Source organism: Agrococcus sp. GW821-FHT14H11, from assembly GCF_058803545.1.
In genome coordinates, this window is the sequence record NZ_JBXAPA010000006.1 from 169788 (window position 1) to 225030 (window position 55243).

General features: G+C 74.3%; 57 protein-coding genes and 1 tRNA gene (2 of these 58 only partly in view). 43 read left to right on the top strand and 15 right to left on the bottom strand.

The genetic code is table 11. From position 1 onward, the window contains the following. The 3 genes in view from AC1RNL_RS08530 to AC1RNL_RS08540 are tightly spaced (at most 56 nt apart) and all read left to right on the top strand, a layout consistent with a single transcriptional unit that may run on beyond the window. Positions 1–433, top strand: partial view of a sensor histidine kinase gene (locus AC1RNL_RS08530; protein WP_492934989.1) — the end only. 1172 nt of this gene lie to the left of the window's left edge; 433 of the gene's 1605 nt are visible here — the last part of the coding sequence; its start codon lies off the left edge, out of view; its stop codon occupies positions 431–433. Beyond that, positions 430–1110 carry a response regulator gene (locus tag AC1RNL_RS08535; protein ID WP_246991995.1) on the top strand — a complete coding sequence of 227 codons (681 nt, stop codon included), beginning with the start codon at positions 430–432 and terminating at the stop codon, positions 1108–1110. Before AC1RNL_RS08530 ends, AC1RNL_RS08535 begins: the two co-directional genes overlap by 4 nt. Positions 1111–1166: 56 nt before the next feature. Beyond that, positions 1167–2210, top strand: coding sequence for a mechanosensitive ion channel family protein (locus AC1RNL_RS08540; RefSeq protein WP_492934990.1), 1044 nt, complete (start codon positions 1167–1169; stop codon positions 2208–2210). Here AC1RNL_RS08540 and AC1RNL_RS08545 read toward each other — a convergent pair. Beyond that, entirely contained in the window at positions 2207–2713 is a 507-nt protein-coding gene (locus AC1RNL_RS08545) for an Lrp/AsnC family transcriptional regulator (RefSeq protein ID WP_128189255.1), read from the bottom strand. The two genes, AC1RNL_RS08540 and AC1RNL_RS08545, sit on opposite strands and share 4 nt — an antisense overlap. Before the next feature lie 109 nt (positions 2714–2822). On the opposite strand from AC1RNL_RS08545, the gene ald reads away from it, so the two are divergent. Next, positions 2823–3923 carry an alanine dehydrogenase gene (gene ald, locus AC1RNL_RS08550; protein ID WP_492934991.1) on the top strand — a complete coding sequence of 367 codons (1101 nt, stop codon included), beginning with the start codon at positions 2823–2825 and terminating at the stop codon, positions 3921–3923. A 76-nt stretch (positions 3924–3999) separates the two neighbouring features. On the opposite strand, the gene gnd is transcribed toward ald, so the two are convergent. Then, on the bottom strand, positions 4000–5442 hold the full coding sequence (gene gnd, locus AC1RNL_RS08555) for an NADP-dependent phosphogluconate dehydrogenase (RefSeq protein ID WP_492934992.1): 1443 nt from the start codon (positions 5440–5442) through the stop codon (positions 4000–4002). A gap of 102 nt (positions 5443–5544) precedes the next feature. Here gnd and AC1RNL_RS08560 point away from each other — a divergent pair, with 102 nt between their 5' ends. The 12 genes from AC1RNL_RS08560 to mazG all read left to right on the top strand — a co-directional run bounded on the left by AC1RNL_RS08560 (position 5545) and on the right by mazG (position 18648). Beyond that, positions 5545–6435 carry an SMP-30/gluconolactonase/LRE family protein gene (locus AC1RNL_RS08560; protein WP_492934993.1) on the top strand — a complete coding sequence of 297 codons (891 nt, stop codon included), beginning with the start codon at positions 5545–5547 and terminating at the stop codon, positions 6433–6435. A 59-nt stretch (positions 6436–6494) separates the two neighbouring features. Continuing rightward, positions 6495–7451 (top strand): TIGR03557 family F420-dependent LLM class oxidoreductase, encoded by a 957-nt coding sequence (locus tag AC1RNL_RS08565; protein ID WP_400529401.1) that lies wholly within the window; start codon positions 6495–6497, stop codon positions 7449–7451. 51 nt (positions 7452–7502) lie between these two features. Continuing rightward, a complete protein-coding gene (locus AC1RNL_RS08570) occupies positions 7503–8558 on the top strand; it encodes a D-2-hydroxyacid dehydrogenase (RefSeq protein ID WP_400529402.1) in 1056 nt (351 codons plus the stop codon). Further along, positions 8558–9337, top strand: a complete 780-nt coding sequence (locus tag AC1RNL_RS08575) for an SDR family oxidoreductase (RefSeq protein WP_246991978.1) — start codon at positions 8558–8560, stop codon at positions 9335–9337. Before AC1RNL_RS08570 ends, AC1RNL_RS08575 begins: the two co-directional genes overlap by 1 nt. 10 nt (positions 9338–9347) lie before the next feature. Next, on the top strand, positions 9348–10406 hold the full coding sequence (locus tag AC1RNL_RS08580) for a zinc-binding dehydrogenase (protein ID WP_492934994.1): 1059 nt from the start codon (positions 9348–9350) through the stop codon (positions 10404–10406). After that, positions 10403–10987 carry a gluconokinase gene (locus AC1RNL_RS08585; RefSeq protein WP_492934995.1) on the top strand — a complete coding sequence of 195 codons (585 nt, stop codon included), beginning with the start codon at positions 10403–10405 and terminating at the stop codon, positions 10985–10987. The genes AC1RNL_RS08580 and AC1RNL_RS08585 overlap by 4 nt, the downstream gene beginning before the upstream one ends. A gap of 78 nt (positions 10988–11065) precedes the next feature. Then, positions 11066–12475, top strand: coding sequence for a GntP family permease (locus AC1RNL_RS08590; RefSeq protein ID WP_146357995.1), 1410 nt, complete (start codon positions 11066–11068; stop codon positions 12473–12475). 208 nt (positions 12476–12683) lie between these two features. Continuing rightward, positions 12684–13340 carry a 50S ribosomal protein L25/general stress protein Ctc gene (locus AC1RNL_RS08595; protein WP_246991972.1) on the top strand — a complete coding sequence of 219 codons (657 nt, stop codon included), beginning with the start codon at positions 12684–12686 and terminating at the stop codon, positions 13338–13340. 17 nt (positions 13341–13357) lie between these two features. Then, entirely contained in the window at positions 13358–13933 is a 576-nt protein-coding gene (pth, locus tag AC1RNL_RS08600) for an aminoacyl-tRNA hydrolase (RefSeq protein WP_146357999.1), read from the top strand. 31 nt (positions 13934–13964) lie between these two features. Continuing rightward, positions 13965–14444 carry a hypothetical protein gene (locus tag AC1RNL_RS08605; protein WP_400529412.1) on the top strand — a complete coding sequence of 160 codons (480 nt, stop codon included), beginning with the start codon at positions 13965–13967 and terminating at the stop codon, positions 14442–14444. Next, positions 14441–18016, top strand: a complete 3576-nt coding sequence (gene mfd, locus AC1RNL_RS08610) for a transcription-repair coupling factor (RefSeq protein WP_492934996.1) — start codon at positions 14441–14443, stop codon at positions 18014–18016. Before AC1RNL_RS08605 ends, mfd begins: the two co-directional genes overlap by 4 nt. Next, the gene (gene mazG / locus AC1RNL_RS08615) at positions 18013–18648 is read left to right on the top strand and encodes a nucleoside triphosphate pyrophosphohydrolase (protein ID WP_492934997.1); all 636 of its coding nucleotides are present in this window, start codon (positions 18013–18015) and stop codon (positions 18646–18648) included. The genes mfd and mazG overlap by 4 nt, the downstream gene beginning before the upstream one ends. A gap of 106 nt (positions 18649–18754) precedes the next feature. On the opposite strand, the gene AC1RNL_RS08620 is transcribed toward mazG, so the two are convergent. Continuing rightward, positions 18755–19693: an NAD(P)-dependent alcohol dehydrogenase gene (locus AC1RNL_RS08620; protein ID WP_492934998.1), complete on the bottom strand. Its 939-nt coding sequence runs from the start codon at positions 19691–19693 to the stop codon at positions 18755–18757. Positions 19694–19781: 88 nt separating this feature from the next. Between AC1RNL_RS08620 and AC1RNL_RS08625 the strand changes: the two genes are divergently transcribed. Next, complete coding sequence (locus AC1RNL_RS08625; RefSeq protein WP_492934999.1) at positions 19782–20462, top strand: TetR/AcrR family transcriptional regulator; 681 nt, start codon at positions 19782–19784, stop codon at positions 20460–20462. Here the strand turns inward: AC1RNL_RS08625 and AC1RNL_RS08630 are convergent. Next, positions 20375–21088, bottom strand: a complete 714-nt coding sequence (locus AC1RNL_RS08630) for a Pr6Pr family membrane protein (RefSeq protein ID WP_492935000.1) — start codon at positions 21086–21088, stop codon at positions 20375–20377. The two genes, AC1RNL_RS08625 and AC1RNL_RS08630, sit on opposite strands and share 88 nt — an antisense overlap. 70 nt (positions 21089–21158) lie before the next feature. On the opposite strand from AC1RNL_RS08630, the gene AC1RNL_RS08635 reads away from it, so the two are divergent. The 9 genes from AC1RNL_RS08635 to AC1RNL_RS08675 all read left to right on the top strand — a co-directional run bounded on the left by AC1RNL_RS08635 (position 21159) and on the right by AC1RNL_RS08675 (position 30324). Next, complete coding sequence (locus AC1RNL_RS08635; RefSeq protein ID WP_492935001.1) at positions 21159–22382, top strand: histidine--tRNA ligase; 1224 nt, start codon at positions 21159–21161, stop codon at positions 22380–22382. A gap of 462 nt (positions 22383–22844) precedes the next feature. Further along, on the top strand, positions 22845–24125 hold the full coding sequence (gene eno / locus AC1RNL_RS08640; RefSeq protein ID WP_400529428.1) for a phosphopyruvate hydratase: 1281 nt from the start codon (positions 22845–22847) through the stop codon (positions 24123–24125). 50 nt (positions 24126–24175) lie between these two features. Continuing rightward, on the top strand, positions 24176–24634 hold the full coding sequence (locus AC1RNL_RS08645; protein ID WP_492935002.1) for an FtsB family cell division protein: 459 nt from the start codon (positions 24176–24178) through the stop codon (positions 24632–24634). A gap of 32 nt (positions 24635–24666) precedes the next feature. Then, positions 24667–25164 (top strand): DUF501 domain-containing protein, encoded by a 498-nt coding sequence (locus AC1RNL_RS08650; protein ID WP_492935020.1) that lies wholly within the window; start codon positions 24667–24669, stop codon positions 25162–25164. A gap of 43 nt (positions 25165–25207) precedes the next feature. Beyond that, entirely contained in the window at positions 25208–26542 is a 1335-nt protein-coding gene (locus AC1RNL_RS08655) for an NAD(P)/FAD-dependent oxidoreductase (protein ID WP_246991958.1), read from the top strand. A 108-nt stretch (positions 26543–26650) separates the two neighbouring features. Continuing rightward, positions 26651–27250 (top strand): TetR/AcrR family transcriptional regulator, encoded by a 600-nt coding sequence (locus AC1RNL_RS08660; RefSeq protein WP_246991956.1) that lies wholly within the window; start codon positions 26651–26653, stop codon positions 27248–27250. Then, positions 27247–28464 carry an alanine racemase gene (locus tag AC1RNL_RS08665; RefSeq protein WP_492935003.1) on the top strand — a complete coding sequence of 406 codons (1218 nt, stop codon included), beginning with the start codon at positions 27247–27249 and terminating at the stop codon, positions 28462–28464. Before AC1RNL_RS08660 ends, AC1RNL_RS08665 begins: the two co-directional genes overlap by 4 nt. Continuing rightward, positions 28461–29753, top strand: a complete 1293-nt coding sequence (locus AC1RNL_RS08670; protein ID WP_310126090.1) for a D-arabinono-1,4-lactone oxidase — start codon at positions 28461–28463, stop codon at positions 29751–29753. Before AC1RNL_RS08665 ends, AC1RNL_RS08670 begins: the two co-directional genes overlap by 4 nt. Before the next feature lie 19 nt (positions 29754–29772). After that, positions 29773–30324 carry a LemA family protein gene (locus tag AC1RNL_RS08675; protein WP_310126087.1) on the top strand — a complete coding sequence of 184 codons (552 nt, stop codon included), beginning with the start codon at positions 29773–29775 and terminating at the stop codon, positions 30322–30324. A 610-nt stretch (positions 30325–30934) separates the two neighbouring features. On the opposite strand, the gene AC1RNL_RS08680 is transcribed toward AC1RNL_RS08675, so the two are convergent. Continuing rightward, positions 30935–32155: a winged helix-turn-helix domain-containing protein gene (locus tag AC1RNL_RS08680; RefSeq protein ID WP_492935004.1), complete on the bottom strand. Its 1221-nt coding sequence runs from the start codon at positions 32153–32155 to the stop codon at positions 30935–30937. Positions 32156–32225: 70 nt separating this feature from the next. On the opposite strand from AC1RNL_RS08680, the gene AC1RNL_RS08685 reads away from it, so the two are divergent. Both AC1RNL_RS08685 and ilvA read left to right on the top strand, forming a co-directional pair. Next, complete coding sequence (locus AC1RNL_RS08685) at positions 32226–33377, top strand: AI-2E family transporter (RefSeq protein WP_246991948.1); 1152 nt, start codon at positions 32226–32228, stop codon at positions 33375–33377. After that, entirely contained in the window at positions 33374–34666 is a 1293-nt protein-coding gene (gene ilvA / locus AC1RNL_RS08690) for a threonine ammonia-lyase (protein ID WP_492935005.1), read from the top strand. Before AC1RNL_RS08685 ends, ilvA begins: the two co-directional genes overlap by 4 nt. 86 nt (positions 34667–34752) lie before the next feature. Here the strand turns inward: ilvA and greA are convergent, their stop codons facing one another. Next, the gene (gene greA, locus AC1RNL_RS08695) at positions 34753–35241 is read right to left on the bottom strand and encodes a transcription elongation factor GreA (protein WP_492935006.1); all 489 of its coding nucleotides are present in this window, start codon (positions 35239–35241) and stop codon (positions 34753–34755) included. A 55-nt stretch (positions 35242–35296) separates the two neighbouring features. Further along, positions 35297–35689 (bottom strand): DUF4307 domain-containing protein, encoded by a 393-nt coding sequence (locus tag AC1RNL_RS08700; protein ID WP_492935007.1) that lies wholly within the window; start codon positions 35687–35689, stop codon positions 35297–35299. Positions 35690–35779: 90 nt separating this feature from the next. Here AC1RNL_RS08700 and mca point away from each other — a divergent pair, with 90 nt between their 5' ends. The 3 genes from mca to AC1RNL_RS08715 all read left to right on the top strand — a co-directional run bounded on the left by mca (position 35780) and on the right by AC1RNL_RS08715 (position 38075). Then, the gene (gene mca / locus AC1RNL_RS08705) at positions 35780–36637 is read left to right on the top strand and encodes a mycothiol conjugate amidase Mca (RefSeq protein WP_400529442.1); all 858 of its coding nucleotides are present in this window, start codon (positions 35780–35782) and stop codon (positions 36635–36637) included. Continuing rightward, entirely contained in the window at positions 36634–36915 is a 282-nt protein-coding gene (locus AC1RNL_RS08710; RefSeq protein ID WP_310127022.1) for a hypothetical protein, read from the top strand. Before mca ends, AC1RNL_RS08710 begins: the two co-directional genes overlap by 4 nt. A 119-nt stretch (positions 36916–37034) precedes the next feature. Then, entirely contained in the window at positions 37035–38075 is a 1041-nt protein-coding gene (locus AC1RNL_RS08715; protein ID WP_492935008.1) for a hypothetical protein, read from the top strand. Positions 38076–38082: 7 nt separating this feature from the next. Here the strand turns inward: AC1RNL_RS08715 and AC1RNL_RS08720 are convergent, their stop codons facing one another. Beyond that, a complete protein-coding gene (locus tag AC1RNL_RS08720) occupies positions 38083–38490 on the bottom strand; it encodes an Rv3235 family protein (protein WP_128189396.1) in 408 nt (135 codons plus the stop codon). A 160-nt stretch (positions 38491–38650) separates the two neighbouring features. Between AC1RNL_RS08720 and AC1RNL_RS08725 the strand changes: the two genes are divergently transcribed. After that, positions 38651–39220, top strand: coding sequence for a hypothetical protein (locus AC1RNL_RS08725; protein ID WP_492935009.1), 570 nt, complete (start codon positions 38651–38653; stop codon positions 39218–39220). A 4-nt stretch (positions 39221–39224) separates the two neighbouring features. On the opposite strand, the gene AC1RNL_RS08730 is transcribed toward AC1RNL_RS08725, so the two are convergent. Further along, positions 39225–39473, bottom strand: coding sequence for a helix-turn-helix domain-containing protein (locus AC1RNL_RS08730; protein WP_146358034.1), 249 nt, complete (start codon positions 39471–39473; stop codon positions 39225–39227). A 108-nt stretch (positions 39474–39581) separates the two neighbouring features. Between AC1RNL_RS08730 and AC1RNL_RS08735 the strand changes: the two genes are divergently transcribed. From AC1RNL_RS08735 to AC1RNL_RS08745, 3 genes are read left to right on the top strand one after another with little or no spacing between them, the layout of a single operon-like run. Next, the gene (locus AC1RNL_RS08735) at positions 39582–40193 is read left to right on the top strand and encodes a hypothetical protein (RefSeq protein ID WP_492935010.1); all 612 of its coding nucleotides are present in this window, start codon (positions 39582–39584) and stop codon (positions 40191–40193) included. Beyond that, positions 40190–41443: a CpaE/TadZ family protein gene (locus tag AC1RNL_RS08740; protein WP_246991939.1), complete on the top strand. Its 1254-nt coding sequence runs from the start codon at positions 40190–40192 to the stop codon at positions 41441–41443. Before AC1RNL_RS08735 ends, AC1RNL_RS08740 begins: the two co-directional genes overlap by 4 nt. 4 nt (positions 41444–41447) lie before the next feature. Beyond that, the gene (locus AC1RNL_RS08745) at positions 41448–42956 is read left to right on the top strand and encodes a sensor histidine kinase (protein ID WP_128189405.1); all 1509 of its coding nucleotides are present in this window, start codon (positions 41448–41450) and stop codon (positions 42954–42956) included. A gap of 72 nt (positions 42957–43028) precedes the next feature. Here AC1RNL_RS08745 and AC1RNL_RS08750 read toward each other — a convergent pair whose 3' ends face one another. Then, positions 43029–43277 carry a WhiB family transcriptional regulator gene (locus tag AC1RNL_RS08750; RefSeq protein WP_021010012.1) on the bottom strand — a complete coding sequence of 83 codons (249 nt, stop codon included), beginning with the start codon at positions 43275–43277 and terminating at the stop codon, positions 43029–43031. A 136-nt stretch (positions 43278–43413) separates the two neighbouring features. Between AC1RNL_RS08750 and AC1RNL_RS08755 the strand changes: the two genes are divergently transcribed. Then, on the top strand, positions 43414–43812 hold the full coding sequence (locus AC1RNL_RS08755; protein WP_128189406.1) for a hypothetical protein: 399 nt from the start codon (positions 43414–43416) through the stop codon (positions 43810–43812). A 10-nt stretch (positions 43813–43822) separates the two neighbouring features. On the opposite strand, the gene bcp is transcribed toward AC1RNL_RS08755, so the two are convergent. Then, positions 43823–44293 carry a thioredoxin-dependent thiol peroxidase gene (gene bcp, locus AC1RNL_RS08760; protein ID WP_400529454.1) on the bottom strand — a complete coding sequence of 157 codons (471 nt, stop codon included), beginning with the start codon at positions 44291–44293 and terminating at the stop codon, positions 43823–43825. A gap of 91 nt (positions 44294–44384) precedes the next feature. On the opposite strand from bcp, the gene AC1RNL_RS08765 reads away from it, so the two are divergent. Both AC1RNL_RS08765 and AC1RNL_RS08770 read left to right on the top strand, forming a co-directional pair. Then, a tRNA-Lys gene (locus AC1RNL_RS08765) sits at positions 44385–44460 on the top strand. Positions 44461–44558: 98 nt separating this feature from the next. Further along, positions 44559–45065 (top strand): flavodoxin family protein, encoded by a 507-nt coding sequence (locus tag AC1RNL_RS08770; RefSeq protein WP_146358044.1) that lies wholly within the window; start codon positions 44559–44561, stop codon positions 45063–45065. 27 nt (positions 45066–45092) lie between these two features. Here AC1RNL_RS08770 and AC1RNL_RS08775 read toward each other — a convergent pair whose 3' ends face one another. From AC1RNL_RS08775 to AC1RNL_RS08790, 4 genes are read right to left on the bottom strand one after another with little or no spacing between them, the layout of a single operon-like run. Further along, positions 45093–45338: a hypothetical protein gene (locus AC1RNL_RS08775; RefSeq protein ID WP_400529456.1), complete on the bottom strand. Its 246-nt coding sequence runs from the start codon at positions 45336–45338 to the stop codon at positions 45093–45095. A 50-nt stretch (positions 45339–45388) separates the two neighbouring features. Continuing rightward, the gene (locus AC1RNL_RS08780; protein WP_146358049.1) at positions 45389–46612 is read right to left on the bottom strand and encodes a pyridoxal phosphate-dependent aminotransferase; all 1224 of its coding nucleotides are present in this window, start codon (positions 46610–46612) and stop codon (positions 45389–45391) included. 58 nt (positions 46613–46670) lie between these two features. Then, positions 46671–47534, bottom strand: coding sequence for a PfkB family carbohydrate kinase (locus AC1RNL_RS08785; RefSeq protein WP_310126996.1), 864 nt, complete (start codon positions 47532–47534; stop codon positions 46671–46673). A 4-nt stretch (positions 47535–47538) separates the two neighbouring features. Then, entirely contained in the window at positions 47539–47763 is a 225-nt protein-coding gene (locus tag AC1RNL_RS08790; RefSeq protein ID WP_128189417.1) for a hypothetical protein, read from the bottom strand. Between the two features lie 112 nt (positions 47764–47875). Between AC1RNL_RS08790 and AC1RNL_RS08795 the strand changes: the two genes are divergently transcribed. The 5 genes from AC1RNL_RS08795 to AC1RNL_RS08815 form a co-directional block, all read left to right on the top strand. Next, positions 47876–48433 carry a TetR/AcrR family transcriptional regulator gene (locus AC1RNL_RS08795; protein ID WP_192575950.1) on the top strand — a complete coding sequence of 186 codons (558 nt, stop codon included), beginning with the start codon at positions 47876–47878 and terminating at the stop codon, positions 48431–48433. Then, positions 48433–51372 carry an MMPL family transporter gene (locus AC1RNL_RS08800; RefSeq protein ID WP_400529461.1) on the top strand — a complete coding sequence of 980 codons (2940 nt, stop codon included), beginning with the start codon at positions 48433–48435 and terminating at the stop codon, positions 51370–51372. Before AC1RNL_RS08795 ends, AC1RNL_RS08800 begins: the two co-directional genes overlap by 1 nt. Beyond that, positions 51369–53558 carry a YhgE/Pip family protein gene (locus AC1RNL_RS08805; protein WP_400529464.1) on the top strand — a complete coding sequence of 730 codons (2190 nt, stop codon included), beginning with the start codon at positions 51369–51371 and terminating at the stop codon, positions 53556–53558. The genes AC1RNL_RS08800 and AC1RNL_RS08805 overlap by 4 nt, the downstream gene beginning before the upstream one ends. A gap of 65 nt (positions 53559–53623) precedes the next feature. Then, positions 53624–54631: a 3-oxoacyl-ACP synthase III family protein gene (locus AC1RNL_RS08810; protein ID WP_400529467.1), complete on the top strand. Its 1008-nt coding sequence runs from the start codon at positions 53624–53626 to the stop codon at positions 54629–54631. Further along, positions 54628–55243, top strand: partial view of a glycosyltransferase family 2 protein gene (locus tag AC1RNL_RS08815; RefSeq protein WP_400529470.1) — the 5' portion only. Its footprint extends 176 nt past the window's final position; the window shows 616 of its 792 coding nt (coding positions 1–616); the start codon lies at positions 54628–54630; its stop codon lies off the right edge, out of view. Before AC1RNL_RS08810 ends, AC1RNL_RS08815 begins: the two co-directional genes overlap by 4 nt.

Genomic DNA, 55243 nt, shown 5'->3' on the forward strand with positions numbered 1-55243 from the left:
GCTGCACGTCGAGACGCACCTCGCGCCCGGCACGCACGGCATCGACCCGGTCGACTTCGTCACGGTGCTCGGCAACCTCGTCGACAACGCGATCGACGCGGCCGCCGAGCGCGCCGGCCGCCTCATCGGCACGGGCGCGCGCGCCGACGCGTGGGTCGAGGTCTACCTCGACGAGGACGACGGGGCGATCGTGGTGCAGGTGAGCGACAGCGGCGACGGCGTGCCCGAGGCGCGGCGCGAGCAGGCGTTCGCGCCGGGCTGGTCGACGAAGGAGCCGGGCCCGCACGGGCGCGGCTTCGGGCTCGGCATCGTGCGCGAGACGGTCGAGCGACTGGGCGGCAGCGTCGAGATCGGGCAGCCCGGCGGCGCGGATGCGCGGCACGCGGGCGCGGTGGTCACGGTGCTGCTGCCGAGGCCGGGGGCCGCCTCGTGATCCGGGTGCTCGTCGTCGAGGACGAGCGGGGCACCGCTGCCGCGCACGTCGCCTACGTGCGGCGATGTCCTGGCTTCGAGGTCGCCGCCGTCGCGCACACGGCCGCGGCGGCGATGGCGGCGATGCGCGACGCGGCCGCGAGCGGCGTGCCGATGCAGCTCGTGCTGCTCGACATGCAGCTGCCCGACGGGCATGGGCTCGAGGTGTGCCGGCGGATGCGCGCCGAGGGCCACCTGGTCGACGTCATCGCCGTGACGGCCGAGCGCGGACTCGAGACGGTGCGCGACGCGATCGCGGTCGGCGTGGTGCAGTACCTCATCAAGCCGTTCGCGTTCGCGGCGCTCGCCGAGCGGCTCGAGCGCTACCGCGAGTACCACGAGCGGCTCGACGGCGCGGGCCGGCTGACGCAGCAGGAGGTCGACCAGGCGATCGCGGCGCTGCGCACCACGAACGCGCCCGGTCTCGCGAAGGGCCTGAGCGCCGAGACGCTCGAGGCGGTCGCGGCGCTCCTCGCCGACGGCACCGCGCGCTCCGCGGCGGAGGTCGCCTCCGAGGTCGGGCTCTCGCGCGTCACGGCGCGCCGCTACCTCGAGCACCTCGCGGCGACCGGCGACGTCGAGCGCAGCCCGCGCTACGGCGCGCGCGGCCGGCCCGAGCTCGAGTACTCCCGGGGCTGACCAGGGCCGCCGGGCGGCTGCGATAGCGTGGCCCGCTCCCGAGCGAGAGGAGCCCCGTGCCCGTGATCGACGTCCTCGCCCTGCTGGGCATCTCCATCGGCGTCGCCGTCGCCGCAGCCGTCGCGGCGAGCCTCGTGCTCGTCGCCGGCGCCGCCGCCGCGACGCGCTCCCGCAGCCGCATCGCCGCGGTGCGGCGGCCGCTGCGCTGGCCGGTCGCGGTGCTCGCGCTGCTCGTCGCGTTCAGCCTCGCATCCTCGGCGACGGGCCTGCAGCGCGCGATGGGCGAGGGCGGGCCGCCGCTCGCGCACGCCCTGCTCATCCTCGCGATCGTCGCGGGCGCCTGGCTGCTCGTGCGGCTCCTGCGGGTCGCGGGCGACGCCGTGCTCGCGCGGTACGGGGTCGCGCACGGCGATCGCCGCGCCGGCAAGGTGCGCACGCAGGTCGAGATCCTCCGGCGCGTGCTCGCGGTGGTCGTGGTCGTCATCGCGTGCGGCGCGGTGCTGTTCACCTTCGAGGCGGCGCGGGTGGCGGGCACGAGCCTGCTCGCCTCGGCCGGGGTCGCGTCGCTCGTCGCGGGGCTCGCGGCGCAGTCGGTGCTCGGCAATGTGTTCGCCGGCATCCAGCTCGTCGCCTCCGACGCGATCCGCGTCGACGACGTCGTCGTGGTCGAGGGGGAGTGGGGCACGATCGAGGAGATCACGCTCACCTACGTCGTCGTGCGCATCTGGGACGACCGCCGCCTCGTGCTGCCCTCGACGCACTTCACGACCACGCCGTTCGAGAACTGGACCCGCACCTCGAGCGAGGTCATGGGCGCCGTCGAGCTCGACGTCGACTGGAGCGTGCCGGTCGACGGCATGCGCGACGAGCTCGCGCGCATCCTCGACGGCCATCCGCACTGGGACGGCCGCGACAGCGTGCTGCAGGTGACGGATGCGGTGGGCGGCGTCGTGCGGGTGCGGGTACTCGTCACCGCGGCCGACGGCGGCGAGCTCGCGTCGCTGCGGGCCGACGTGCGCGAGCGGCTCGTGGCGTGGCTGCGCGAGCAGCACCCGGACGCGCTGCCGCGCCAGCGCTTCGAGGCCGTGCCGGTGACCTAGGAGAAGGCCGCGGTCGAGACGTTGCGCCGGTACTCGAAGACGATGCTGGTGCGGGTGGATGCGACGGTCGCGTCGGCCGAGAGGTGGTCGACGACGAAGCGGCGCAGCCCCGTCGAGTCGGGCACCGCGACGTGGACGATGAAGTCGTCGTTGCCGCCGAGGAAGAAGACCTGGCTCACCTCGGGGAGCGCCTGCACCCGCTCGGCGAAGTCGGGGATCGTGGCGCGCGCGCCGGCGCGCAGCGTGACGTGCACGAGCGCCTGCAGCCCGCGGCCGAGCCGCTCCTGCCGCACGACCGCCTCGTAGCCGGCGATCACACCGCGCTCCTCGAGCCGGCGCACGCGCGCGTGCGCGGTCGACTCCGCGATGCCGACGGCGCGCGCGAGCTCGCGGTTCGTGGTGCGCGCGTCGGCCCGCAGCGCGGCGACGAGCTCATGGTCGACCGGGTCGAGCCCGTCGGCGGGCTGCGACGGCTTCGGCTCGGGGGGCGTTGCGGGAGTCATGCCTGCATCTTTCCACCAGTTGCGCCGATCCATCGACGAATGCTTCGGCGAGCGCGCGGCATCGCGGGATCCTCTCCCATGATCGATGCAACCAGACGAGAGGTCTCCCATGCGCATCGCCGTCCCCACCGAGATCAAGCCCCACGAGCAGCGGGTCGCCATCACGCCCGCGGGTGTCGACGCGCTCGTGCGCCGCGGCCACGAGGTGTGGGTGCAGTCGGGCGCAGGCCTCGGGTCCCGCATCCCCGACGAGGAGTTCGTCGCGGCCGGCGCGCGGCTCGCCGCCGACGCCGACGACGCATGGGCGAAGGGCGACCTGCTGCTCAAGGTCAAGGAGCCGATCGCGCCCGAGTTCCCCCGCATGCGCGAGGGCCAGACCGTCTTCACCTACCTGCACCTCGCGGCAGCGCCCGACTGCGCGCGTGCGCTGCTCGACGCGGGCACGATCGCGATCGCCTACGAGACGGTGCAGCTGCCGGACGGCTCGCTGCCGCTGCTCGCGCCGATGAGCGAGGTCGCCGGCCGCCTCTCGATCGCGATGGGCGCCTTCCACCTCATGGGCCCGGCGGGCGGCCGCGGCACCCTGCTCGGCGGCGTGCCCGGCACGCGCCGCGCGAAGGTGGTCGTGCTCGGCGGCGGCGTCGCGGGCGAGCACGCCGCGCGCAACGCCGTCGGCCTCGGCGCCGACGTGACCGTGATCGACCTGTCGCTGCCGCGCCTGCGGCAGCTCGAGGCCTCGTTCGGCACGAGCATCCAGACCCGTCACTCCTCGCGGCTCGAGATCGCCGAGCAGCTCGCCGACGCCGACCTCGTGATCGGGTCGGTGCTCATCCCGGGCGCCGCCGCGCCGAAGCTCGTCACCGACGACATGGTGCGCGCCATGCGGCCCGGCTCGGTGCTCGTCGACATCGCGATCGACCAGGGCGGCTGCTTCGAGGGCTCGCGCCCGACCACGCACGACGCGCCCACCTTCCCGGTGCACGAATCGCTCTACTACTGCGTCGCCAACATGCCCGGGGCTGTGCCGGAGACCTCCACCCGAGCGCTGACGAACGCGACCCTGCCGTACGTGCTGCGGCTCGCGGACCTCGGCACGGATGCCGCGCTCGCGCAGGACGCGGCGCTCGCGAAGGGCCTGAATGTGCGCGCGGGCCGCATCGAGCACGCCGGGGTCGCCGAGGCGCTCGGGCTGGAGCTCGCGAGCGCCTGACTCGGACGGCGCTGACGCGCTGCACGGACGACGGAGGGCCGCCCCCGGCAGGGAGCGGCCCTCCGTCGTGCCACGGTCAGTGCGTGTCGACCGCCTCGACCTCGGTGCGGTCGCCCGACCACTGGGTGTGGAAGGTGCCCTCGCGGTCGACCCGGCGGTAGGTGTGCGCGCCGAAGAAGTCGCGCTGTCCCTGCACGAGCGCGGCCGGCAGCCGGTCGGCCCGGAGCCCGTCGTAGTAGGCGAGGCTCGACGAGAAGGCCGGCGACGGGATGCCCGCCTGCGCAGCCGCGACGACCACGCGGCGCCACGCCTCCTGCGTCTCGGCCATCGCGTCGCGGAAGTACGGCGCGAGAATGAGCGCGGGCAGGTCGGGGTCTGCGGCGTAGGCGTCGGTGATGTCGTTGAGGAAGCGAGCGCGGATGATGCAGCCGGCGCGCCAGATGCGGGCGACCTCGCCCTTCCTGATGTCCCAGCCGTGCTCCTCGGCGGCGGCGACGATCTCGTCGAAGCCCTGCGAGTAGGCGACGATCTTCGACGCGAACAGGGCCTTCCGCACGTCCTCGATGAACGCATCCGCGTCGTCGACCTGCCACGCCTCGGCGGGGCCGGGGAGGTCGGAGGCGGCGGCGCGCTGCGCGAGCCGCGAGGAGAGCGAGCGGGCGAAGACGGCCTCGGCGATGCCGGAGACGGGCACGCCGAGGTCGAGAGCGGTCTGCACCGTCCAGGCGCCAGTGCCCTTGGCGCCGGCGGCGTCGAGGATGACGTCGACGAGCGGCTGGCCGGTCGCGGCGTCGACCTGGCGCAGCACCTCGGCGGTGATCTCGATGAGGTACGACTCGAGCTCGCCCCGGTTCCACTCGTCGAAGACGTCGGCGATCTCGGCCGGGGACTTGCCCGTGCCGCGGCGGATGAGGTCGTAGGCCTCGGCGATGAGCTGCATGTCGGCGTACTCGATGCCGTTGTGCACCATCTTCACGAAGTGGCCGGCGCCGTCGGTGCCGACGTGCGTGACGCAGGGCTCGCCCTCGGCGACCGCGGCGATGCCGGTGAGGATCGGGCCGAGCGTCTCGTACGACTCGGCCGTGCCGCCGGGCATGAGCGACGGGCCGTTGAGCGCGCCCTCCTCGCCGCCCGAGATGCCGCAGCCGACGAAGTGGAGGCCGGTCTCGCGCACGGCGGCCTCGCGGCGGATGGTGTCGGTGAAGAGCGCGTTGCCGCCGTCGACGATGATGTCGCCCGGCTCGAAGACGCTCACGAGCTCGTCGATGACGGCGTCGGTGGCGCGGCCGGCCTTGACCATGATGATCGCGGTGCGCGGCCGCTGGAGCGAGTCGGCCAGCTCCTGCATCGTGGCGGCCTTCACGAAGCCGGCCTCGGGGTGCGCGGCGATGAGGTCGTCGGTCTTCGCGGTGGTGCGGTTGTAGACGGCGACGGTGTTGCCCTCGCGGCTGGCGAGGTTGCGGGCGAGGTTCGAGCCCATCACGGCGAGGCCGACGACGGCGATGTTGGCTTGGGGCATGGCGGGAGTTCCTCTCGAGGGTCTCGCTCCAGGCTATGCGCTCGCGCATGCGCGGCGCCCCGTGCTCGGCTGACGAGGAGCCGCGCCTGGTTGCATGGCGGCATGGACACCTCCGCTCCGCACGACCCGTCCCACCTGCTCGCCCCCGGGGCGCACCTCGAGCGCATGGCCACGGGCGCCTCCTGGAGCGAGGGGCCGCTGTGGCTGCCCGGCGAGCGCGTGCTGCGCTGGAGCGACATCCACGGCGATCGCATCCTCGAGGTCGACGAGGCCGGGCGGATGCGCGAGCACCGCACCGGGGTGGAGTTCACCAACGGGCGGGCCCTCGGCCTCGGCGGCGTGGTGCAGTGCTCGCACGGCCGCCGCGCCGTCGAGCTCGAGGCCGACGGCGACGTGCGCGTGCTCGTCGACCGCTTCGAGGGGCACCGCCTCAACTCGCCCAACGACGTCGCCGTGCACCCCGACGGCTCCGTCTGGTTCACCGACCCGCCCTACGGCATCGAGAAGCCCGAGGAGGGCCACCCCGGCGAGCAGGAGTACGGCGGATGCTTCGTCTTCCGCTGGAGCGCCGACGACGGGATCCGCGCGGTGGTCACCGACATGGCCCGGCCCAACGGCATCGCCTTCAGCCCCGACCTCGCGACGCTCTACGTGACGGAGTCGGCGGGGGAGGACGAGACGCCGGAGGCGAGCACGATCCGCGCCTACCGGATCGAGGGCTCCGGGGCCGACGCGCGTGCGGTGGACGGGCGCCGCCTCTTCGCGATGGACGCCGGCACGCCCGACGGCATCGCGGTCGACGCCGAGGGCCGCATCTGGTCGTCGAGCGCCGACGGCGTGCACGTCATCGCGCCCGACGGCGCGCGGCTCGCGCACGTGCCGGTGCCCGAGACGGTCGCCAACCTCTGCTTCGGCGACGACGGCTGGCTGTGGATCGCCGCGACCACGAGCGTCTACCGCATCCGCACCGCCACGACGGCCGCCGTGCACTGAGCCCCTCTGAGCCGCACCGCGCCCACCGCGCGCCCAGGCGCGGCTCCTACCGTCGGGGCATGCAGATCGGATACAAGCTCTTCGCCGAGGACGTCGCCCCGAAGGAGCTGATCCGCCGCGCCGTCGAGGCCGAGCGCGCCGGCTTCGACTTCGTCGAGATCAGCGACCACTTCCACCCCTGGCTGCCCGAGCACCAGCACTCGCCGTTCGCGTGGGCGATCCTGTCGGCGATCGCCGCCAGGACCGACACGCTGCGGCTCGCGACGGGCGTCACGTGCCCGTCGATCCGGTACCACCCGGCGATCATCGCCCAGGCGGCGGCGACGCTGCAGATCATCTCCGACGGCCGCTTCACGCTCGGCATCGGCGCGGGCGAGCGGCTCAGCGAGCGCATCGTCGGGCAGGGCTGGCCCGAGGTGGGCGACCGCCACCGGCGCCTGCGCGAGGCGCTCGAGATCATCCGGCTGCTGTGGTCGGGCGGCACCCACTCCTACCGCGGCGACTTCCTGCAGCTGCAGGACGCGCGCGTCTACGACCTCCCTGACGCGCTCCCCGAGATCGTCGTCGCGGCCGGCGGCCCGCAGTCGGCGGCGCTCGCGGCCGAGCTCGGCGACGGGCTCTTCGCGACCGACCCCGACGCGTCGCTCATCGAGGCGTGGCAGCGAGCGGGCGGCTCCGGCCCGCGCTACGCCGAGGTCCCGACGGCGTTCGCGCCCGACGAGCGCGCCGGCGCCGAGGCCGCCCACGCGCGCTTCCGGTTCGGCCCGCTCGGCTGGAAGGTGCTCGCCGAGCTGCCCGACCCGACCGCGTTCGACCAGGCCACGCAGCACGTGCGGGTCGAGGACATGGCGGATGCGTTCGCGTGCGGTCCCGACGTCGAGCGGCACGTCGAGGCGTTCGGCGAGTTCGCCGACGCGGGCTTCGACCACCTGGCCCTCATGGACGGCGGCCCCGACCCCGACGCGTTCTTCGCGTTCTTCGCCGACGAGCTCGGGCCGCGGCTCCGCGCGCGCTGACGGGCCCGGCGAGGGCATGCCGCCCGGGTAGTCTGATTTCGGAGGACAGCCATGCCCGAGCACACCCTGAAGGTCGCCGTCGCGGTGACCCTCGACGACGCATCCGCCGACCGCATCCGGGCCCTGGAGCCCCGCGTCGAGCTGCTGCGCGACCCCGCGCTCACCCGCCCCTGGCGGTGGAGCGGCGACTGGGAGGGCGACCCCGACTGGGAGCGCACGCCCGAGCAGCAGGCCGCCTTCGAGGCGCTGCTCGACGGCGCCGACGCGCTCTTCGGGCTGCCCGACGTCGACCCGGCCGCGCTCGCCCGCAGCGTGCGCGCGAACCCGCGCCTGCGCTGGGTGCACACGACCGCCGCGGGCGGCGGCGGCCAGGTGCGGAAGGCGCAGCTCACGCAGGACGAGCTCGAGCGCGTCGCCGTCACCACGAGCGCAGGCATGCACGCGACGACGCTCGCCGAGTGGGCCCTCTTCGGCGTGCTCGCCGGCGCCAAGGGGCTCCGCCGCCTCGAGGCCGACCAGGCGAGCCGCACGTGGGGCGACGGCCGCCGCATCATGCGGCACGTCGGCGAGATGACGGTGCTCGTCGTCGGCCTCGGCGGCATCGGCAAGGTCGTCGCCGAGCGCTTCGCCGGGCTCGGCGCGACCGTGTGGGGCACGACGCGGCGCGGCGAGCCGGTCGCGCACGTCGACCGCCTCGTGCACATCGACGACCTCGCGGAGGCTGCCGCCGAGGTCGACGCGATCGTCGTGACGCTGCCGGGAACCGAACGCACCGAGGGCCTCGTCGGCGCCGAGGTGCTCGCCGCCGTGCGCCCCGACACGATCCTCGTGAACGTCGGCCGCGGCTCCGTCGTCGACGAGGCCGCGCTGCTCGACGCCCTCGACGACGGCCGCATCGGCTTCGCCGCGCTCGACGTCACCGCCGTCGAGCCGCTGCCCGACGAGAGCCGGCTGTGGTCGCACCCGGGCGTGCTGCTCAGCCCGCACACCGCGGCGCTCTCGACCCAGGAGCCGCGGCGCATCGCCGAGCTGTTCGCCGCGAACGCCACCCGCCTGCTCGACGGCGCACCGCTCGAGAACGTGATGGACACCAAGGAGTTCTACTGATGCCGAGCACCGGCCCCGCCCTGTTCGACCTGACGGGGCGCACGGCGCTCGTCACCGGCTCCAGCCAGGGCATCGGCCGCGCGCTCGCGCAAGGGCTGGCCGAGGCGGGGGCGACGGTCGTCGTGCACGGCCGCGACCGCGCGAAGGCCGAGCGCGCCGCCGCCGAGATCGCAGCCGCGACGGGCCGCGAGGCGCACGTCGCGACCTTCGACGTGACGGATGCGTCGGCCGTCGACGCCGGGATCGCCGAGGTCGAGGAGCGGCTCGGCACGCCCGACATCCTCGTGAACAACGCCGGCATCCAGCGCCGCGCCCCGATCACGGAGTTCACCGACGAGGACTGGCACGACCTCGTCGCCACCAACCTCACGAGCGCGTTCCTGCTCTCGCGCCGCGTCGCCCGCGGCATGGTCGAGCGCGGCTCGGGCCGCATCGTCTCGATCGGCAGCGTGCAGTCGCAGCTCGCGCGCCCCTCGATCGCGCCCTACAGCGCGACCAAGGGCGCGATCGTGATGCTCACGAAGGGCCTCTGCGCCGACCTCGCGCCGCACGGCATCAGCGTCAACGCGCTCGCGCCCGGCTACTTCGCCACCGAGCTGACGCAGCGGCTCGTCGACGACCCCGAGTTCTCGGCCTGGGTCGCCCAGCGCACGCCCGCGGGCCGCTGGGGCCGCGTCGAGGATCTCGTCGGCACCCTCGTCTTCCTCGCGAGCGACGCGAGCGCCTTCGTCAACGGCCAGACCATCTACGTCGACGGCGGCATGACCGCGGTCGTCTGAGGAGCACGAGTTGAGCGAGAACCTGGCCCTGGTGGCCCACGCGAAGGGCGACGTGCGCGTCGAGGCCCTGCCCGAGCCGCAGCCCGCGCCGGACGAGGCGGTCGTCGAGATCGCCTACGGCGGCATCTGCGGCTCCGACCTGCACTACTGGCTGCACGGCGCCGCGGGCGCCTCGATCCTCCGCGAGCCGATGGTGCTCGGGCACGAGATCGTCGGCACGGTGCTCGCCGCCGCCGCCGACGGCACGGGCCCCGCGGCGGGGCAGCGCGTCGCCGTGCACCCCGCGACGCCCGTCGACGACGGCTCGGCGCCCTACCCGGCCGACCGGCCGAACCTCAGCCCCGCCGGCACCTACCTCGGCTCCGCGGCGCGCATGCCGCACACGCACGGCGCGTTCGCGCGGCGCGTCGCGCTGCCCGCCCGCATGCTGCGCTCGATCCCGGCCGGGCTGCCGCTGCGCCTCGCGGCGCTCGCCGAGCCCGCCGCCGTCGCCTGGCACGGCGTCGGCCAGGCGGGCGACATCGCCGGCCGCCGCGTGCTCGTGATCGGCACCGGTCCGATCGGCGCGCTCGCGGTCGCCGTCGCGCGCCACCACGGCGCGGCCGAGGTCATCGCGACCGACCTCCACCCGCATCCGCGCGCGCTGGCCGAGCGGCTCGGCGCCCGCGCCCTCGACGCGGCGGATGCCGAGGGCATCGCGGCCGTGCACGCCGACGTGGTCATCGAGTCGTCGGGCACCGTGCCGGGCCTCGCCGCCGCGATCAGCGGCGCGCGCCGCGGCGGCACCGTCGTGCTGCTGGGCCTCCAGCGCGCCGGTGACGTGCCGGTGCCGATGGCGAGCGCCATCACGCGCGAGCTGACGCTCGTCGGCTCGTTCCGGTTCAACGACGAGATCGACGAGGTGCTCGCCGCGCTCGCCGACGGCTCGCTCGACGCGGAGGCGGTCATCAGCCACGAGCTGCCGATCGAGCAGGGCGCCGTGGCGCTCGAGCTCGCTCGCGACGCATCCGTATCCTCGAAGGTGCTGCTGACGTTCGCGGCCGAGACTGACGAAGGAGCAGGGCGATGAGCGAGACGCGCTACCCGTCGATGATCATCATGGGCGTGCAGGGCTCGGGGAAGTCGACGATCGGGCAGGCGCTCGCGGAGCGGCTGAACATCGACTTCGTCGACGGCGACGACCTGCACCCGCCGGCCAACAAGGCCAAGATGGCCGCGGGCACGCCGCTCACCGACGAGGACCGCGTGCCGTGGCTGAAGACGATCGGCCAGACGATCGCCGACGGTCGTGCCGCCGGCCGGGTGACGATCGTCGCGTGCTCGGCGCTCAAGCGCTGGTACCGCGAGCTGCTGCGCTCGAGCGACCAGGAGCTCGTCTTCGTGCACCTGTCGGGTGAGCAGGGCCTCCTCGCCGACCGCCTCGCGCACCGCGACCACGAGTTCATGCCGACGACCCTGCTCACGAGCCAGCTCGAGACCCTCGAGCCGCTCGCCGACTGGGAGCGCGGCATCGTCATCTCGGTCGAGCAGACCCCGGCGGCGATCGTCGACGAGGTGACGCGCATCCTCATCGGCCGCGCGGCCGGCCGCCGCGTCGAGCCGGGCCCCGGCGCCGCGCTCACCGGCGCGATCGACCTCCCGCGCGCCTGACCCGCCCGCACCTGTCCCACCGCCGCAGTCGGACCCCACTGCGTCCCCACCGCACCACCCCACACACAGGAGACACCGATGGATGACCTCGTCCTCAACTGGGAGCTCGGCACGGGAGGTCTGCTGCTGCTCGCAGCCGCGGGCATCGCCCTGCTGCTCGTGCTCATCATGGCCTTCCGGATCCACGCGTTCGTCGCGCTGATGATCACGAGCCTGCTGACGGCGATCGCCGCCGGCATCCCCTTCAACCGCCTGCTCGAGGCCATCGCCTTCGGCTTCAACCCGACGCTCGGCAACGTCATGCTGCTCGTCGCGCTCGGCGCGATGCTCGGCCGCATGATCGAGACCTCCGGCGGCGCGCGCGTGCTCACCGACAAGCTCATCGCGCGCTTCGGCGAGCAGCGGGCCGCGATGGCCGTCGGCGTCGCGAGCCTGCTGATGGGCTTCCCGATCTTCTTCGACGCCGGCCTCGTCGTCATGATGCCGATCATCTACGCCGTGGCGCGCCGCCTCGGCGGATCGCTGCTGACCGTCGCGTTCCCCGCGGCGCTCGCCTTCAGCTCCATGCACATCTTCGTGCCGCCGCACCCGGGCCCCGTCTCGGCATCCGCCATCCTCGGCGCCGACGTCGGCCTCGTGCTCATCCTCGGCCTCGTCGTCGCGATCCCCGTCTGGTACCTCGTCGGCGTGCTCTTCGGCGGCTGGGTCGGCCGCAAGTACGACATCGCGGTGCCCACGATCCTCGACGGCACCCCCGACGAGGACCGCGAGATGGAGTCGAACCCGTCGTTCGGCAAGATCATGCTGCTGCTCGCGCTGCCGCTCGTGCTCATCCTCATGAACACCGGCCTCAACATGTACGCCTCGACCACCGACGACCCTGACGCCTTCAAGGCCGAGCCGGTCGTCGCGCTGCTGCGCACGCTCGGCGAGACGCCCATCGCGCTGCTCATCACGGTGCTCGTCTCGATGTGGCTCCTCGGCTGGGGCATGGGCAAGTCCGGCAGCCTCATCGACAAGGTCGCAGACAGCGCCCTCGGGCCGATCGCCTCCGTCGTGCTCGTCACCGGCGCCGGCGGCATGTTCGGCGGCGTGCTGCGCGTCACCGGCATCGGCGACGCGATCGCCGACTCGCTCAACTCGATCGGCATGCCCGTCATCGTCGCCGCGTTCCTCATCTCGCTCATCGTGCGCATCGCGCAGGGCTCGGCGACGGTCGCCCTCACGACCGCCGCGTCGCTCATGGCGGGCGTGGTCGTGAACGGCGGCTTCAACCCCGTCGAGGTCGCGGCGATCGTGCTCGCGACCGCGGCAGGCTCGGTCGGCTTCAGCCACGTGAACGACTCGGGCTTCTGGCTCGTCAGCAAGTTCTTCGGCCTCGACGTGAAGACGACGCTGAAGACCTGGACGGTCGCGCAGGGCCTCATGGCCATCATCGGCTTCGTGATCAGCTACGCGATCTTCCTGGTCGGCGGCCTGTTCGGCTGACCGCGGATCGCGCTGTGCAGCACCGGGGGCCTCGCGAGGGGCCCCCGGTGCTGTAGAGTCTGAGGCTGAACTTCGGCGAGGGGTGCATCGGCATCCGTGATCGACGCGGTGGCAGCAGCGGACACAGTCTCCAACAGGCGCAGTCCTCACGCCTCGCGCGTTCGAGTCGACACACACTGACGGGCCCCGGCCCACGAGGAGCACTTCCATGAGCACCGACGACAACAAGCTCTCCAGCGAGATCCGCTCGTCCTTCGGCAAGGGCGCGGCCCGCAAGCTGCGCGCCGCCGGCAAGGTCCCCGCGGTCCTCTACGGCCACGGCACCGAGCCGCAGCACCTCACCTTCGACGCGCACGACGTCTTCATGCTCGTGCGCCGCTCGAACGCGGTGCTCGACCTGCAGATCGAGGGCTCGTCGCAGCTCGCGCTCGTGAAGGACATCCAGCGCAACCCCGTCCTCCAGGGCGTGCAGGCGATCGAGCACCTCGACCTCGTCATCGTCCAGCGCGGCGAGAAGGTCACGGTGGACGTGCCCGTGCACCTCGAGGGCGAGTCGGCCCCCGGCACCATCACCAACTTCGAGTCGACCTCCATCTCCATCGAGGTCGAGGCCCTGCACATCCCCGACTCCATCACGGTCTCCATCGAGGGCCTCGAGGAGGGCGCGCACGTGCTCGCCGGCCAGGTCGAGCTCCCCAAGGGCGCCACGCTGCTCACCGACCCCGAGGCGCTCGTCGTCGGCATCATCGTGCCCGCGGCCCCCGTGCTCGAGGACGAGGACGCCGCGCCCGCCGAGGGCGAGACGGCCGAGGCCGAGGCTGAGGGCGAGTCCGAGGAGTCGGCCGAGGGCGAGTCGGCCGAGTAGTCCGCGAGGAGCGCTCCGTGGCGCAGACGTGGCTCGTGGTCGGGCTCGGGAATCCCGGGCCCGACTACGCGCGCACGCGCCACAACATCGGCCAGATGGCGCTCGCCGAGGTCGAGCGGCGCGCCGGCGCGACGCCGAAGCGCCACGGCCGCGCCGAGGCGCTCGTCGCCGAGTCGCGCATCATCGGCGGCCCGAAGGTCGTCACCGCGTTCCCCACCAGCTGGATGAACCGCTCCGGCGGCCCGGTCGCGAAGCTCATGGACTGGTACGGCGTCGAGCCCGACCACGTCATCGTCCTGCACGACGAGCTCGACCTGCCGCTCGGCACCGTGCGCCTCAAGCAGGGCGGCGGCCACGGCGGCCACAACGGCATGCGCGACATCATCGCCGCACGCGGCGGCGACGTGCTGCGGGTGCGGCTCGGGATCGGCCGTCCGCCCGGCAGGCAGGACGCCGCCGACTTCGTGCTCCGGCCCTTCGCGAAGGCCGAGCAGGACGAGGCCGACCTGCTCGTGCAGCTCGGCGCCGACGCCGTCGAGCGGATCATCGCCGAGGGCTTCCTGGAGGCGCAGCAGCGCATCCACGCCCCGTAGCATGGGGAGCCGAATCGGAAGGAGTGCGCCCGTGCGCCGAACCGCCCTGCGAGCCGCAGCCCTCATCGCGGCGAGCCTCGTGCTCGTCGGCTGCGCGAGCGGCGACCCCGAGGCGCCCGCCGAGGCGCAGGGCCCGAACGGCTACGAGCTCGCCGCCACGCTCGACGACGGATCCGAGCTCTGGTCCGACCGCAGCCCCGAGTCGGGGCTCACCGACCTCATCCTCGAGACGCCCGAGGGCCGCATGATCCACTCGTGCCTCGGCTCCGGGCCGCTCATGTGCTGGGACGACCCGCTCGAACCGGCGATGCTGCTCGTCATCGGGCCGCCCGAGGGCACCGCCGCGACCCTCAGCTGGTACGGCGAGAGCCTCCCGCTCACTGCCGGCGAGCGCGAGGCCGACGACGCCCCCTCCGTGTTCGCGCTCGTGCTGCCCGACTACGAGGCGAACGACCAGGGATGGCGGCTCGAGGTGACCGACGCCTCCGGCGCGGTCGTCATGACCTCGTGAGCCTCCGGCCGCTGCTCGAGCTGCTCGAGCGCGGCGCGCTCGCCCCGGTCGTCGAGGCGAGCCGCGGGGGCGCGCTCACCGGCATCGAGGCGATGCGCGCGCCCGTCGCGGCGTCGATCGCGAACGCCCACGAGCGGCCGCTGCTCGTCATCACCGCGACCCGCCGCGAGGCGGAGGCGGTGCGCGACGACCTCGCCGCGTGGCTGCCCGAGGCCGAGCTGCTCGACCTGCCCGCGTGGGAGACGCTGCCGCACGAGCGGCTGAGCCCGTCCGCCGAGACCGTCGGCAGGCGCGGCGCCACGCTCCGCGCCGTCGCCGAGCGCGACGGCTCCCGCCCGACGATCGTGATCGCCTCGGTGCGCGCCGCGCTGCAGCCTGTCGCCGACAACCTGCTGTCGGTGCAGCCGATCGAGCTCGTCGCGGGTGCGCGCGGCATCGACCTCGCGGCGCTCTCGCGGCACCTCGGCGACCTCGCCTACGCGCGGGTCGACATGGTCACCCGCCGTGGCGAGTTCGCGGTGCGCGGCGGCATCGTCGACGTCTTCGCGCCCGCCGACGACCACCCGGTGCGCATCGAGCTCTTCGGCGACGAGGTCGAGCAGATGCGCTGGTTCCACGTCGCCGACCAGCGCTCCGACGCCGAGCCGATCGAGCGCATCGTGCTGCCGCCCACTCGCGAGCTGCTGCTGACCGAGCCGGTGCGGCAGCGGGCCCGCCAGCTCGCCCCCGAGTTCCCGGGCATCCAGCAGATGCTCGAGAAGATCGCCGAGGGGATGCCCGTGGAGGGCATGGAGTCGCTCGCGCCGGCCCTGCTGCCGCGGCTCGTCCCCATCACGCACTACCTGCCAGACGCGGGCGTGCTCGTGCTCGGGCCCGAGCGCATCCGCGACCGCGTCGCGAGCCTCAACGAGACGAACCACGAGTTCCTCGAGGCCGCGTGGAGCGCCGCGACCGCCGGCGGCGAGGCGCCCGTCGACCTGGCGGGCGGGTTCCTCGACCTCGACGAGCTGCGCGAGTCGGTGCGCGCGCCCTGGTGGACGTTCTCGGTGCTGCGCGGGGGCGACGACGTCACTGCCCTCGAGGCGGATGCCGTGCCGAGCTTCGCGGGGCAGGCCGACGGCGCGGTCGAGCACCTGCGCGAGCGCGCCCGCGAGGGCTGGCGCATCGTCGTCGCCGCCGCCGGGCACGGCATGGTCGAGCGCGCCACGCAGGTGCTGGGCGAGCACGGCCTCGCCGCCCGCGAGGTGGAGGCGCTGCCCGCCGAGCTCGAGCCGGGCGTCGTGCACGTCACGCAGGCGTCGGTCGAGCACGGCTTCTCGCTGCCCGAGGAGCGGCTCGAGCTCGTCAGCGAGGCGGAGTTCTTCGGCCGCGCCGTCGGCGTCGACCAGCGCCAGTCGCGGCGGCTCGCCACGCGGCGCCGCTCGGTCGTCGACCCGCTCCAGCTGAAGCCCGGCGACTACGTCGTGCACGACACGCACGGCGTCGGCCGCTTCGTCGAGCTCACGCAGCGCACCGTCTCCACCGGCGGGCGCAGCCCCGTGAAGACGACCCGCGAGTACCTCGTCATCGAGTACGCGCCCTCGAAGCGCGGCCACCCCGGCGACCGGCTCTCGGTGCCCACCGACCAGCTCGACCAGCTGAGCCGCTACGTCGGCGGCGAGTCGCCCCAGCTGTCGAAGATGGGCGGCAGCGACTGGCAGCAGTCGAAGGCGAAGGCCAGGAAGGCCGTGCGCGAGATCGCGGTCGAGCTCGTGCAGCTCTACTCGGCGCGGATGGCGTCGAAGGGCCGCGCGTTCGGTCCCGACAGCCCGTGGCAGCGCGAGCTCGAGGACGCGTTCCCGTATGCCGAGACGCCCGACCAGCTGACGACCATCGACGAGGTGAAGCGCGACATGGAGCGCTCGGTGCCGATGGACCGGCTGCTCTCGGGCGACGTCGGCTACGGCAAGACCGAGGTCGCCGTGCGCGCCGCGTTCAAGGCGGTGCAGGACGGCGCGCAGGTCGCGGTGCTCGTGCCGACGACGCTGCTCGTGCGGCAGCACTTCGAGACGTTCGCGTCGCGCTTCGCCGGATTCCCGGTGCACGTGCGCGCCCTCAGCCGCTTCCAGACCGACAAGGAGGTGCGCGAGACGATCGCGGGCCTCGCCGACGGCACCGTCGACGTCGTGATCGGCACCCACCGCATCCTCTCCGACCGCATCCGCTTCAAGGAGCTCGGGCTCGTCATCATCGACGAGGAGCAGCGCTTCGGCGTCGAGCACAAGGAGCAGCTCAAGGCGCTGAAGACCAACGTCGACGTGCTCGCGATGTCGGCGACGCCCATCCCTCGCACGCTCGAGATGGCGGTCACGGGCATCCGCGAGATGTCGACGCTCGCGACGCCGCCCGAGGCGCGGCATCCGGTGCTCACCTTCGTCGGCGCGTACAACGAGCAGCAGGTGGCTGCGGCGATCCGCCGCGAGCTGCTGCGCGAGGGCCAGGTGTTCTTCGTGCACAACCGGGTCTCGTCGATCAACAAGGTCGCGGCGCAGCTCGCCGAGCTCGTGCCCGAGGCGCGCATCGGCGTCGCGCACGGCAAGATGCCGGAGACGGCGCTCGAGCGGGTGATCGTCGACTTCTGGGAGAAGCAGTACGACGTGCTCGTCTCCACCACCATCGTCGAGACCGGCCTCGACATCCCCAACGCCAACACGCTCATCGTCGATCGCGCCGAGCGCTACGGGCTCAGCCAGCTGCACCAGCTGCGCGGGCGCGTCGGCCGCGGCCGCGAGCGCGCCTACGCGTACTTCCTCTACGACGCCGAGACGCCGCTGTCCGAGACCGCGCACGACCGGCTCGAGACGATCGCCGTGCACAACGAGCTCGGCGCGGGCATGCAGGTGGCGCTCAAGGACCTCGAGATCCGCGGCGCCGGCAATCTCCTGGGCGGCGAGCAGTCGGGCCACATCGCCGGCGTCGGCTTCGACCTGTACCTGCGCATGGTGGGCGAGGCCGTCGCGGTCTTCCGCGGCGAGGAGGACGAGGGGCCGCGCGAGCTGCGGCTCGAGCTGCCGGTCGACGCGGTGATCCCCGAGGACTACGTCGACTCGGAGCGCCTGCGCCTCGAGGCGTACCAGAAGCTGTCGTCCGCGGCGTCGGCGCGCGACGACGAGTCGATCGACCACGTGCTCGAGGAGCTGCGCGACCGCTACGGCCCGCCGCCGGCGCAGGTGACGGCGCTCGTCGCCATGGCGCGGCTGCGGCGCAAGGCGCAGCGCGCGAAGCTCTCGGAGGTCATCACGGTCGGGCCGAACCTGCGCATCGGCCCCGCCGAGCTCGCCGACTCGGTGCAGCTGCGGCTGCGGCGCATGTATCCGGGCGCGAAGGTCAACGAGACCGCGAAGACGCTCGTCGTGCCGATCCCCACGGCCGGCGGCGGCCGGCTCGCCGGCACGCAGGCGGAGCCGCTGCCCGATGCCGAGCTCATCGCGTGGGTGGATGCGCTGCTGACGGCGATCTTCCCGCCGCCCAGGCCGGCCGACGACCAGGCCGAGCGGCCTGCCGGGGAGCCGGCGGGGGAGCGCACGGCGTGAGCGCCCTCGACGACCTCGTCGCCGTCATGGCGCGGCTGCGGGCGCCCGGAGGCTGCCCGTGGGACGCCGAGCAGACGCACGCGTCGCTCGTGCCCTTCCTCATCGAGGAGGCGCATGAGCTCGCCGAGGCGATCGAGGCGGGCGACGCCGACGACGCCCACCTGCGCGAGGAGCTCGGCGACGTACTGCTGCAGGTCGTCTTCCACGCCGACATCGCCCGCGCCGAGGGCCGCTTCGACCTCGACGACGTCGCGCGCGGGCTCGCCGAGAAGCTGCGCCGGCGGCATCCGCACGTCTTCGCCGACGTCGCCGTCACGGGCGTCGACGACGTCGTGGCGAACTGGGATGCGCTGAAGCGAGCCGAGAAGCCCGAGCGCGGCAGCGCGCTCGACGGCATCCCGGCGGGCCTGCCCGCGCTCGCGCGCGCCGAGAAGGTGCTGCGCCGCGCCGAGCGCGCGGGCCTGACGACGTCGGATGCGACGGGCCCGGCCACCGAGGAGGCGCTCGGGGCCGAGCTGCTCGCGCTCGTGCGCGGCGCGGCTGCCCGCGGGCTCGACGCCGAGCGGGCGCTCCGCGCCGCCGCCCGCGAGCTCGAGGCGAGCCTCCGCGCCGAGGAGGCCGGCCGCGCCTGAGCCCCCCCGGTCGATTGGTCACGATCGGTCGGCTGCGCCCCGGGAGAGCAGCACTTCGTGACCAATCGGCGGGGAGCGGTGGCCGCGGGCACCGCCGCGGCTGGCCCTAGGGCCGCACCACCACGTTCCCGACCTTGTGGCCGGAGTCGACGATCGCGTGCGCGCGGGCGATCTCGGCCATCGGCAGCGACTGCACGACCGGGTCGAGCTCGCCGGTCGCGAGCAGCGCGAGCAGCCGCTCGATGTGCTCGCGCCGCGCGCGGGCGATCCCAGCTTTGACCGCGCCGCGCGCCGTGATGGTCTGCCAGAGCGTGGCGGCGACGAGGATGAGCGTGCCGCCGTCGGCGAGGAGCCGCCGGCCGCTCGCGGGGGAGAGCGCGCCGACCGCGTCGAGCACCACGTCGAAGCGCCGGCCGAGCGCGGTGACGTCGGTCGTCGCGCGATCGACCACCTCCTCCGCGCCGAGCCGACGCACGAGCTCGGCGTTCTGCGCGCTCACGACCGCGGTCACGTGCGCGCCCGTGAGCCGCGCCACCTGCACTGCGCTCGTGCCGACCGCGCCCGCGGCGCCGACGACGAGCACCGACTGCCCCTCGCGCAGCTTCGCGACGTCCAGCAGGAAGTGCATCGCCGTCGTGCCGCCGAACACGACGGCCGCCGCGTCGTCGAGCGCGACGGCCTCGGGAACCCGCACGAGCCGGTCGGCGCGCAGCGCGATGAGCTCGGCATGGCCGCCGTGCCCGCTCGCGCACACCACGGCGTCGCCCGGCGCGAGCCCCTCGACGCCCTCGCCGACCGCCTCGACCGTGCCCGAGAGGGCGAAGCCGAGGATGCGTCGGCGCGGCCCGCGCAGGCCGAGCGCGAGGCGAGCGGGCACCGCGAAGCCGCGCGGGAAGCGCGCGCCGCGGATCCGGGCGTCGCCCGAGCTCACGGTCGCCGCAGCGACGCGCACGAGCGCCTCGCCCGGGCCCGCCACGGGGGCCGCGACATCGGCGACCCTCGCGACCTCGGGCGGGCCGTACCGGTCGATGACCACTGCGCGCATCCGATGCTCCTTACAGGTGTAAGCCGATCTGGCGCCAGCGTAGCCTTACAGTTGTAAGCCCGCAAGGGTCCCGTCGAGGAGGTGGCGCATGAGCCAGGGGAGCGGAGCACCGCGGCGCAGCCGCGAGCCGCTCAGCCGCGAGCGCGTCGTCGCCGCGGCGGCCGCCGTCGCCGACCGCGACGGGCTCGCCGGCGTCAGCATGCGCAGCGTCGGCCGGGAGCTCGGCGTGGAGGCCATGTCGCTCTACCACCACGTCGCGAGCAAGGAGGCCCTGCTCGACGAGCTCGCCGGCTGGCTCATGGCCCAGATCGAGCCGCCGCGGCCCGGCGACGCGTGGCGCGAGGGCCTGCGCCGTCGCGCGCACTCCGCGCGCGCCGTCATGGGGGCGCACGCCTGGGGGCTCGGCTTCGTCGAATCGCGCCGCGCCCCCGGCGAGGCGCTCATGCAGGGGCACGAGGCGGTGCTCGAGTGCCTGCGGGCCGACGGCGTGCCGCTGCGGCTCGCGGCCCACGCCTTCTCGGTGCTCGACGCCTACGTCTACGGCTTCGCGCTCACCGAGCAGCACCTGCCGTTCGAGCCCGGCGGCGCCGAGGCGATGGTCGACGAGCTGGCGCTGCCGGCCGGCCGGTTCCCGCGCCTGGCCGAGCTGGTCGACGAGCTCGTCGTCGGCGGCGACTACGACTACGGCGACGAGTTCGCGTACGGCCTCGAGCTCGTGCTCGACGCGATCGGGGCGCGGCTGGCGGCCTGGACCCCCGACTCGCGGTAGCGGAGGCGCCCGAGGCCGGCGACGATGAAGATGCCCACGACGAACGCGATGAGCACCTGCCCCGTCGGCCACACCAGCCCCGCCCATCCGCCGTGCTCGCCCGGGTCGAGGAACGGGTAGGGGAACCAGCCGTCGACGAGGGCGCCCCGCAGCCACGACACGGCCAGGTAGGCCACCGGATAGCCCATCCACCACGCGGCCCGCGAGAGCCGGATGCGCCCTGCGGCGGGCACGAGTAGCCAGTCGAGCCCGACCATCCAGGGGATGAAGCGGTGCTGGGCGGCGTTCGTGTACTCGATCGTCCACGCCCACACCTCGTCGGGCTTCGCGAGCAGCACCGCGTAGACGAGCCCCGTGAGCACGATGTAGGCGGTGATCGCGCCGCGCACGTGGTCGAACCATCGGGGCCTGCGCCACTGCGGCACGACCAGCATCCACGCGATGAGGGCGATCACCAGCAGGTTCGACTGCACCGTGAAGTACGCGAAGTGCTCGCTCGCGCGCTCGCCCGACTCGAGCATGTTCTTGATGTTCCAGGCCTCGGCCGAGACGGCGAGGAGGAGGATGCCGACCCGCCACGCCACGACGGGCACGGCGCGGTCGTGGAGGGGCCAGCGACGTCGCACCAGCCCATGATGGCATCGGCGGATGCGCGGGCGGCGCGGCCCGCGCACGCCGTGCGGGAGAATGGTCGCCATGGCAACCCAGGTGCACCCGCCGCGCGGCATGCGCGACTTCCTGCCCGTCGAGAAGCGCCGCCGCGAGCGCGTGCTCCGCGTCATCCGGGACGCCTACGAGGACCACGGGTTCGAGGAGATCGAGACGCCCGTCGTCGAGGACGCCGAGCGCCTGCACGCGGGCCTGGGCGGCGACAACGAGAAGCTCGCGTTCGCGGTCATGCGCCGGGGCCTCGCCGTCGACGACCTCCGCTCGGCCGCGGCGCCGCTCGACCTGGCCGACCTCGGGCTGCGCTTCGACCTGACGGTGCCGCTCGCGCGCTTCATCGCCACGCACCGGGCGGCGCTGCCGCCGGTGTTCCGCGCGATCCAGATCGCGCCGGTGTGGCGCGCCGAGCGGCCGCAGCGCGGGCGCTTCCGCCAGTTCATGCAGTGCGACATCGACATCGCCGGCGAGCCGGGCATCGCGGCCGAGCTCGAGCTGCTCGCGGCGACGGGGGATGCGCTGACCCGGCTCGGCATCCCGGACGCGTTCGTGCGCATCAACGACCGCCGCATCCTCGCCGCGGCGCTGGAGCACGCCGGCGTGCCCGAGGCCGAGCGCGAGGGCGCGCTCATCACGGTCGACAAGCTCGACAAGATCGGCCGCGAGGGCGTGGCCGAGGAGCTGGGCAGCCGCGGCATCGACGGCGCCCGGCTGCTCACGACGCTCGACGCGATCCGCGACGGCGCGGCGCTGCCGGACGGCTTCGACCCGGCCGTGCTCGACGACGTGCGCTCCCTGCTCGACGCCCGCGTCGGCATCCGCCTCGAGTTCGACCCGACGCTCGTGCGCGGCATGGGCTACTACACCGGCCCGATCTTCGAGATCGCGCACCCCGAGCTGCCGTTCTCGATCGGCGGCGGCGGCCGCTACGACGGCATGATCGGCCGCTTCCTCGGCCAGGACATGCCTGCGGTCGGCATCTCGCTCGGCTTCGAGCGGCTCGTCGACCTCGTCGAGCTGCCCGCGGGCGGCGCGCGCGATGCGCTCGCGCTCCTCGTCGACAAGGCGACGCCGCCGGCCGACGCGCTCGCGATCAAGCGCGACCTCGTCGCCGCGGGCGAGACCGTGCGCATGCAGCGCCGCACGAAGAACGTGACCGGCATGCTCGAGCAGCTCGCCGCATCCGGCGCCACCCGCTTCGCCTTCGTGCGCCCCGGCGACTCGGCCGCGAGCCTCGAGGTGAAGCCGATCGCCTGAGTCGCCGTCTCGCGCGGCGCCTCCCGCGATCGAGTGGCGCTGCGCGCGATCGAGTGGCGCTTCCCGCGATCGAGTGGCGCCCTGCGTGATCGAGTGGCGCTCTGCGCGATCGAGTGGCGCTCCGCGCGATCGAGTGGCGCTCCGCGCGATCGAGTGGCGGTTCGCGCGATCGAGTGACGCCCGGCCCTTGCACTGGCGACATCCGCGATTCCGTCGCGAAGGCGCCACTCGATGTCCGCGGGCGCCACTCGATCCCCGGACCCGCCACTCGATGTCCGGAGGCGCCACTCGATCCCCGGACCCGCCACTCGATGTCGGCAGGCGCCACTCGATGCAGGTAGGCGCCGCTCATGCGGGGGCGCGCGGGAGCGCAGATGCCCCGCCCGCAGCGGGCGGGTGTGCAGGGATGCGCCCAGGACTAGGCTCGTCAGCGGCCGTCCACTGCGAACCCTAGGAGCACCCGTGGCACTCATCGACACCCTGCAGGCGCGCGAGATCCTCGACTCCCGCGGCAACCCGACCGTCGAGGTCGAGGTGCTGCTCTCGGACGGCTCGGTCGGCCGGGCCGCGGTGCCGAGCGGCGCATCCACCGGCGCCTTCGAGGCGTACGAGCTGCGCGACGGCGACAGCGCCCGCTACGCCGGCAAGGGCGTCGAGCAGGCCGTCGACGCGGTCAACGAGGAGATCGCCGAGGCGATCGAGGGCCTCACCGCCGACGACCAGCGCGTCGTCGACGCGACGCTCATCGAGCTCGACGGCAGCGACAACAAGAAGAACCTCGGCGCCAACGCCATCCTCGGCGTCTCGCTCGCGGTCGCGAAGGCCGCCGCCGACTCGGCGAAGCTGCCCCTGTTCCGCTACCTCGGCGGACCGAACGCGTTCCTGCTGCCCGTGCCGATGATGAACGTCATCAACGGCGGCGCGCACGCCGACACCGGCGTCGACATCCAGGAGTTCATGATCCTGCCGATCGGCGCGGAGTCGTTCCGCGAGGGCCTGCGCTGGGGCACGGAGACCTACCACGTGCTCAAGAGCATCCTCAAGGAGCAGGGCCTCTCGACCGGCCTCGGCGACGAGGGCGGCTTCGCGCCCGACCTCGCGAGCAACCGCACGGCGCTCGACCTGCTCGTGCAGGCCATCGAGAAGGCCGGCTTCACGCCCGGCACCGACATCGCGCTCGGCCTCGACGTCGCTGCGACGGAGTTCTTCGACAACGGCGTCTACCGCTTCGAGGGGCAGGAGCGGTCGGCGTCCGACATGTCCGACTACTTCGCCGAGCTGGTCGACTCCTACCCGCTCGTCACGATCGAGGACCCGATGAGCGAGGAGGACTGGGAGGGCTGGACCGGCATCACCGAGCGCCTCGACGACCGCGTGCAGATCGTCGGCGACGACCTGTTCGTCACGAACCCCGAGCGCCTCGTCGACGGCATCGAGCGCGGCGCCGCGAACGCGCTGCTCGTGAAGGTCAACCAGATCGGCACGCTCTCCGAGACCTTCGACGCGATCCGCATCGCGACGCAGGCGGGCTACTCGTCGGTGCTCTCGCACCGCTCGGGCGAGACCGAGGACACCACGATCGCCGACATCGCGGTCGCCGTGAACGCGGGCCAGATCAAGACGGGCGCCCCCGCCCGCAGCGAGCGCGTCGCGAAGTACAACCAGCTGCTGCGCATCGAGGAGGACCTCGGCGAGGCCGCGGAGTACGCCGGCGCCGCCGCGTTCCCGCGCTTCGAGGGCTGACCTGCGCGGTTCGGCCGCGACCGGAGGGCACTCGCCGATATCCTCGGCGGGTGCCCTCCGTCCGTCCTGCCTCCGGTCAGCTGCGCGTGTCGTGGCTGCTGCTCGTCGCGGTCGGCCTCGTCCTCGCCGGCGTCGTCACGCTCGCGCCCTCCATCGGGCTGCTGCTCGAGCAGCGCCGCGACATCGCCGCGCTCGAGGCGCAGGTGACGGCGCAGCAGGAGAACGTCGAGGCGCTGCAGCAGGAGCAGGCGCGCTGGGACGACCCCGCCTACATCGAGGCGCAGGCGCGCGACCGGCTGTTCTTCGTCTACCCGGGCGAGACGAGCTTCGTGCTGCTCGACGACCGGTCGGCGCTCGAGACGGTCTCCGCCGACGTGCCCTCGGCGACGATCGAGCAGCCGACCGAGGACTGGGTCGCCGCGACCGCCACGTCGTTCCTCGTCGCGGGCCTGACCGACGACGGGCCGTCGTCGTTCGGCGAGCCGGCCGAGGTGGGGGAGCCGCAGTGATCGACCCGGCCACCGAGCGCGACCTCGAGATCATGGCGTCCCAGCTCGGCCGCACGATGCGCGGCGTGCTCGGCATCGGCGCCCGCTGCGCGTGCGGCGCGCCGACCGTCGTGGTGACGGCGCCGCGACTGCCCGACGGCACGCCGTTCCCCACCTTCTACTACCTCACGCATCCGGCCGCCGCCGCCTCCGCGTCGCGGCTCGAGGCCGACGGCACGATGGCCGAGCTGCAGCGGCGGCTCGAGGAGCCGGACACGGCGGATGCGTATGCCGCGGCCCATGCGGCGTACCTCGCCGACCGGGAGGCCCACGGGCACGTCGAGGAGATCGCCGGCATCTCGGCCGGCGGCATGCCGACGCGGGTGAAGTGCCTGCACGCGGTGATCGCGCACTCGCTCGCCGCCGGACCGGGCGTGAACCCGATCGGCGACGCCGCCCTGGCGCTCGCCGACTGGTCGCCCGAGGTGTGCGCCTGCCCGCCCGAGGACCGGGGCCCGCGCGCGACCGGCGCGGACTCCCACCCGCGATAGACTGCTCCCACATCCACATCTGATACCGGGGAAGAAGCGCGCTTTGACCAAGATCCTCATCGTCGGCGGCGGCTACGCCGGCCTGTACACCGCACGCGGGCTCGAGCGTCTGCTCGGGGAGGCCGAGGCCGAGATCACCATCGTGGATCCGCTGTCGTACATGACCTACCTGCCGTTCCTGCCGGAGGTCGCCGCGGGCTCCATCGAGCCGCGCCACGCGGTCGTGCCGCTGCGCCGCCACCTGAGCCGCACCCGCGTCGTGCAGGCGAAGGTCACGAACGTCGACCACGCGACCAAGGTCGCGACGATCCAGCCCGAGCTCGGCGAGCCGACCGCGATGGCGTATGACGTCATCGTCATGACCGCCGGCTCCGTCTCGCGCACCTTCCCGATCCCGGGCGTCGCCGACGAGGCGATCGGCATGAAGACGATCGAGGAGGCCGCCGCCGTGCGCGACCGCCTCATCTCGAACTTCGCGAAGGCCGCGGCGCTGCCCGCCGGCCCCGAGCGCGACCGCCTCCTGACCGTCGTGGTCGTCGGCGGCGGCTTCGCCGGCATCGAGACGATCGCCGAGCTGCGCGACTTCGCCACGCACCTGCTCTCGCGCTTCCCCGAGATCGCGTTCGAGGACGTCGCGTTCCACCTCGTCGAGGCGATGGGCCGCATCATGCCCGAGGTGAGCGCCTCGACCGCCGACTGGGTGGTCGAGGACCTCCGCAAGCGCGGCGTCGACGTGCACCTCGAGACGCAGCTGCAGAGCGCGCTCGACGGCGTGTGCGAGCTCTCCACGGGCGAGCGCTTCGGCTCCGACCTCATCATCTGGACCGCCGGCGTCATGGCGAACCCTGTCGTTCGTGCCACCGACCTCCCGCTCGACGACCGCGGCCGCATCACCGCGCTCGCGACGCTGCAGGTGGCACGCGACGGCGTCGTCGTGCCCGACGCCTGGACCGCGGGCGACGTCTCGGCCGTGCCCGACAAGTCGAAGACCCCCGGCCCCGGCGGCTTCTGCGTGCCCAACGCGCAGCACGCGGTGCGCCAGGCGAAGCTGCTCGCGAAGAACATCGTCGCGGTGCTGCGCGGCGACGCGCCCCGCGAGTACATCCACGACAACGAGGGCGCCGTCGCGGGCCTCGGCCTCTGGAACGGCGTGTTCCAGAAGGGCAAGATCGCCATCAAGGGGCCGCTGGCCTGGCTGGCGCACCGCGGCTACCACGGCCTCGCGATGCCGATGTGGGAGCGCAAGATCCGCGTCTTCACGGGCTGGTGGAACAACTTCTGGCTGGGTCGCGACATCGCCGAGCTCTCCGACCGCGAGGTGCCGCGCCAGGCGTTCGAGACGTTCGCGTCGCGCCCGAAGCCGAAGGTCGACGCCTAGGCTCCGCTCTTCGCGACACGACAGCGCCGCGTCCCTTCCGAGGGGCGCGGCGCTGTCGTATCGTTGTCGTGGACGCCCGTCCAAGTAGGCGTGCAGAACGGAGCTCGCGTGGCGCGGAAGCCGGCCGCGGTGCGGCGTCGGGACCTCGTTGAGGCAGGGCTGCGCGTGATCGCGCGCGAGGGGATGCACGGGGCAACCGTGCGGGCGATCGTCGCCGAGGCGGGCGTGCCGCTCGCGACCTTCCACTACGTGTTCTCGTCGCGCGACGAGATGATCGGCGAGGCCTACGCCTTCGTGGCGCTGCGCCCCGAGGAGAACACCATGGCGGCGATGCCGGAGGGCGCGACCCTCGACGACGCCATCCGCGCCATCTTCACGCTGTGGTTCGAGCGGTTCCTCGAGCACCCCGAGTACGAGCTCGCGATCATGGAGATCATGGCGTACTGCAGCCGCACGCCCTCGCTCGCGCACCTCCCGGGCGAGGTGCAGGAGCGCTACCTCGAAGCCGTGACGGATGCGGTGGAGGGCCTGCGCGAGCACTTCGGCGCGAGCGCGGCGATGCCCGCCCGCGACGCGGCGGCGCTCGTGCTGCACCTGACCGACGGCCTCACGTACTGCTGGCTGCGCACCCACGACACCGAGGCATCCCACCGCTTCATCGAGGCCGCCGTGCCGCTCGTGCGGCGCACGATCGACGACCGCTCGTGAGCGGGATCCGGCTCGAGGGTGCGGCGCCCTGGCTCGCCGAGGGCCACTGGCGCCGGCTCGACGCGGCGACCGCGCACTTCGACGGGCCGTTCGCGGCGCTGTCGCTCGAGGCGCTCGCGCACAACGCCGCCGACATGGCGCGCCGCGCGGCCGGCACGCGGCTGCGGCTGGCCACGAAGTCGCTGCGCAGCCGCCCGGTGATCGAGGCGGTGCTGCGCCTGCCCGGCTGGCACGGCGTGCTCGCCGCGACGCTGCCGGAGGCGCTCTGGCTCGCCGCGACGGTCGACGACGTGCTGCTCGGGTACCCGACCGTCGACCGGGGTGCGCTGCGCGCGCTCGCCAGCGACGACCTGGCGCGCGAGCGGGTGACGCTCATGGTCGACAGCGTCGAGCACCTCGACGCGATCGACCGCGCGGCTCCCGGCCACCCCGAGCTGCGGGTGGCGATCGAGCTCGACGCGTCGCTCGAGGTGGGGCCCCTGCGGGCGGGTGTGCGGCGATCGCCCCAGCACCGCCCCGAGCAGCTGCGCGCGCTCGCGCGGGCCGTCGCCGACCGTCGCGGGTTCCGGCTCGTGGGCGTGATGGCGTACGAGGCGCAGATCGCCGGCGTGCAGGACGCCCGGTCGCGCGGGCTCGCGCCGGCCGCCGCGGTGCGGGCCATGCAGGGGCTCTCGCGCCGCGAGCTGCGCGAGCGGCGAGGCGCCGCGATCGCCGCGGTCCGCGAGGTCGCCGAGCTCGAGCTCGTCAACGGCGGCGGCACGGGATCGATCGAGTCGACGGCGGCGGATGCGTCGGTCACCGAGATCGGGGCGGGCAGCGGCCTGTTCGGTCCCCACCTCTTCGACGGCTACCGCAGCTTCCGGCCCGCGCCGGCGCTCGCGTTCGCCCTGCCGGTCGTGCGTCGGCCGGGGCCGGGCTCGGTGACGCTGCTCGGCGGCGGCTGGGTCGCCTCCGGGCCCGCGGGCGCCGACCAGCAGCCGCTCGTCGCGTGGCCGGAGGGCATACGGCTCGATCCGCGCGAGGGGGCGGGCGAGGTGCAGACGCCCGTGCTCGGGGAGGCCGCCGACCGGCTGCGGCTCGGCGACCGCGTGTGGCTGCGCCATGCGAAGGCCGGCGAGCTGTGCGAGCGCACCGACCGCCTGCACGTCGTCTCGGGCGACCAGGTGGTGACCAGCATCCCCACGTACCGTGGCGAGGGGAGGGCGCTGCTGTGACGTGGACGAACTGGGCCCGGTCGCAACGGGCCGAGCCGCGCGAGGTCGACGCGCCGCGGACGATCGAGTCGGTGCGCCGCGCCGTCGAGCGCGTCGCGGCGCGGGGCGGCACGATGCGCCCCGTCGGCAGCGGGCACTCGTTCTCGGGCGCCGCTCGGCCTGACGACGCGCAGCTGCGGCTCGACGGGCTCACCGGCCTGCTCGACGTCGACCGCGAGCGCCGGCGGGCGACGGTGCTGGCCGGCACGCGCATCCGCGACCTGTCGCTGCTGCTCGCGCAGCACGGGCTGGCGCTCGACAACCTCGGCGACGTCGACGTGCAGACGATCGCGGGCGCGATCTCGACCGGCACCCACGGCACGGGACTCGCGCACCGCTCGATCGGCGCATCCGTCGTCGCGGCGACGCTCGTCGCGGGCGACGGCAGCCTCGTGCGCGTGAGCGACGAGGAGCGGCCCGACCTGCTCCCCGCCGTGCGGCTGGGGCTCGGGGCGCTGGGCGTGCTCGTCGACGTGACGCTGCAGTGCGTGCCCGCGTTCGCGCTCGACGCGGTCGAGACGACGGTGGCGCTCGACGCCGTGCTCGACGACTGGATGGGCCTCCTCGAGCGCACCGACCACTTCGAGTGCTACTGGTTCGCCGCCACGCGGGTCGCGGCGACGAAGTCGAACACGCGCGTCGACGGGCCGCTCCGGCCGCGCTCGGCCGTCGGCCGCTTCGTCGACGAGCGGCTGCTCACCGACGTCGGCCACCGGGCGCTGCTCGCGCTCGGCGCGCTCGTGCCCGCGACGGCCGCGCCGCTCAACGAGCTGTCGGCGCGGCTGCTGCCGCGCGGGAGGTTCGTCGAGCCGAGCCACGAGGTGTTCGCGGCGCCGCGCGCGGTGCGGTTCCGCGAGCTCGAGTACGGGCTGCCGGTCGAGGCCGTGCCCGAGGCGCTGCGCGAGATCGACCGGGCGCTGCGGCGCGCCGACCTCGTGCTGACGTTCCCGTTCGAGCTGCGCGCCGCCGCCGCCGACGACGCCCACCTGTCGACGGCGCTCGGGCGCGACACCGGCTACATCGCGGCGCACCGGTGGTGGCGCGAGGATCCGCGGCCGCTGTTCGAGATCGTCGAGCCCATCCTGCTCGCGCACGACGGCCGGCCGCACTGGGGCAAGCTGCACTCGCTGCGGGCGCCCGAGCTCGCCCAGCGCTTCCCGGGCTTCGCCGCGTTCGCCCAGGCGCGCGACGAGCTCGACCCCGCGCGCGTCTTCGCGAGCTCGTGGACGCGCAGGGTGCTCGGGGCCTGACCGTCCTACAGTGGAGGGCATGGAAGACCCCCTCCTCTGGCTCTGGATCGCGATCGGCGCGATCGTCGTCGTCGTGCTCGTCCTCGTCGTGTGGACGGCCTCGGCCGCCGCGTCGATGCGGCGCCTCGCCGAGACGGTCGACGCGCGCTGGAGCGCCCTCGCCGAGACGCTCGAGCGCCGCCGCGGCGTGGCCGATCCGCTGCTGTCGACCGCCGAAGAGGGGCAGCGCCGCACGGCGGCGGATGCCTTCGGCCGGCTCGAGAGCGCTCGACTGCCGGGGGAGAAGGCCGAGGCGGAGGCCGCGGTGCAGCGGGCGCTGCGCCCGCTCGTGCAGGCGGCCGGGTCGCAGCCCACGGGATCGGCGGCCGCGGATGCGCGTGCCGCGCTCGCGGCGCTCGACGACGAGGCGCAGGCGCGCCGCCGCGACTACAACACGGGCGCGCGCGAGCTGAACGCCAAGGGCCGCCGGTTCCCGACGTCGCTGTTCAAGGGCGCCGCGGGCGTGCCGCGCGAGTTCTTCGAGGTCGACCAGGCGGGCGCCGTCGCGGAGCCGCCGCGCATCCAGTTCTGACCCGACCCCTCCCGGCATCCCCCCCGCTGGTCGAGGAGCCGCCGCAGGCGGCGTCTCGAGACCACCCGATAGCCGCGCGCGACTGGTCTCGTGACGCGTGCGGGCTCCGCCCGCGCGCTCCTCGACCAAGCGCGACCGCTCTCCGCTGGTCGAGGAGCCGCCGCAGGCGGCGTCTCGAGACCACCCGATAGCCGCGTGCGACTGGTCTCGTGACGCGTGCGGGCTCCGCCCGCGCGAGCGCGACCCTTCCCCGCTGGTCGAGGAGCCGCCGCAGGCGGCGTCTCGAGACCACCCGCTAGCCCCGTGCGCCCGGTCTCGTGACGCGTGCGGGCTGCGCCCGCGCGCTCCTCGACCAAGCGGGGCGCTCTCCGCTGGTCGAGGAGCCGCCGCAGGCGGCGTCTCGAGACCACCCGGTCGCGCTGTGCGACCGGTCTCGTGACGCGTGCGGGCTGCGCCCGCGCGCTCCTCGACCAAGCGCGGCCCCTTCCGCTGGTCGAGGAGCCGCCGCAGGCGGCGTCTCGAGACCACCCGGGGGCGCTGTGCGGCAGGTCTCGTGACGCGTGCGGGCTGCGCCGGCGCGCTCCTCGACCAAGCGGGGACGGGGTCGGCGTCAGCCCCGCCGCACCGCCGCCGCGACCTCGCGCGCCCACGTGCCCGGTCCCGTCACCTCGACGCTGCCGAGGCCCTGCCACGCCGCCGCCTCGGCGAGCGCGGGCGCGAGCCGCTCGGCCAGCTCACCGGCCCGCGCGGCGTGCGACGGCTCGACGGTCGCGTGCTGCACGCGCAGCACGCCGGCTCGGCGGTCGCTCTTGAGGTCGACGCGGCCGACGAGCTCGTCGTCGACCAGCACCGGCAGCACGTAGTACCCGTGCGCGCGCTGCGACGCGGGCGTGTAGATCGAGATGCGGTACTCGAAGCCCCACAGCCGCTCCGCGCGGGGGCGGTGCCAGACGATGGGGTCGAACGGCGACAGCAGGGTCGTCGCGCGCACGCGGCGGGGGTTGCGCGCCCGCGCCCACCGGTAGGCGGGGCGGCCCCAGCCCTCGACCGACACCGGTTCGAGCTCGCCCGCGTCGACGAGCGCATCCACCGCCTCCTGCGTCTCGGCGCGCTTGAGGCGGTGGTAGTCGGCGAGGTCGTCGAGCGTCGCGACGCCGTACGCCTCGGCGGCGCGCGCCACGAGCACCCGGTGCGCCTCGCCGCGCTCGACCTCCCCGCGCGCGGCCTCGGGCAGCACCGCGTCGGCGACCGCGTAGCGGCGCTCGAACCGCGAGCGGCCCACGGTGACCAGCTCGCCGCGCCGGAAGAGCACGGCCGTCGCCCAGTACGCATCCGACTTGTTCCACCACCCGCCCGGCAGCCGCTCGTGCGCCGGATGCTCCATCTCGCTCGGCCGGATCGGCCCGCGCTCGGCGAACTCCGACAGCACGCCGTCGATGAGCGTCGAGTGCTCGGCGGCCCACCGCTCGTCGCTCGGGCGCATCGGCTGCTGCCGCTTCCACGCCCACAGTGGCCAGTCGGCGACGTCGATGACCGCGGCCTCGTGCGCGACGTACTCGGTGTAGCCGCCGAGCCGCCGCCCGTGGTCGTGGTGCAGCAGCCGGTCGAGCGCCGTGCGGTCGTAGGGCCCGAGCCGGCTCAGCAGCGGCAGGTAGTGGCTGCGCTCGAAGACGTTCACCGAGTCGACCTGCAGGAGGCCGAGCCGGGCGATGGCCCGCTGCAGCGTCTTGGCGCCGGTGCGGCCCCGCTCACCGGGGAGCGCCCCGTCGAGCCCGCCCGCGGCGATCGCGATGCGGCGCGCCTGGGCGGCGGAGATGCGGGCTGCGGTCACGCCTCGGAGGCTAGCAACGGCCGCCGACGCATGCCCGCGCCGTGACCGTCCCGCGCCGTAGGATCGACCAATGGTCCTCCGACGCTCCACGCCCGAGGGGCCCGACGCGCCCTCGGGAGCGGTCGACGAGGTGGTGCCGCGCGGCATGCGCATCGCCGGCGCCTGGGCATGGCGCTTCGTCGCCGTCGCCGCGGCCGCCGCGATCGTCATCTGGCTCATCGTCGTCTTCCGCATCGTGGTCATCCCGCTGCTGGTCGCGGCCCTCATCACCACCGCGCTGCTGCCCGTCGTCGACGGCCTCGTGCGCGCCCGCTGGCCGCGCGGGCTCGCGGTCGCGGTGTCGATCGTGGGCCTGCTCGTCGGGGTCGTCGCGCTCGGCTGGCTCGCGGTCTCGCAGATCCGCGACGAGTACCCGGCGCTGCAGGAGCAGGCGGTCGCGTTCTGGGATGAGACGCGGGGCTGGATCCTGTCGCTCCCGTTCGAGATCGACGAGCAGGATCTGCAGGGGTTCGGCACGAACATCATCGGCACGATCCGTGACGACGTCTCCTCCGTGCTCTCGAGCGCGCTGTCGGTCGGCTCGTCCGTCGGGCACTTCCTCGCGGGCGTGCTGCTGACGCTCTTCGCGCTCATCTTCGTGCTCGCCGACGGCCAGCGGATCTGGCGCTGGCTCGTGGGCGTGCTGCCGAAGAACGCGCAGGCCGCCACCGACGGCGCGGCCCGCGCCGGGTGGGTCACGCTCGGCAACTTCGTGCGGGTGCAGGTGCTCGTCGCGTTCATCGACGCGGTCGGCATCGGCCTCGGCGCCTTCATCCTGGGGCTGTTCTTCGAGGGAGGCATGCCGATCGTGCTGCCGATCGCGATCCTCGTCTTCCTCGGCTCGTTCATCCCCATCATCGGCGCGATCGTCACGGGCACGATCGCGGTGCTCGTCGTGCTCGTCTCGTTCGGCTTCTGGCCGGCGGTGATCATGCTCGGCATCGTGCTGCTCGTGCAGCAGATCGAGAGCCACGTGCTGCAGCCGCTCATCATGGGCACGGCCGTCAAGGTGCACCCGCTCGCGGTCGTCCTCGCGGTCGGCGCCGGCTCGACGATCGCGGGCATCGCGGGCGCGTTCTTCGCCGTGCCGGTGGTCGCGTTCCTCAACAACTTCGTCAAGACCATCGCGACCGGATCCTGGCGCACCAACCCCGACCCATCCGTGGAGGACGTCGTCCGATGACCGACACGACCCGACCGGGAGCCGCCGCGCTGCCCGGCACCGCAGCCCCGGCCCTGACCGGGTCGGCCCTGCCCGGCCCCGACCTCGCCGGGTTCGAGGCCGCCCGCGCGCGCCTCGTCGACGTCGTGCAGGTCACGCCGATGGAGCGCTCGCGCTACCTGAGCGGCATGCTCGGCGCCGAGGTGTTCCTGAAGTGCGAGAACCTGCAGCGCACCGGCGCCTACAAGATCCGCGGCGCCTACAACATGCTCGCGAAGCTCGACGCCGAGCAGCGCGCCCGCGGCGTCGTCGCCGCATCCGCCGGCAACCACGCGCAGGGTGTCGCGTTCGCCGCGACCGAGCTCGGCATGCGCTCGACGATCTTCATGCCCGTCGGCGTCGCGCTGCCCAAGCTGCAGGCGACGCGCGACTACGGCGCGGCGGTCGAGCTGCGTGGCCTCGACTTCCAGACGGCGCTCGCGGCCGCGATCGAGCACGTCGAGCGCACCGGCGCCACCTTCGTGCCGCCCTACGACCACCCCGACATCATCGAGGGGCAGGGCACGCTCGGCCTCGAGATCCTCGACCAGGTGCCGGATGCGACGACGGTGGTCGTGCCCATCGGCGGCGGCGGGCTCGCGGCCGGGGTCGCCTCCGCGATCCGGCAGCGCGCCGCGCTCGACGGCCGCGAGATCCGCATCATCGGCGTGCAGGCGGAGCGCGCGGCGAGCTACGTCGACTCGCTCGCGGCGGGGGAGCCGACGACGATCGTCACGCGCCCGACCATCGCCGACGGCATCGCGGTCGCGCGCCCCGGCGCCCTGCCGTTCTCGATCATCCGCGACGCCGTCGACGAGGTCGTCACGGTCTCCGACGACGACATCGCGAGGGCGCTCATCGTGCTGCTCGAGCGCGCGAAGCTCGTCGTCGAGCCCGCCGGCGCGGTCGCGATCGCCGCGATCATGACCGGGCTCGTGACAGCCGACGGCCCGACGGTCGCGGTGCTCTCGGGCGGCAACGTCGACCCGCTGTTCATGGAGCGCGTCATCTCGCGCGGTCTCGCGGCCTCGCAGCGCTACCTGAAGGTGCGGATGGCCCTGCCCGACCGGCCGGGCCAGCTCGCGATCATCGCGCAGATCGTCTCCGACGAGCAGGCCAACGTCGTCGAGGTGCTGCACACGCAGCACGACGCGTGGACGTCGATCACCGACGTCTCGATCGACATCTCGGTCACGACGCGCGGGCCCGAGCACGCCGAGCGGGTGCTCGAGGCGCTGCGGCGCGCGGGCTACGAGCCGCAGGTGCTCTAGGCCGCAGCCGCGCTGCCGCACGACGGAGGGCCCCGCGCAGCGCGGGGCCCTCCTTCGTGCGCGGCGGTCGGCCGCGGTGCGCGAGCCTAGCCGCGGTACGTCTGCACGTCGGTGATCTCGACGTCGATCGTCGCGCCCGACGGCGTCTGGTAGCTGGTCTTCTCGCCGATCTTCAGGCCGAGGATCGCCGCGCCGAGCGGGCTCGCCTCGCTGTAGACGTCGAGGTCGTCGCCGGCCTCCGCGATCTCGCGGTTGCCGACCAGGAAGGTGGTCTTGTCGCCGGCGATCGTCGCCGTGACGACGGTGCCGAGCTCGGCGACGCCGCTCGCCGTGGGCGCGTCGCCGACCTTGGCGGTGCGCAGCAGCTGCGTGAGCTGGGCGATGCGGGCCTCGATCTGCGCCTGGTCGTCCTTGGCCGCGTGGTAGCCGCCGTTCTCCTTGAGGTCGCCCTCGTCGCGGGCCTCCTCGATGCGCTTGGCGATCTCGGCGCGGACGGGACCCTGCAGGTGCTCCAGCTCGCCCTGCAGGCGGTCGTGGGCCTCCTGGGTCAGCCAGGTCTCCGTGGTGCCGTTCATGTGGTCTCCCGATATGCACAGAACCGGCCCCGAGTGGGCCGGTCCGGGGGACAGTCTATGACAGCCAGCACTCCGAGACCAATCCCGTGGTCGCCGGCTCGCTCGTGCGCACCTCGACCCGGTGGATGCTCGTGAAGCCCTCGGCGGGCGGCAGGTCGAGCTCGAGCCAGCCCACGACGCCGTACGCGGGGTTGAGCGCCTGCACCGCGCACGACACCTCGGTGCCCGCGTCGACCGACACCTCGAAGATCACCTCGACGGTCGTGTCGTCGACGATCGAGAAGCCGATGTCGCGCGTCTGCAGAGATGTGCGGCTCGGGTCGGTGCCGACCCACCACACCCACAGGGTCGCGACCACCAGCACCGCGACGCCCGCCGCGATGCCCAGGATCCGCTCCCGGCGCGACCAGCTGCGCGTGCGCCCGTAGCGGGCTTCGAGATCGGTCATGCGGGCCTGTCGTGGGAGGATGGGTGCGTCCATCCAGCCTACCGTCGCGCCGCTCGGCGCGGCTCGGGCTGCACTTCGAGGGGAGAGCCCGTGCGACGGCTGCTCGCGGTGCATGCGCACCCTGACGACGAGTCCAGCAAGGGCGCGGCGACGCTCGCCCGCTACGCCGCCGAGGGCGCGCAGGTGACGGTCGTCTCCTGCACCGGCGGCGAGAGCGGCAGCGTGCTCAACGAGCGCTTCGAGCCGCTGCACCGCGCCGTGCGCGACATGACGGGCGTGCGCCGCCTCGAGATGGCGGCGGCGCAGGAGGCGCTCGGCATCGACCACGCGTGGCTCGGCTACGTCGACTCGGGGATGCCCGACGAGGGCGAGCCGCTGCGCGAGCTCTCGTTCGCCACCATCCCGCTCGAGATCTCGGGCCGCCCGCTCGTGCGGCTCATCCGCCGCCTCCGGCCCCACGTGGTCGTGACCTACGACGAGACGGGCGGCTACCCGCACCCCGACCACATCCGCTGCCACGAGGTGACGATGTGGGCGGTCGAGCACGCGGCGAGCGGCCTGCCGGAGCTCGGCGAGCCGTGGGAGGTGCCGAAGCTGTACTTCGACCGCACGATGAGCGGTGCACGGCTGCGCGCGCTCCTGGGCGCGCTCGAGCACACGGCGCCCGACGACGAGCGGCTGCCGTTCGTGCGCGAGTGGGCCGAGCGGATGGGCGACCGCGGCGAGACGATGACGACCCGCGTCGACGTGGCCGCGCACCTCGAGGCGCGCGACCTCGCGCTGCGGGCACACGCGAGCCAGGTGGATCCCGAGTCGCGCTTCTTCTTCTGGCCGAACGAGCTGCTGCGCCAGACGTGGCCGACCGACGACTACGAGCTCGTGCGCTCGCGCGTGCCCGCGGACGGGCCGGAGGACGACCTCTTCGCCGGCGTCGAGGAGGACGCATGATGCCGCTGCTGCTCGAGGAGCTGCCCTACGACCCCAACCAGGTCACGCCGGGCTGGATCGGGTTCACCGCCACGGCGCTCGTGGCGATCGTCATCATGGCGCTCATGTGGGACTTCAACCGCCGGGTGCGGCGCATCAGCGACCGCGCCGAGGCGAAGGAGCGCATCGAGGCCGAGCTCGCCGAGCAGCGCGCGGCGGAGGCGCCGGATGCCCCGGCCGGGCACCGCGCTGACGACGCGGACGGGCGCGCCGACGACGCGCCGCCGCGCACCCCCTGACGAGTCCGGAGCCCCCGCAGACGACCCCTTGACGAGCCCGAGGGCCGGGCGGACACTGAGCGCAGCGGCGTCGCCCATGCCGGGCGGCGCTCGCGGCATGCCCGCCGGAGGGAGCTCTCATGCGCCGTCGTCTTCGCAGCCCCAGGGACATCGACGCGTTCGGCCGGCTCGTCGCGGCCCTGCGCGTCCACCTCGAGCAGCGGCAACCTGCCAATGACGCGGAGCGCGCCATCGCCGAGTCGATGCGTGCGCACGAGGTGCCCGTCGACGCCGCCAGGCGCATGCTCCAGACGTTCGACGCGATGCCTCGCCGCGCGCGGCTCACGCTGCTCGGCGACGTCGCCGACCCGGGCTTCGTGCCCGCCGAGCGCACCCCCGAGCGCCCTGAGCGCATCGCGCAGCCGGTGACGCTCACCGTCTCCTCGACGGTGCTCGCGCGGCTCGGCCGCCTCCTCGACACCGGCGCCGTGGCGACCGGCGACGTGCGGGAGGAGATGCTCGACGAGCAGACGGATGCGCCGCCCGTCTACACGATCAACTACCGAGGGCTCTGGTGCGAGGACGAGACCACCTGGGACTGGGTGTCGTGGGCGGACGAGATCTACGTCATCACGAGCGCCGTGCACGTCGAGGGCGGTGCGAACGTGGTGCGCACCGAGCGGCACCCGGTCGCCGAGGACGATCGCTGGTACGAGGACGTCGACTCCGACGAGGCGAGGCTCGGCCCGGTCGCCGCGTGCTGGCACGGCAGGGCCGACACCGTCTCGCTCACCGCAGTCCTGATGGAGCACGACATGGGCGACCCGGACGCGTACCGGGAGGAGATCGACGCGCTCGTCAAGGCGGCGCTCGCCGTGCTCGCCTACTTCTACCCGCCCGCGGCGCTCGCCCAGCTGCTGAGCTCCACGATCACCGACGCGGTCAACTGGCTGCTCGACACCGCCGACGACCCGATCGAGACGCAGACGGTGGTGCACTCGAGCGGCATGCTCGAGGCGCTGTCGACCAGCTATCGCGCGACGTACCTCGGCGAGGGCCAGCGGCACACCGGCCTCGAGTACCACTTCCTCACGAACCACGCCGGCGGAGGCGCGCGCTACGTCGTGGGCTTCGAGGTGCTGCGCGACCCGGAGCACCTGCCGGAGGGGCCCTTCCTCTAGCGCCGGCTCACAGCACGGCGAGCGACGTCGCCCGCCACCGGCCGTCGAGGCCCTCGAGCCGGATCGCGACCGCGCGGCTGCGCCCGGACGAGCGCACGACCACCGCGCCCTCGACGACCCCGTCGGCCGTGTGGCACGCGCGCACGCTCGTGATGGCGAAGCCGGGCACGGTGCGCTCGGCGCTGCGGCCACGGCCTCGCCGGGCGCTGAGCGCCCGCTGCACGAGCAGGTCGTAGGTCGGCTCGGTGACCCAGCGCGCGATCTGCTGCACCTCGCGCACGCCGAGCAGGATCTCGATCACGCTCGTGGCGAGGTTCTCGAGCAGCGGCGCCGGGTCGGGCAGGGCCGCCGACGAGCACGGCTGGAAGTCGAAGAACTCCTCGGCGTCGACCGCCGTCATCCGTCGTCTCGTCATGCCCTGCCCCCTCGCATCCGGCGCCTCCGGGTCGGCCTCGCACCGCGGCGACGCCGTCGCGGGAGAAGGTAGCCGGATGCGCGGCGGGCGGGGGATGGGCAGATCTGCCCTGTGGAGAGCGCTCGACACGGGCGCGTGCGCGGCGGTTAGATTCGCCCGCGTGCGCTTCGACGACCTCTTCGACGACCTCGCGAGCCAGCTCGAGGCCGAACTGGGGGCCGAGCGGCGCGACCTCGATGCCGAGGAGGAGCGGTTCCGCGTCGGCCGGCTCGAGCTGCGCGAGCGCATCGCCGCGGCGCCGCGGGCGCTCGACCTGACGCTCCGCGGCGGCGGGCGCCTGCGCCTGCGCCGCATGGCGCTCGGGCGCGACTGGCTCAACGGCGTCGTGCTCGAGGGCGCGCCCGCCGAGACGGGCGCGATCGTGCCGCTGCAGGCGATCGCCGGCATCGAGCTCGACGCCGACGGCGCCGCGGCCTCGGTGCGGCCGACCGTCGCCGCGGGCGACCTGCAGGCGCGCCTCAGCTTCGCGTTCGCGCTCCGCGACCTCGCGCGCCGGCGCGCGCCGGTCATCCTCGAGGGAGCACTGCCGGTCGCGGGCACGATCGACCGCGTCGGGCGAGACCACCTCGACCTCGCTGTGCACGAGCCGGGCGCGCATCCGCGGCTCGGCACGGTGCGCTCGTGGCGGATCGTGCCGTTCTCGGCCTTCGACTGGGTGCGGCTGCCGTAGCGGGTCAGCGCTGGCCGAACAGGTCGGCGATGCTCGCCGACTGCGCCTGCCGCCACAGCCCGCGACGGCGCTCGAGCTCGAGCTCGCGGTCGACCCACGACTGCACCTCGTCGTCGGCGACGCGCCACGCGCCGCCCACGCGCACGCCGCGCAGCTCGCCCGCCTCGAGCAGCTCGACGACCGCGGCCGGCGTCGTGCCGAGCACCTCGGCGACGTCGGCGACGGCGAGGAACCGGCGGGCTTCGATGGGCATGGCCCCATTGTGGGGGAGCGTCGCGCCGCGTGAGCCGACCCTGTGGAGAACTTCAGCGACGCGCCCGGGCCTCCTGCCACGGTGGTGCCACCGACGAGGGAGGACGCCATGGCAGCACGCCGCACCTGGATGGATCCGAGGCTCGTGATCGGCGTCGTCCTCGTGCTCGCGTCGCTCGCGGGCGTGTGGCTCGTCCTGCAGGAGTCCTCGCGCACCGAGCGAGCGTGGTCGGCGACCCGCACGCTGCTGCCGGGCGAGACGATCGGCGCCGGCGACGTCGAGCCGGTCGACGTGCGCCTGCCGCAGTCGCACGCCCACTACCTGGATGCGTCGCACGACCCGGTGGGGCTCGTCGTCGCGTCGACGGTCGGGCAGGGCGAGGTGCTGCCGGTGCGCGCGGTCGGCACCGCCGCGAGCGAGGATCGCGCCGCGGTCGTGATCGACGTCGAGGGCGCGCTGCCGCGCTCGGTGCGCGCCGGCGCCATCGTCGACGTGTGGACCGCGGCGCCCGCGGAGGACGGCTTCGCCGCGCCCGACGTGCTGGTCGACGGCGCGGTCGTGGTGGGGCTGCTCGAGGACGAGGGGATCCTCGCCACCTCGGGAGCGCAGCTCGAGCTGCTCGTGCCGAGGGATGAGACGGCGCGGCTGCTCGAGGCCGTCTCGAACCAGCACGCGCTCAGCGTCGTGCCGCTCGCCCAGCCCGTCGAGGCGGCGCCGTGATCGGCATCGCCGTCTCCGCGCCGCTCGAGCGCGAGGACGCCATCGTGCGCGAGGCCGCGCGGCACGGGCACCGCGTCGCGATCCGCGCCGCGACCGCCGCCGATCTCGTCGAGCGGCTCGCCGCCCGTCCCGCCGACGCCGAGCCGCGCATCGACCTCGTGCTGGTCGTGGCCGACGAGCACCACGCGAGCCGCGCGCTCGTCGAGGCGTGCGACGAGCGGGCGCTGCGGCTGCTCGCGCTCGCCGACAGCGCCGCCGAGCGCGCCCGCGCCGCCACGCTCGGCCTCGACGCGGTCGCGTGGGCCGACGGGTTCGCGGGCGTCGAGGCCGCCGCGACGCCTTCGGCCGACGAGGCGCCGGCCGCGGCGCGGGAGCGCGGCCGCGTCATCGCGGTGTGGGGCCCGGCGGGCGCGCCGGGCCGCACGACGGCCGCCATCGCGCTCGCCGCGGAGCTCGCGCTGCTGGGCCGCAGGGTCGCCCTCGTCGACGCCGACACCACGAGCGCATCCGTCGCCCCCGCGCTCGGGCTGCTCGACGAGTCGCCCGGCTTCGCCGCCGCGGCGCGCCTCGCGCGCGCCGGCAGCCTCACCGTCGACGAGCTCGACCGCGTCGCCCAGCAGGTGCCCACGATGGGCGGTGTCGTGCGCGTGCTCACGGGGATCGGCCGCGCGAGCCGCTGGCCCGAGCTCGGCGGCGATCGCGTCGCCGAGGTGCTCGAGCGCTGCCGCGACTGGGTCGACTGCACCGTCGTCGACGTGGCCGCGAGCCTCGAGCGCGACGAGGAGATCTCGAGCGACCTGTTCGCGCCGCGGCGGCATGCGGCGACGATCGCGGCGCTCGAGGGCGCCGACGAGATCGTCGCGGTGTCGGGCGGCGACGCGGTCGGGATCGCGCGCCTCGTGCGGGCGCTGCCCGAGCTGCGCGAGCTCGTGCCGCAGGGCAGGGTGCGGGTCGTGGTGAACAAGGTGCGGGCCTCCGCGATCGGCGTCGCGCCCGAGCTGGCGGTGCAGGAGACGCTGCGGCGGCTCGCCGCCGTCACGCCCGAGGCGTGCTGGCCCTACGACGCGCGCGCCGCCGATGCGGCGCTGCTCGAGGGGCGGCCGCTCGTCGACGTCGCGGGGCGCTCGCGGCTGCGCCGTCGCGTGCAGGAGCTCGCCGCCGCGCTGCTGCCCGGCGACGCGCCGCCCAGTCGGGCGGCCCTGCGCGCGGCCGAGCGGCCCAGGCGCAGCTGGCGCGCCGCGCTACGCTGATCGGGTGACGAGCCTGACGTCGATCGCCGAGCGCTACGGCCGCCTGGATGAGCAGGACGTGCGCTGGCTCCACCGGCTCGTGGCCGACTTCCAGCTGCTGGCCGACCTCGCCATCGGCGACATCGTGCTGTGGCTGCCGACCGGCGACGAGCACGGCTACATCGCCGTGCAGCACGCGCGTCCCGCCGGCGCGGCGACGCTCTTCTACCGCGACATCGTCGGTCAGCCGGTGCGGAACGCGTGGCGCGAGCAGGTCGGCCGCGCCTTCGAGGAGGGCATCTCGCTCGACGGCGACTCGCCCGAGTGGGGCGTCGAGACCGATGCGAAGGTGCGGGCCATCCCCGTGCGGCGGCGCGAGGCGGAGCCGTCGATCGCGCTCGTCGAGCAGCCGATCGCCGTCATCACGCGGCACGCCAACCACGCCGACACGCGCAGCGCCGGCCGCCTCGAGCGCACCTTCAAGGAGTGCGCCGACCAGCTGTTCCGCATGATCGCCGACGGCGACTTCCCGGACCAGGCGGCCCCGTCCGGTCCGCGCCGCGGTGCCGCGCGCGCATCCGACGGCCTGATCCGGCTCGACCAGGCGGGCACCGTCACCTTCGCGAGCCCCAACGCGCTCTCGGCCTTCACGCGGCTCGGCTTCGTCGGCGAGCTCGAGGGGGAGTCGCTCGCCGAGATCACCACCGAGCTCATCGACGACTCGCACGAGGTCGACGAGGCGCTGCCGCTCGTCGTGACCGGTCGCGCGCCCTGGCGCACCGACATCGAGACGCGCACGGTGACGCTGACGCTCCGTGCGCTGCCGCTGCGGCGCGGGGCGTCGAGGCTCGGGGCGATCGTGCTGGTGCGCGACGTCACCGACCTGCGCATGCAGGAGCAGACGCTCATCACCAAGGACGCGACGATCCGCGAGATCCACCACCGGGTGAAGAACAACCTGCAGACGGTCGCGGCACTGCTGCGCATCCAGTCGCGGCGCACGAAGAGCGACGAGGCGCGCACGGCGCTGCAGGACGCCGAGCGGCGCGTGTCGTCGATCGCGGTCGTGCACGACACGCTCTCGGAGGGCCTCAGCCAGTCGGTCGACTTCGACGCGGTCTTCGACCGGTCGATGAAGCTCACGAGCGAGCTCGCCTCCATCCACAGCGCGCACGTGCGCACCGAGCGGCTCGGCTCCTTCGGCGTGCTGCCGAGCGGCTACGCGACGCCGCTCGCGCTCGCGCTGACCGAGCTCGTCACGAACGCGGTCGAGCACGGGCTCGCCGGCCGGCAGGACGGGCTCGTGCGCATCACCGCCCGGCGCGACGACGAGTGGCTCACGGTGCAGGTGTGCGACAACGGCGCCGGCCTGCCGCAGGGCAGGGTCGGCAGCGGGCTCGGCACGCAGATCGTGAAGACGCTCGTCACCGGCGAGCTGTCGGGCTCGATCGACTGGGGCGCTCGGGCGAGCGAGGGCACCGAGGTGACGGTGCGGGTGCCGCTCGGCTACATCCGCGAGGACGACGAGGCCTGAGGCCGCGCGCCTCCCCCGCGCACACGAGAGCGGGGCCGCCGTCCGGCGACCCCGCTCGAAGCGTCGTGGCTGTCAGCCCGCGCGGCGCGCGCGAGCGGCGCGGCGCTTGAGGGCGCGGCGCTCGTCCTCCGACAGGCCGCCCCAGACCCCGGAGTCCTGGCTGGTCTCGAGTGCGTACTGCAGGCACATCTCGGTCACCGGGCAGGTCGCGCACACGGCCTTCGCCTTCTCGATCTGCTCGAGCGCGGGGCCCGTGTTGCCGACCGGGAAGAACAGCTCGGGGTCGACCGTCAGGCATGCAGCGTCGTCGCGCCAGTCCATAGATGTGCTCCTTGTAGATTGGAGGGGGAGCCGCGCTTCGCGAGAGACGCGGCGCGGGAAGTCTCAGGGCGTCGCAGCACTGCCGCCCGAAGTGCAATGTTTCCACAGGCCCCCCAGAGAGGCAAGGGTTTTCTCCGTGAGCGATGTCTCCAGAGCCCGTCCTTCGACCGCCACGGCCGCCGGCGCGCTGATGCTGCTCGAGGGCCTCGGCATGATCGCCGTCGCCGTCTGGCTGGCCATCGCGGCGCTCGGCGATCCGGTCGAGCACATCGCTGGCGGCCTGTTCCTCGCGGTGCTCGCGGCGGGTGCGGCGCTGTTCCTCGCGGCGGCCGGCAAGGCCATGCTCGACGGTCGCGCGTGGTCGCGCGCGGCGGCGGTCGTGTGGCACGTGCTGCTGCTGGGCGTGGCGCTCGGCACCTTCGACGGCGGCGAAGGACCGGTGTGGCTCGCGGTGCTGCTGGCCGCGGTCGCGATCACCGGCTTCACGCTCGTGCTGCGCAGGAGCGTGACCGGCTGGCTGCGCCGGGACGAGTGACGTCGCGGCGTCAGCCGCGGAAGGCGAGCCGCTTCGCGAGCATGTCGAGGTGGCCCTTCGCCTTCGTGTTGTAGAAGGCGTGCGTGATGACGCCCTCCTCGTCGAGCACGAAGGTCGAGCGCCGCACGCCCTCGACGATGCGGCCGTAGCTGTTCTTCTCGCCGAAGGTGCCCCACGCGCGGTGCACCGAGAGGTCGGCGTCGCTCAGCAGCGGGAACTCCAGGCCGTCGAGCTCGGCCGCGCGCGCGAGCTTCTCGACCGGGTCGCGAGAGATGCCGACGACGGCGTAGCCGTGGCCGCCGAGGTCGGGCAGCGCGTCGTTGAAGTCGCACGCCTGCTGCTTGCACGCGGAGGTGAGCGCCTCCGGGTAGAAGTAGACGATGGCCCTTTGGCCCCGCAGATCCGAGAGCGCGACGGATGCGCCGTGCTGGTCGGGCAGGGTGAAGTCGGGGGCGGGCATGCCGGGCTCGAGGTGCGTCATCGGCTCCATCCAACCAGGCGGGGCGCGACGCGACCGCGGTGGCGGGCGATGCGCGCCTGTGCTATCGTTGATCCTCGGCCGGTGAGGCCATGCACCTCTAGCTCAATTGGCAGAGCAGTTGACTCTTAATCAATTGGTTCCGGGTTCGAGTCCCGGGGGGTGTACCAGAGGCCCCGGGTCCGCGTGCAGCGGGCCCGGGGCTTTTCCCGTCCCTATCGCTCGCCCCGCCGCGGTCATAGCCTGAGCTCGAGCCGAGGAGGCGCGCATGCGGGCACTGGTGGTCTACGAGTCGCTGTGGGGCAACACGGCATCGATCGCGCAGGCGATCGCCGATGAGCTGCGCTCGTCGATGGAGGTCGAGGTCGTCGACACGGATGCGGCGCCCACGAGCGTCGACGGGTACGACCTGGTGCTCGTCGGCGGTCCGACGCACGCGTTCTCGATGACGCGCCCGTCGACCCGCGAGACCGCCGTCGCGCAGCACGGCGCCCCGATGTCGCCGGGTCGCGGCATCCGCGAGTGGCTCGACGGGCTCGTGCAGGCGCCGCGAGGCACGCGAGCGGTCACCTTCGACACCCGCGTCGACCGCCCGCGGCTGCCCGGCTCGGCCGCGCGCGCCGCGAAGCAGGAGCTGCGCAGCCTCGGCTTCGACATCGTCGCGAAGCAGGAGAGCTTCCGCGTGCACGACTACGGCGGGCCCTTGGTCGACGGCGAGGCGGAGCGGGCGCGCGACTGGGCGAGGGGCATCGCCCGGGCGGTGCTCGCGGCCTGACGCCGCACGACGGCACGGCTCAGGAGTTCAGAGCGTCCGCTCCCAGACGCCGTCGAGCAGCATCAGCACCACAGCGCCGCCATGCTCGTCGGCTCCCGCGAGGCGCACGTACATGAGCGAGTCGCAGGCCATGAGGCGCTCGATCTCGACCGTCGTGCGCGCGGCCCACGCGCGCAGCTGCTCGGCGTCGTGCGCGCAGTGGTTCAGCTCGAGCAGCAGCTCTTCCAGCTGCGCCTCGTTGTAGGCGACGTTCGGGGCGGTAGCCGCGATCATGGCTGAATGTTAGCCACCGTGGCTAACGATCGGGAGGGTGACGTCTCGCGCTACTGCCGGTACGACGAGAGGAAGCTGCCGATGCGCTCGACCGCGTGCACGAGGTCGCGCTTCCAGGGCAGCGTGACGATGCGGAAGTGGTCGGGCGCGGGCCAGTTGAAGCCCGAGCCGTGGGTGACGAGGATCTTCTCCTGCCGCAGCAGGTCGAGCGCGAACTGCGCGTCGTCGTGGATCTCGTGCACCTCGGGGTCGAGCCGCGGGAACGCGTAGAGCGCGCCCTTCGGGTTCACGACGCTCACGCCCGGGATGGCCCGCAGCCCCTGCACGGCGGCGTCGCGCTGCTCGAGCAGCCGCCCGCCGGGCAGGATGAGGTCCTCGATCGACTGGTGCCCGCCGAGCGCCACCTGGATGCCGTACTGCGCCGGCACGTTGGGGCACAGGCGCGTCGAGGCGAGCAGCGTCAGCCCCTCGAGGAAGCCCTTCGCGTGGTCCTTCGGCCCGGTGATCGCGAGCCACGCCGACCGGAAGCCGGCCGCGCGGTAGGTCTTCGACAGGCCGTTGTACGTGAGCACCAGCAGGTCGTGCGCGAGCGTCGCGATCGACACGTGCTGCGCCTCGTCGTAGAGGATGCGGTCGTAGATCTCGTCGGCGAGGATCAGCAGCGAGTGCCGGCGCGCGAGGTCGACGATGCCCTGCAGCACCTCGCGCGAGTAGACCGCGCCGGTGGGGTTGTTGGGGTTGATCACGACGATGGCCTTCGTGCGCGGCGTGATCTTGGCCTCGATGTCGGCGAGGTCGGGCGCCCAGTCGGACGACTCATCTGTCAGGTAGTGGATGGGCGTGCCGCCGCCGAGCGACGTCATGGCCGTCCAGAGGGGGTAGTCGGGGGCGGGGATCAGCACCTCGTCGCCCGCGTCGAGCAGCGCCTGCATCGTCATCGTGATGAGCTCGGAGACGCCGTTGCCGAGGTAGACGTCGTCGACGGTGAGCTGCGGGAAGCCGTCGACGTCCTCGTAGCGGGTGACGACCGCGCGGCGCGCGGAGAGCACGCCCTTCGAGTCGGAGTAGCCCTGCGCGAGCGACAGGTTGGCGATCATGTCCTGCACGATCGTGTCGGGCGTCTCGAAGCCGAACGGCGCGGGGTTGCCGATGTTGAGCTTGAGGATGCGGTGCCCCTCGGCCTCGAGCCGGGCGGCCTCGGCGGCCACGGGTCCTCGGATCTCGTAGAGGACGTGCTTCAGCTTCGACGACTGATCGAGCGACTTCAGGGCCATTGCACCATGCTAGGCGCGCTGCTCACGCCACTCGGGCGCAGGTGGACCGCGGCGGGCGTCAGCCGGGCAGCTGCAGCAGCCCGCCGGCGGAGCGGGTCGTGGCGGCCGCGACGGCCATCGCCCGCTCGAGCGGCCCGGCCCATCCGCCCTCGTGGTCGCCCGCGAGCACCGATGCGGCGAGCGAGGCGAGCACGCTGTCGCCCGCGCCGATCGTGTCGACGATCGGGTCGGCCAGGGCCGGCACGGATGCGTCGACCCAGCCCCGGGCGGTGACGACGCGGGCGCCCTGGGGCCCGCGGGTGATCGCGACCGCCCGGGTGCCGGAGTCCAGCCACCGCGAGGCGGTCTCGCTCGCGTCCTCGTCGTAGACGAGCTCGGCGTCCTCGTCGCTCAGCTTCACGAGCAGCGCGCGCGAGGCGAGCAGGTCGAGCCCCGCGGCGAAGCGCTCGCGCGCGCCCGGCTCGCGCAGGTACGCGGGTCGGGCGTTGGGGTCGAGCAGCAGTCGCTCGTGCGAGCGCTCGATCGCGGCGAGCGGCGCCACCTGCGCCTCGTGCTCGAGCGCGAGGCACGAGACGACCACGAGCGGGGCCGACGCGAGCAGCGCGGCGTGCGGCTGCAGGTCGACGAACCGGGAGGTGCCGGCGGCGTTGAACTCGTAGCGCATCGTGCCGCCGTCGCGCACGGCGGATGCGACGGCGGTGCCGCGCGGCGCGGCCGTGGCCGTGAGCTCGACGCCGTGCGCGGCGCAGTGCTCGCGCACGAGCCTGCCCGCGTCGTCGTCGCCGACCATGGCGATGAGCCGCGCCGGCACGCCGAGGCGCGCGAGCCCGACGGCCACGTTGAGGGCGGCGCCGCCGACGTGCGCGGCGCCGTCGACCTCGTCGACGAGCGCATCGCCCACGACGACGACGCGGTCGCTCATCGGGTCACTTGCCCTTCGCGGCCTTGCGCAGCGAGCGCTCGAGCTCCTCCTGGCGGATGCCCTCCTCGCGCTGCTTCACCGCGCCGAGCGCGAGCGCCACGCCGATGCCCCAGCTGGCCCAGAGCAGCGCCAGGCGCCAGTCCTTCGGGCCGGACTTCGTCGCCTTCACCACGGCCATGCCGCTGGCCAGCGAGCTGATCACGCCGGCGTTGAACAGGTACTTGCGCATGTCGCCTCCTCGTCGGCGAGCAGACTACCGCCGCGCACCTGGAGCCCGGCTCCGACGAGCATCCTGATCGACCGGTCGACTTCTGACCGATCGGTCAGTACGATGGTGCGACGTGACCACCCGCGACACGATCCTGCAGGCCGCGCTCGAGCGCTTCGCCCGCGTCGGCTACCTCGGCAGCTCGATCCAGCAGATCGCCGACGACGTCGGCACCTCCAAGTCGTCGGTGCTCTACCACTTCGACTCGAAGGAGGCGCTGCTCGAGGCCGCGATGGCGCCCGCGCTCGACGCGATGGAGTCGCTCATCGACGCGCTGCCCGAGCTGCGCCACGAGCACACGGCGGCAGCGCCCGGTCTCGTCACCCGCTTCGTCGACACGCTCATGGCGCACAGCGCCGCGATCTCGATCTTCATCTCCCAGCGCGGCGCGCTGCAGGGGGTGCCGGCGATCGAGCGCGCGAACGCCATCGTCGACGCCATCGCCCGCACGCTGGTGCTCGAGGCGCCTACGCCGCGCGTGCTCACGCGCCTGTCGATCGGGCTCGCCGGCGTCGCCTTCATCCTCGGCGACACGCTCTCGACCGAGCACGACCACCTCGATCCGCACGAGATGCGCGCGATCTTCATCGAGACGCTGCTCGAGCTCTCGAGCACCGGAGAGGACGCCTGATGGCCACCTGGCTCGCCCGCGTCGGCGCCGCGTCCATGCGCCGCGCCTGGCTCGTGATCGTCGCGTGGGTGGCGATCCTCGGCGGCGTGCTCGGCGGCGCGCTCGCGCTGGGCCCGAACATGCAGGAGTCGTTCGCGATCCCCGGTACCGAATCGCAGCAGGCGCTCGACCGCCTCGGCAGCGTCTTCCCGCAGGTCGCCGGCTCCTCGGTGCAGGTCGTCTACCAGGCGCCCGACGGCGCGGAGGTGCTCGACTTCCAGGCGGAGATCCAGCAGCAGGCGAGCGAGATCGAGGCGATCGACGACGTCGCGAGCGTCGTCGAGCCGTGGAGCGAGTTCGCGAGCGACCAGGTCTCGGCCGACGGCGAGACCGCCTTCACCCAGGTGCAGTTCGAGCCGCAGGGCTCGGGCGTCACGCCCGCGGGCCTCGACGAGCTCGTGGCGACGGCGGATGCGGCACGGGCCGGGGGCCTCACGGTCGAGTTCGGCGGGCAGGCGTTCCAGGCGACGAGCGTGCCCATCTCGTGGGTCGAGGGCGTCGGCGTGCTCTTCGCCGCCATCGTGCTGTTCGTCACCTTCTGGTCGCTGCTCGCCGCGGGCCTGCCGCTCATCACCGCGCTCGTCGGCGTCGCGATCACGATGGGCGGGGTGCTCGGCGCCTCGGCGCTCGTCACCGTCTCGAACTCGGCGCCGCTCATGGCGCTCATGATCGGCCTCGCGGTCGGCATCGACTACGCGCTCTTCATCCTCTCGAAGCACCGCTCGCAGCTCGCACGCGGGATGGGCGTGGTCGAGTCGGGGTCGCTCGCGGTCGGCACCGCGGGCACCGCGGTCGTCTTCGCCGGCCTCACCGTCGTGATCGCGCTCGTCGGGCTGCTGATCGTGGGCATCCCGTTCCTGTCGGTGATGGGCATCGGCGCGGCTGCGTCGGTCGCGATCGCGGTCGCCGCGGCGACCACGCTGCTGCCGGCGATCATGGCGCTGCTGGGGGAGCGGCTGCGGCCGCGGCCCGGCAGCCGCGCGGCTCGGCTCGCCGAGCGCGACGTCGACGCGCAGCCGACGCTCGGCATGCGCTGGGTGACCGGGATCACCAAGCGCCCGTGGCTCGCGATCGTGGGCGTCCTCGTCGTCGTGGGCGTCGCATCCGTGCCCGCCGCGAGCCTCGAGCTCGCGCTGCCCGACAACGGGCGCGAGGAGCGCGGCACCACGCAGCGCATCGCCTACGACCTGCTGCAGGAGGGCTTCGGCGAGGGCACGACGGGCCCGCTCGTCGTGATGGCCGACATCACGCAGGTGACCGACATCATGCCGACGCTCGAGGCGATCTCGGACGACCTCGCGGCGATCGACGGCGTCGACCGCATCGGCAGCGCCTTCCCCGACGAGACGGCCGACACCGCGATCATCCAGGTGATCGCCGAGACGGGGCCCGCCGACCACGCGACCGCCGAGCTCGTGCGTGCGATCCGCGACGCGGCGCCCGCGCTCGAGGCCGAGCACGGCACGCCCATCGCCGTGACGGGCGCCACCGCCGTGCAGATCGACGTCTCGCAGCGGCTGCAGGACGCGCTGCTGCCCTTCGGCATCGTGGTGGTGACGCTCGCGGTCGTGCTGCTGCTGCTCGTGTTCCGCTCGATCCTCGTGCCCGTGACCGCCGCGATCGGCTTCGTGCTGTCGGTGCTCGCCGCCTTCGGCACGGTCGTCGCGACCCTGCAGTGGGGCTGGGGCGCCGAGCTGCTGCACACCGAGGCGGGCCCGATCCTGTCGTTCATGCCGGTGCTGCTCATGGCGGTGCTGTTCGGCCTCGCGATGGACTACCAGGTCTTCCTCGTCTCGGGCATGCGCGAGGCGCACGCGCACGGCCACAGCGCGATCAGCGCCGTGCGGCACGGCTTCGCCGCCAACGCGCGGGTCGTGACCGCGGCCGCGCTCATCATGTTCTTCGTCTTCTTCGCGTTCGTGCCCGAGGGCATGGCGATGATCAAGGCGATCGCGCTCGGCCTCGCGGTCGGCGTCGCTGTCGACGCGTTCCTCGTGCGCATGACGCTCATCCCGGCGGTGATGACGCTGCTGGGCGAGCGCGCCTGGTGGCTGCCGCGCTGGCTCGACCGCGCGATGCCCGACATGGATGTCGAGGGCGAGAGCCTCGGCCGGCACCGCGCGGCGCTCGCGTGGGCGGCGGATGCGGGCGGTCACCTCGCGCTCGAGCGGCTGCGGCCCGAGGTCGACCACGACCGGCCCGGCAGCGCCTCCTGGACGGTCACGGCGCCGCGCGGCGCGGTCGTGCGGCTCGACGCGCCGTTCGCCGAGCGGCAGCGGCTCGCCCACGCGCTCCTCGGCGACGTCGGCGCGGCCGGCCACGCGCACCTCGGCGGGGCCGCGCTGCCCGGCGACGTGCCGCAGCTGCGCAGCCGCCTCGCGCTCGTCGACCTCGACCTCGTCGACGCCGGCTTCATCGAGCCAGGGGGCCGCGCCGAGACGGCGCACCACGCCGCCCGCGCGGCGCTCTCGCTGCGCACGCCGCTCGCGCTCGGCGCGACGCTCGACCGGCGCGCCTCGGCGCTCGTCGAGCGCGCGGCCGCGGCGCTCGGCAGCCCGATCGACGCGTCGGCGCCGCTCTCGCGGCTCTCGCCGCTCGCGCGCGCCGCCGTGCTGGTGGCGATCGCGCTCGAGCGGCAGCCGAGCCTCGTGTGGATCGACGCCGCGACGGGCGCGCCGGCCGGCGCCGCCCGGGTCGCGGCGCAGCTCGGCGGCGACGACCTCACGATCGTCACGAGCGAGCCGGCGCCCGAGGCGCACGGCCGCCCCGCGATCGACCTCGCGCCCGACGACGCCGCGGCCGACGACCGCGCCGCAGCCGACGCATCCACCGCCGCATCCGACCCCACCGACACCGGCGACGCCACCGCGGCGCTCGCGACCACGGGAGCCGACCGATGACCACCGCACTGCAGAAGGCCGTCGCGCTCGGCGCGGCCGCCGCGACCCCCTTCGCCATCGCCGCGTTCGCCGCCTGGTCGATCGGGCCCGCCGTCGACGGCGACCGCGACGTGCCGGCCGCGGTCGTCAACCTCGACGAGATGGTGACGACGATCGCCGACGACGGCACCGAGAGCGTGATGTTCGCCGGGCGCCAGGTCGTGACCGACCTGGTGGGCGACGAGACGGACGGCATCGACTTCCGCATCCTGAACGCCGACGACGCCGCCGAGCAGCTCGCGCGCGGCGACGTCCACGCCGTCGTCACGATCCCCGCCGACTTCTCGGAGCGCGTGCTGAGCCTGCAGGGCGACGAGCCGCGGCAGGCGGGCATCGAGATCGTCACCGACGCGTCGAGCGACGCGCTCGCGACCGAGCTCGCCGCCGAGACCGGAGAGTCGGTCGTCGCCTCCTTCGGCGACCTCGTCACGAGCGGCTTCATCTCCGGCATCTTCGGCGGCTACGGCACCCTCGCCGAGCAGCTGGGCGCCGCGGCGGACGGGGCGGATGCGGTGGGTTCGGGCGGCACGGAGCTCGCCTCGGGCCTCGGCGAGCTCGCCGGCGGCATCGACTCCCTCGCCGACGGCGCCGGCGCTTCGGAGGACGGCGCCCGGCAGCTCGCGGCGGGCGGGCAGCAGCTCGCCGCCGGGCTCGCGACCGCCGACGACGGCATCGGGCAGCTCGCGGGCGGCGCGGCGTCGCTCAGCGACGGCATCGCGCAGTACACCGGCGGCGTCGACGCGCTCGCGGGCGGCGCCGCGTCGCTCAGCGACGGCGTCGACCGGTACACGGCCGGTGTCGACCAGCTCGCCGGCGGCGTGCAGCAGGCGGCCGACGGGCTCGAGGCGGGGCTCGGCTCCGCGACCGCGGGCGTCGCGCAGCTCGAGGGCGCGATCGACCAGTCGGCCGGCGGCGCCGCGCAGCTCGTGGCCGCGCTCGAGGCCGACCCGACCACCGATCCGCAGACGCTCGAGGCGGCCCGGCAGCTCGCCGGCGGCCTCGCGCAGCTCGGCCAGCAGGACGTCAGCGGCCAGCTGGGCGCCGGGCTCGCCGAGGCGACCGCGGGCATCGGCCAGCTCGACGCGGCCGCCGCGCAGGTCGCCGGCGGCGGCGCCGCGCTCCGCGACGGGGCCTCGCAGCTCGCCGACGGCGCGGCGCAGGCCTCCGCCGGCTCGCCGGCGCTCCGCGACGGCGCGTCGCAGCTCGCGGGCGGCCTCGTCGAGCTCGACGGCGGCTTCGGCGCGTCGGTCGACGGCGCCCAGCAGCTCGCCGACGGCACGGGCGAGCTCGCCGGCGGCCTGCAGCAGCTCGAGTCGGGCGCGGTGCAGCTCGCGGCAGGCGCGCGCTCGGCGCAGACCGGCGCCGCGCAGCTCGGCGACGGCGCCTCCGAGCTCGGCGACGGGCTGCGCGAGGGCGTCGCGGCGATGCCGCAGCTCGGCGACGACGAGCTCGCCGACCTCTCCTCGGTCGCGACCGACCCGGTCGGCTTCGACCTCGACGAGCAGGGCGCGCTCCCGAGCGGCGAGGCGCGCATCGCCGCGCTCGCCGTGCCGATCGGCCTGTGGCTCGGCGCGCTCGCCCTCGTGCTCGTGCTCGCGCGCACCGCTCGCCGCATCGCGGCATCCGCCGAGTCCGACGGTCGCGTGCTCGCGACGCTGCTCGCGCGCTCGGCGTGGGTCGTCGTCGTGCAGGCGGTGCTCGCGGCGCTCGTCGTGCACGCCATCGGCGGGGTCGCCTGGGCGTCGCTGCCGGCGACGCTCGGCGTGACGCTGCTGTTCGCCGCCGCCGCAGGGCTGCTGCAGCTCGCGCTCGTCGCCTGGTGGGGCCCGGCGGGCGCGGTCGTCTCGCTCGTGCTGCTCGGGCTGCAGGCCGTCGCCGCCGGCGGGCTCGTGCCGCGCGACGTGCTCGGCGGCCCGTTCGAGGCGATCGCGCCCGTGCTGCCGATGACGCACGCGGTCGACGCGCTGCAGGCGATCGCGGCGGGCTCCGGCGCCGGCGGCGCCGCGCTCGGCGGCTCGGTCGCGATGCTCGTGCTGTTCGTCGGCGTCGGGCTGCTCGCCGCGGCGCTCGCGGTGCGCAGCGCGCGCCGGCGCGCGACGGGGGAGCGGATCCGGGCGCTCGACGCGCTCGCGCCGGCCGCCGCCTGAGCCCGCCCGGCGCGCCGCCCGCGGCTCCGAGCGGCCCGGGCGGCGCCGCGGGCTACGCTCGCCGAGTGCCCTCGCCCACCTCCGCCATCGTCGCGGTCGGCGCGCACCTGCCGACGGGCATCCGCACCACCGAGCAGACCGAGCGGCGCCTGCGCGACGAGAACCCGGGCCGCGGGCTGCCGGTCGGGCTCATCCGGCGGATGACCGGGGTCGACCGGGTGCACGAGCGCGAGCCGGGCGAGCAGGCATCCGACCTCGCCGCGCACGCCGCGCGCCGCGCGCTCGCCGACTCGCCCGAGCCCGTCGACCTGCTCATCTTCGCGAGCGCGAGCCAGGACCTCATCGAGCCCGCCACCGCCCACATCGTCGCCGACAGGCTGGGCCTCGACGTGCCGGTCTTCGACGTGAAGAACGCCTGCAACTCGGTGCTGAACGCCGTGCAGGTCGCGCACGCGATGATCGTGAGCGGCCAGGCGCGGCGGGTGCTCATCGCGAGCGGTGAGACGCCGACGAGCGCGGTGCGCTGGCGGCTCGCCGACCGGCACCAGTTCGTGCGCTCCTTCCCCGGCTACACGATGAGCGATGCGGGCGCGGCGCTCGTGCTCGAGGCCGCGCCCGCCGCCGGCCGCGGCATCGTCGACCTGGCGTTCTCGGCGGCCTCCCACCACTGGCGCATCGGCACGCTGCCGACCGGCGGCTCGATGCACCCGCGCGACCCCGAGGCGACCTACTTCGACATCGACGGCCGCGGGCTGCAGCGCGCGTTCCTCGCGCTCGGGCCTGAGCTCATCACCGACCTGCTGGCGAGGCGCGGCGTGGCGCTCGCCGACGTCGACCTCGTGCTCATGCACCAGGTCGCCGAGCCGCACCTCGCGCCCATCGCCGAGCGCCTCGGCCTCGGCGTGGAGCGCATCCTGCCCACCGTCGCCGAGCACGGCAACCTCGCCTCGGCGACGCTCCCCATCCAGCTGCGCCGCGCGCTCGACGACGGGCTCGTCGGCCCCGGCAGCCTCGTGCTGCTCGTGGGCCTCGCGGGCGGCATCAGCCTCGGCGCAGCGCTGGTGCGGCTGTGAGCGAGGCGCCCGAGCGGCACGGCCGGCTGGCCGTCGTGGTGCCGGTCTACCAGGAGGCCGCCGGCATCCGTCCGACCCTCGAGCACCTCGCCGCGCAGCGCGACGGCGACATCGACGTGTGGTTCGTCGACAACGGCTCGACCGACGGCTCGCGGCAGGTGATCGAGCGGTTCGCCGCCGAGCGCGGCCTCGCCCGCTGGCACGTCGTCGACGAGCCGCAGAAGGGCACCGGCGCCGCAGCCGACACCGGCATGCGCGCCGCGATCGCGGCCGGCGCGACGATGCTCGCCCGCACCGACGCCGACTGCCTGCCGCGGCTCGACTGGACGGCGCGCATCCGCCACGCCCTCACGCCGAGCGACGCGGGAGGCCTCGGCCTCGAGCTCGTCGCCGGACTGCTCGTGCCGCGCCGCGACGAGGGGCTCGGGCCCGTGCGGCGCGTCGCGCTCACGGCGGCGGTGCGGGTGGCGGATGCGTTCGGGGTCGTGCGGCCGTCGAACAACGGCCCCGAGTTCCACGGGCCCTACGTCATGGCGGCCGGCTGCAACGTGGCGATCACCGCCGCCCGGTACGTCGCGAGCGGCGGCTTCCCGCGTACCGCGATCGAGGAGC

Bases quoted from the DNA above. Each gene is read 5' to 3' on its own strand.
- AC1RNL_RS08780 (WP_146358049.1), bottom strand. From the start codon at position 46,612: ATGGCCCTGAAGTCGCTCGATCAGTCGTCGAAGCTGAAGCACGTCCTC.
- AC1RNL_RS08585 (WP_492934995.1), top strand. From the start codon at position 10,403: ATGAGCGAGACGCGCTACCCGTCGATGATCATCATGGGCGTGCAGGGC.
- AC1RNL_RS08685 (WP_246991948.1), top strand. From the start codon at position 32,226: ATGGTCCTCCGACGCTCCACGCCCGAGGGGCCCGACGCGCCCTCGGGA.
- AC1RNL_RS08775 (WP_400529456.1), bottom strand. From the start codon at position 45,338: ATGATCGCGGCTACCGCCCCGAACGTCGCCTACAACGAGGCGCAGCTG.
- AC1RNL_RS08750 (WP_021010012.1), bottom strand. From the start codon at position 43,277: ATGGACTGGCGCGACGACGCTGCATGCCTGACGGTCGACCCCGAGCTG.
- AC1RNL_RS08625 (WP_492934999.1), top strand. From the start codon at position 19,782: ATGAGCCAGGGGAGCGGAGCACCGCGGCGCAGCCGCGAGCCGCTCAGC.
- AC1RNL_RS08785 (WP_310126996.1), bottom strand. From the start codon at position 47,534: ATGAGCGACCGCGTCGTCGTCGTGGGCGATGCGCTCGTCGACGAGGTC.
- ald (WP_492934991.1), top strand. From the start codon at position 2,823: ATGCGCATCGCCGTCCCCACCGAGATCAAGCCCCACGAGCAGCGGGTC.
- AC1RNL_RS08700 (WP_492935007.1), bottom strand. From the start codon at position 35,689: ATGACCGATCTCGAAGCCCGCTACGGGCGCACGCGCAGCTGGTCGCGC.
- AC1RNL_RS08675 (WP_310126087.1), top strand. From the start codon at position 29,773: ATGGAAGACCCCCTCCTCTGGCTCTGGATCGCGATCGGCGCGATCGTC.
- AC1RNL_RS08790 (WP_128189417.1), bottom strand. From the start codon at position 47,763: ATGCGCAAGTACCTGTTCAACGCCGGCGTGATCAGCTCGCTGGCCAGC.
- AC1RNL_RS08715 (WP_492935008.1), top strand. From the start codon at position 37,035: ATGCGCCGTCGTCTTCGCAGCCCCAGGGACATCGACGCGTTCGGCCGG.
- ilvA (WP_492935005.1), top strand. From the start codon at position 33,374: ATGACCGACACGACCCGACCGGGAGCCGCCGCGCTGCCCGGCACCGCA.
- AC1RNL_RS08770 (WP_146358044.1), top strand. From the start codon at position 44,559: ATGCGGGCACTGGTGGTCTACGAGTCGCTGTGGGGCAACACGGCATCG.
- AC1RNL_RS08570 (WP_400529402.1), top strand. From the start codon at position 7,503: ATGCCCGAGCACACCCTGAAGGTCGCCGTCGCGGTGACCCTCGACGAC.
- AC1RNL_RS08805 (WP_400529464.1), top strand. From the start codon at position 51,369: ATGACCACCGCACTGCAGAAGGCCGTCGCGCTCGGCGCGGCCGCCGCG.
- gnd (WP_492934992.1), bottom strand. From the start codon at position 5,442: ATGCCCCAAGCCAACATCGCCGTCGTCGGCCTCGCCGTGATGGGCTCG.
- AC1RNL_RS08590 (WP_146357995.1), top strand. From the start codon at position 11,066: ATGGATGACCTCGTCCTCAACTGGGAGCTCGGCACGGGAGGTCTGCTG.
- AC1RNL_RS08650 (WP_492935020.1), top strand. From the start codon at position 24,667: ATGGCGTCCCAGCTCGGCCGCACGATGCGCGGCGTGCTCGGCATCGGC.
- AC1RNL_RS08575 (WP_246991978.1), top strand. From the start codon at position 8,558: ATGCCGAGCACCGGCCCCGCCCTGTTCGACCTGACGGGGCGCACGGCG.
- AC1RNL_RS08565 (WP_400529401.1), top strand. From the start codon at position 6,495: ATGCAGATCGGATACAAGCTCTTCGCCGAGGACGTCGCCCCGAAGGAG.
- AC1RNL_RS08545 (WP_128189255.1), bottom strand. From the start codon at position 2,713: ATGACTCCCGCAACGCCCCCCGAGCCGAAGCCGTCGCAGCCCGCCGAC.
- AC1RNL_RS08735 (WP_492935010.1), top strand. From the start codon at position 39,582: ATGGCAGCACGCCGCACCTGGATGGATCCGAGGCTCGTGATCGGCGTC.
- AC1RNL_RS08635 (WP_492935001.1), top strand. From the start codon at position 21,159: ATGGCAACCCAGGTGCACCCGCCGCGCGGCATGCGCGACTTCCTGCCC.
- AC1RNL_RS08595 (WP_246991972.1), top strand. From the start codon at position 12,684: ATGAGCACCGACGACAACAAGCTCTCCAGCGAGATCCGCTCGTCCTTC.
- AC1RNL_RS08800 (WP_400529461.1), top strand. From the start codon at position 48,433: ATGGCCACCTGGCTCGCCCGCGTCGGCGCCGCGTCCATGCGCCGCGCC.
- bcp (WP_400529454.1), bottom strand. From the start codon at position 44,293: ATGACGCACCTCGAGCCCGGCATGCCCGCCCCCGACTTCACCCTGCCC.
- AC1RNL_RS08710 (WP_310127022.1), top strand. From the start codon at position 36,634: ATGATGCCGCTGCTGCTCGAGGAGCTGCCCTACGACCCCAACCAGGTC.
- AC1RNL_RS08620 (WP_492934998.1), bottom strand. From the start codon at position 19,693: ATGCGCGCAGTGGTCATCGACCGGTACGGCCCGCCCGAGGTCGCGAGG.
- AC1RNL_RS08560 (WP_492934993.1), top strand. From the start codon at position 5,545: ATGGACACCTCCGCTCCGCACGACCCGTCCCACCTGCTCGCCCCCGGG.
- AC1RNL_RS08730 (WP_146358034.1), bottom strand. From the start codon at position 39,473: ATGCCCATCGAAGCCCGCCGGTTCCTCGCCGTCGCCGACGTCGCCGAG.
- AC1RNL_RS08720 (WP_128189396.1), bottom strand. From the start codon at position 38,490: ATGACGAGACGACGGATGACGGCGGTCGACGCCGAGGAGTTCTTCGAC.
- greA (WP_492935006.1), bottom strand. From the start codon at position 35,241: ATGAACGGCACCACGGAGACCTGGCTGACCCAGGAGGCCCACGACCGC.